56 protein-coding genes (2 of these 56 only partly in view) are annotated in these 54,583 nt (G+C 69.7%); 38 read left to right on the forward strand and 18 right to left on the reverse strand.

Annotated features, from left to right (window positions below; genetic code table 11):
- Both ACFOPI_RS18175 and alaS read left to right on the forward strand, forming a co-directional pair.
- Nucleotides 1–161, forward strand: partial view of an aminotransferase-like domain-containing protein gene (locus ACFOPI_RS18175; RefSeq protein WP_382176905.1) — the final stretch only. 1,246 nt of this gene lie to the left of the window's left edge; only the last 161 of its 1,407 coding nucleotides appear in the window; its start codon lies off the left edge, out of view; it ends in the stop codon at nt 159–161.
- A 106-nt stretch (nt 162–267) separates the two neighbouring features.
- Entirely contained in the window at nt 268–2,895 is a 2,628-nt protein-coding gene (alaS, locus tag ACFOPI_RS18180) for an alanine--tRNA ligase (protein ID WP_382176908.1), read from the forward strand.
- 3 nt (nt 2,896–2,898) lie between these two features.
- On the opposite strand, the gene ACFOPI_RS18185 is transcribed toward alaS, so the two are convergent.
- A complete protein-coding gene (locus ACFOPI_RS18185; protein WP_382176911.1) occupies nt 2,899–3,840 on the reverse strand; it encodes a pseudouridine synthase in 942 nt (313 codons plus the stop codon).
- A gap of 47 nt (nt 3,841–3,887) precedes the next feature.
- Between ACFOPI_RS18185 and ACFOPI_RS18190 the strand changes: the two genes are divergently transcribed.
- Nucleotides 3,888–4,142: a hypothetical protein gene (locus ACFOPI_RS18190; protein WP_382176914.1), complete on the forward strand. Its 255-nt coding sequence runs from the start codon at nt 3,888–3,890 to the stop codon at nt 4,140–4,142.
- Nucleotides 4,143–4,149: 7 nt separating this feature from the next.
- Here the strand turns inward: ACFOPI_RS18190 and ACFOPI_RS18195 are convergent, their stop codons facing one another.
- Together ACFOPI_RS18195 and ACFOPI_RS18200 are read right to left on the reverse strand one after the other, a co-directional pair.
- Nucleotides 4,150–5,133, reverse strand: a complete 984-nt coding sequence (locus ACFOPI_RS18195) for a Bug family tripartite tricarboxylate transporter substrate binding protein (protein WP_382176917.1) — start codon at nt 5,131–5,133, stop codon at nt 4,150–4,152.
- Between the two features lie 35 nt (nt 5,134–5,168).
- Nucleotides 5,169–6,578, reverse strand: coding sequence for a M20 family metallopeptidase (locus tag ACFOPI_RS18200; RefSeq protein ID WP_382176919.1), 1,410 nt, complete (start codon nt 6,576–6,578; stop codon nt 5,169–5,171).
- Nucleotides 6,579–6,671: 93 nt separating this feature from the next.
- Here ACFOPI_RS18200 and ACFOPI_RS18205 point away from each other — a divergent pair, with 93 nt between their 5' ends.
- Complete coding sequence (locus ACFOPI_RS18205; protein WP_382176922.1) at nt 6,672–7,652, forward strand: LysR family transcriptional regulator; 981 nt, start codon at nt 6,672–6,674, stop codon at nt 7,650–7,652.
- Here the strand turns inward: ACFOPI_RS18205 and trmB are convergent.
- Complete coding sequence (gene trmB, locus ACFOPI_RS18210; RefSeq protein WP_382176925.1) at nt 7,606–8,349, reverse strand: tRNA (guanosine(46)-N7)-methyltransferase TrmB; 744 nt, start codon at nt 8,347–8,349, stop codon at nt 7,606–7,608. The two genes, ACFOPI_RS18205 and trmB, sit on opposite strands and share 47 nt — an antisense overlap.
- 175 nt (nt 8,350–8,524) lie before the next feature.
- Here trmB and ACFOPI_RS18215 point away from each other — a divergent pair, with 175 nt between their 5' ends.
- A complete protein-coding gene (locus tag ACFOPI_RS18215) occupies nt 8,525–9,682 on the forward strand; it encodes an ABC transporter substrate-binding protein (protein WP_382176928.1) in 1,158 nt (385 codons plus the stop codon).
- Between the two features lie 7 nt (nt 9,683–9,689).
- Here ACFOPI_RS18215 and gluQRS read toward each other — a convergent pair whose 3' ends face one another.
- The 3 genes from gluQRS to ACFOPI_RS18230 all read right to left on the reverse strand — a co-directional run bounded on the left by gluQRS (nt 9,690) and on the right by ACFOPI_RS18230 (nt 12,827).
- On the reverse strand, nt 9,690–10,610 hold the full coding sequence (gene gluQRS / locus ACFOPI_RS18220; RefSeq protein WP_382176931.1) for a tRNA glutamyl-Q(34) synthetase GluQRS: 921 nt from the start codon (nt 10,608–10,610) through the stop codon (nt 9,690–9,692).
- Between the two features lie 79 nt (nt 10,611–10,689).
- Entirely contained in the window at nt 10,690–11,808 is a 1,119-nt protein-coding gene (locus ACFOPI_RS18225) for an NAD(P)/FAD-dependent oxidoreductase (protein WP_382176934.1), read from the reverse strand.
- Between the two features lie 68 nt (nt 11,809–11,876).
- Nucleotides 11,877–12,827, reverse strand: coding sequence for a LysR family transcriptional regulator (locus ACFOPI_RS18230; RefSeq protein WP_382176936.1), 951 nt, complete (start codon nt 12,825–12,827; stop codon nt 11,877–11,879).
- Nucleotides 12,828–12,974: 147 nt separating this feature from the next.
- Here ACFOPI_RS18230 and ACFOPI_RS18235 point away from each other — a divergent pair, with 147 nt between their 5' ends.
- The 3 genes from ACFOPI_RS18235 (at nt 12,975) to ACFOPI_RS18245 (ending at nt 15,049) form a co-directional block, all read left to right on the forward strand.
- Nucleotides 12,975–13,676, forward strand: a complete 702-nt coding sequence (locus ACFOPI_RS18235; protein ID WP_382176939.1) for a pirin family protein — start codon at nt 12,975–12,977, stop codon at nt 13,674–13,676.
- Nucleotides 13,677–13,746: 70 nt separating this feature from the next.
- Nucleotides 13,747–14,301, forward strand: coding sequence for a flavodoxin family protein (locus ACFOPI_RS18240; RefSeq protein ID WP_382176942.1), 555 nt, complete (start codon nt 13,747–13,749; stop codon nt 14,299–14,301).
- A 52-nt stretch (nt 14,302–14,353) separates the two neighbouring features.
- Nucleotides 14,354–15,049 carry a DUF599 domain-containing protein gene (locus ACFOPI_RS18245; protein ID WP_382176945.1) on the forward strand — a complete coding sequence of 232 codons (696 nt, stop codon included), beginning with the start codon at nt 14,354–14,356 and terminating at the stop codon, nt 15,047–15,049.
- Here ACFOPI_RS18245 and ACFOPI_RS18250 read toward each other — a convergent pair.
- Complete coding sequence (locus tag ACFOPI_RS18250) at nt 15,039–15,734, reverse strand: phosphatase PAP2 family protein (protein ID WP_382176948.1); 696 nt, start codon at nt 15,732–15,734, stop codon at nt 15,039–15,041. The two genes, ACFOPI_RS18245 and ACFOPI_RS18250, sit on opposite strands and share 11 nt — an antisense overlap.
- 168 nt (nt 15,735–15,902) lie before the next feature.
- On the opposite strand from ACFOPI_RS18250, the gene ACFOPI_RS18255 reads away from it, so the two are divergent.
- Genes ACFOPI_RS18255 through ACFOPI_RS18330 form a run of 16 tightly spaced genes read left to right on the forward strand, consistent with a single transcriptional unit; the run spans nt 15,903 to nt 29,036 of the window.
- Nucleotides 15,903–16,148, forward strand: a complete 246-nt coding sequence (locus ACFOPI_RS18255) for a phosphopantetheine-binding protein (protein ID WP_066158342.1) — start codon at nt 15,903–15,905, stop codon at nt 16,146–16,148.
- On the forward strand, nt 16,145–17,398 hold the full coding sequence (locus ACFOPI_RS18260; RefSeq protein ID WP_382176951.1) for a beta-ketoacyl-[acyl-carrier-protein] synthase family protein: 1,254 nt from the start codon (nt 16,145–16,147) through the stop codon (nt 17,396–17,398). The genes ACFOPI_RS18255 and ACFOPI_RS18260 overlap by 4 nt, the downstream gene beginning before the upstream one ends.
- Before the next feature lie 16 nt (nt 17,399–17,414).
- Nucleotides 17,415–17,696 (forward strand): phosphopantetheine-binding protein, encoded by a 282-nt coding sequence (locus ACFOPI_RS18265; RefSeq protein WP_382176953.1) that lies wholly within the window; start codon nt 17,415–17,417, stop codon nt 17,694–17,696.
- Entirely contained in the window at nt 17,693–19,045 is a 1,353-nt protein-coding gene (locus ACFOPI_RS18270; protein ID WP_382176956.1) for an AMP-binding protein, read from the forward strand. The genes ACFOPI_RS18265 and ACFOPI_RS18270 overlap by 4 nt, the downstream gene beginning before the upstream one ends.
- Nucleotides 19,032–19,337: a 3-hydroxyacyl-ACP dehydratase FabZ family protein gene (locus tag ACFOPI_RS18275; RefSeq protein WP_382176959.1), complete on the forward strand. Its 306-nt coding sequence runs from the start codon at nt 19,032–19,034 to the stop codon at nt 19,335–19,337. Before ACFOPI_RS18270 ends, ACFOPI_RS18275 begins: the two co-directional genes overlap by 14 nt.
- The gene (locus tag ACFOPI_RS18280; protein ID WP_382176961.1) at nt 19,334–20,254 is read left to right on the forward strand and encodes an LpxL/LpxP family acyltransferase; all 921 of its coding nucleotides are present in this window, start codon (nt 19,334–19,336) and stop codon (nt 20,252–20,254) included. Before ACFOPI_RS18275 ends, ACFOPI_RS18280 begins: the two co-directional genes overlap by 4 nt.
- Nucleotides 20,251–20,820, forward strand: coding sequence for an outer membrane lipoprotein carrier protein LolA (locus ACFOPI_RS18285; RefSeq protein ID WP_382176964.1), 570 nt, complete (start codon nt 20,251–20,253; stop codon nt 20,818–20,820). Before ACFOPI_RS18280 ends, ACFOPI_RS18285 begins: the two co-directional genes overlap by 4 nt.
- Complete coding sequence (locus ACFOPI_RS18290) at nt 20,817–23,180, forward strand: MMPL family transporter (protein ID WP_382176967.1); 2,364 nt, start codon at nt 20,817–20,819, stop codon at nt 23,178–23,180. The genes ACFOPI_RS18285 and ACFOPI_RS18290 overlap by 4 nt, the downstream gene beginning before the upstream one ends.
- Nucleotides 23,177–23,818: a hypothetical protein gene (locus ACFOPI_RS18295; protein WP_382176970.1), complete on the forward strand. Its 642-nt coding sequence runs from the start codon at nt 23,177–23,179 to the stop codon at nt 23,816–23,818. The genes ACFOPI_RS18290 and ACFOPI_RS18295 overlap by 4 nt, the downstream gene beginning before the upstream one ends.
- On the forward strand, nt 23,815–24,615 hold the full coding sequence (locus ACFOPI_RS18300) for a polysaccharide deacetylase family protein (RefSeq protein ID WP_382176972.1): 801 nt from the start codon (nt 23,815–23,817) through the stop codon (nt 24,613–24,615). Before ACFOPI_RS18295 ends, ACFOPI_RS18300 begins: the two co-directional genes overlap by 4 nt.
- Nucleotides 24,612–25,334 carry an SAM-dependent methyltransferase gene (locus tag ACFOPI_RS18305; protein WP_382176975.1) on the forward strand — a complete coding sequence of 241 codons (723 nt, stop codon included), beginning with the start codon at nt 24,612–24,614 and terminating at the stop codon, nt 25,332–25,334. The genes ACFOPI_RS18300 and ACFOPI_RS18305 overlap by 4 nt, the downstream gene beginning before the upstream one ends.
- A 25-nt stretch (nt 25,335–25,359) precedes the next feature.
- On the forward strand, nt 25,360–26,550 hold the full coding sequence (locus tag ACFOPI_RS18310) for a beta-ketoacyl-[acyl-carrier-protein] synthase family protein (RefSeq protein ID WP_382176978.1): 1,191 nt from the start codon (nt 25,360–25,362) through the stop codon (nt 26,548–26,550).
- The gene (locus ACFOPI_RS18315) at nt 26,547–27,344 is read left to right on the forward strand and encodes a beta-ketoacyl synthase chain length factor (protein ID WP_382176981.1); all 798 of its coding nucleotides are present in this window, start codon (nt 26,547–26,549) and stop codon (nt 27,342–27,344) included. Before ACFOPI_RS18310 ends, ACFOPI_RS18315 begins: the two co-directional genes overlap by 4 nt.
- Nucleotides 27,338–27,784: a 3-hydroxylacyl-ACP dehydratase gene (locus ACFOPI_RS18320; RefSeq protein ID WP_382176984.1), complete on the forward strand. Its 447-nt coding sequence runs from the start codon at nt 27,338–27,340 to the stop codon at nt 27,782–27,784. Before ACFOPI_RS18315 ends, ACFOPI_RS18320 begins: the two co-directional genes overlap by 7 nt.
- Entirely contained in the window at nt 27,781–28,518 is a 738-nt protein-coding gene (gene fabG / locus ACFOPI_RS18325) for a 3-oxoacyl-ACP reductase FabG (protein WP_382176986.1), read from the forward strand. The genes ACFOPI_RS18320 and fabG overlap by 4 nt, the downstream gene beginning before the upstream one ends.
- A gap of 23 nt (nt 28,519–28,541) precedes the next feature.
- A complete protein-coding gene (locus ACFOPI_RS18330; RefSeq protein ID WP_382176989.1) occupies nt 28,542–29,036 on the forward strand; it encodes a hypothetical protein in 495 nt (164 codons plus the stop codon).
- Between the two features lie 27 nt (nt 29,037–29,063).
- Here the strand turns inward: ACFOPI_RS18330 and ACFOPI_RS18335 are convergent, their stop codons facing one another.
- From ACFOPI_RS18335 to ACFOPI_RS18345, 3 genes are read right to left on the reverse strand one after another with little or no spacing between them, the layout of a single operon-like run.
- Nucleotides 29,064–32,165: an efflux RND transporter permease subunit gene (locus ACFOPI_RS18335; protein WP_382176991.1), complete on the reverse strand. Its 3,102-nt coding sequence runs from the start codon at nt 32,163–32,165 to the stop codon at nt 29,064–29,066.
- Complete coding sequence (locus ACFOPI_RS18340; protein ID WP_382176994.1) at nt 32,162–33,283, reverse strand: efflux RND transporter periplasmic adaptor subunit; 1,122 nt, start codon at nt 33,281–33,283, stop codon at nt 32,162–32,164. The genes ACFOPI_RS18335 and ACFOPI_RS18340 overlap by 4 nt, the downstream gene beginning before the upstream one ends.
- 47 nt (nt 33,284–33,330) lie before the next feature.
- A complete protein-coding gene (locus ACFOPI_RS18345) occupies nt 33,331–33,885 on the reverse strand; it encodes a TetR/AcrR family transcriptional regulator (RefSeq protein WP_382176997.1) in 555 nt (184 codons plus the stop codon).
- An 88-nt stretch (nt 33,886–33,973) separates the two neighbouring features.
- On the opposite strand from ACFOPI_RS18345, the gene ACFOPI_RS18350 reads away from it, so the two are divergent.
- Nucleotides 33,974–35,365: a TolC family protein gene (locus ACFOPI_RS18350; protein ID WP_382176999.1), complete on the forward strand. Its 1,392-nt coding sequence runs from the start codon at nt 33,974–33,976 to the stop codon at nt 35,363–35,365.
- Between the two features lie 16 nt (nt 35,366–35,381).
- Here ACFOPI_RS18350 and ACFOPI_RS18355 read toward each other — a convergent pair whose 3' ends face one another.
- Nucleotides 35,382–36,425, reverse strand: a complete 1,044-nt coding sequence (locus ACFOPI_RS18355) for an AraC family transcriptional regulator (protein ID WP_382177002.1) — start codon at nt 36,423–36,425, stop codon at nt 35,382–35,384.
- A gap of 173 nt (nt 36,426–36,598) precedes the next feature.
- On the opposite strand from ACFOPI_RS18355, the gene ACFOPI_RS18360 reads away from it, so the two are divergent.
- Both ACFOPI_RS18360 and ACFOPI_RS18365 read left to right on the forward strand, forming a co-directional pair.
- Nucleotides 36,599–38,014 carry a flavin-containing monooxygenase gene (locus ACFOPI_RS18360; RefSeq protein WP_382177004.1) on the forward strand — a complete coding sequence of 472 codons (1,416 nt, stop codon included), beginning with the start codon at nt 36,599–36,601 and terminating at the stop codon, nt 38,012–38,014.
- Nucleotides 38,007–38,891 (forward strand): SDR family NAD(P)-dependent oxidoreductase, encoded by an 885-nt coding sequence (locus ACFOPI_RS18365; RefSeq protein WP_382177007.1) that lies wholly within the window; start codon nt 38,007–38,009, stop codon nt 38,889–38,891. The genes ACFOPI_RS18360 and ACFOPI_RS18365 overlap by 8 nt, the downstream gene beginning before the upstream one ends.
- Nucleotides 38,892–38,907: 16 nt before the next feature.
- On the opposite strand, the gene ACFOPI_RS18370 is transcribed toward ACFOPI_RS18365, so the two are convergent.
- Entirely contained in the window at nt 38,908–39,609 is a 702-nt protein-coding gene (locus tag ACFOPI_RS18370; protein WP_382177009.1) for a TetR/AcrR family transcriptional regulator, read from the reverse strand.
- Between the two features lie 106 nt (nt 39,610–39,715).
- Between ACFOPI_RS18370 and ACFOPI_RS18375 the strand changes: the two genes are divergently transcribed.
- The 11 genes from ACFOPI_RS18375 to ACFOPI_RS18425 all read left to right on the forward strand — a co-directional run bounded on the left by ACFOPI_RS18375 (nt 39,716) and on the right by ACFOPI_RS18425 (nt 50,502).
- On the forward strand, nt 39,716–40,138 hold the full coding sequence (locus tag ACFOPI_RS18375) for a DUF2147 domain-containing protein (RefSeq protein ID WP_382177012.1): 423 nt from the start codon (nt 39,716–39,718) through the stop codon (nt 40,136–40,138).
- A gap of 74 nt (nt 40,139–40,212) precedes the next feature.
- The gene (locus tag ACFOPI_RS18380; RefSeq protein WP_382177015.1) at nt 40,213–41,091 is read left to right on the forward strand and encodes a TorF family putative porin; all 879 of its coding nucleotides are present in this window, start codon (nt 40,213–40,215) and stop codon (nt 41,089–41,091) included.
- Between the two features lies 1 nt (nt 41,092).
- Complete coding sequence (locus ACFOPI_RS18385; protein WP_382177017.1) at nt 41,093–42,712, forward strand: xylulokinase; 1,620 nt, start codon at nt 41,093–41,095, stop codon at nt 42,710–42,712.
- Nucleotides 42,709–43,350, forward strand: coding sequence for a class II aldolase/adducin family protein (locus ACFOPI_RS18390; RefSeq protein ID WP_382177020.1), 642 nt, complete (start codon nt 42,709–42,711; stop codon nt 43,348–43,350). Before ACFOPI_RS18385 ends, ACFOPI_RS18390 begins: the two co-directional genes overlap by 4 nt.
- A gap of 27 nt (nt 43,351–43,377) precedes the next feature.
- Complete coding sequence (locus tag ACFOPI_RS18395) at nt 43,378–44,868, forward strand: aspartate aminotransferase family protein (protein ID WP_382177022.1); 1,491 nt, start codon at nt 43,378–43,380, stop codon at nt 44,866–44,868.
- Between the two features lie 4 nt (nt 44,869–44,872).
- Nucleotides 44,873–45,505: a hypothetical protein gene (locus ACFOPI_RS18400; protein ID WP_382177025.1), complete on the forward strand. Its 633-nt coding sequence runs from the start codon at nt 44,873–44,875 to the stop codon at nt 45,503–45,505.
- 21 nt (nt 45,506–45,526) lie between these two features.
- A complete protein-coding gene (locus ACFOPI_RS18405; protein WP_382177027.1) occupies nt 45,527–46,696 on the forward strand; it encodes an MFS transporter in 1,170 nt (389 codons plus the stop codon).
- Nucleotides 46,693–47,748 carry an NAD-dependent epimerase/dehydratase family protein gene (locus tag ACFOPI_RS18410; RefSeq protein ID WP_382177029.1) on the forward strand — a complete coding sequence of 352 codons (1,056 nt, stop codon included), beginning with the start codon at nt 46,693–46,695 and terminating at the stop codon, nt 47,746–47,748. The genes ACFOPI_RS18405 and ACFOPI_RS18410 overlap by 4 nt, the downstream gene beginning before the upstream one ends.
- Before the next feature lie 11 nt (nt 47,749–47,759).
- Nucleotides 47,760–48,557 carry an SDR family NAD(P)-dependent oxidoreductase gene (locus tag ACFOPI_RS18415; RefSeq protein WP_382177032.1) on the forward strand — a complete coding sequence of 266 codons (798 nt, stop codon included), beginning with the start codon at nt 47,760–47,762 and terminating at the stop codon, nt 48,555–48,557.
- On the forward strand, nt 48,554–49,999 hold the full coding sequence (locus ACFOPI_RS18420) for an aldehyde dehydrogenase family protein (RefSeq protein ID WP_382177034.1): 1,446 nt from the start codon (nt 48,554–48,556) through the stop codon (nt 49,997–49,999). Before ACFOPI_RS18415 ends, ACFOPI_RS18420 begins: the two co-directional genes overlap by 4 nt.
- Nucleotides 50,000–50,019: 20 nt before the next feature.
- Nucleotides 50,020–50,502: a DUF2147 domain-containing protein gene (locus ACFOPI_RS18425; RefSeq protein ID WP_382177037.1), complete on the forward strand. Its 483-nt coding sequence runs from the start codon at nt 50,020–50,022 to the stop codon at nt 50,500–50,502.
- A gap of 3 nt (nt 50,503–50,505) precedes the next feature.
- Here ACFOPI_RS18425 and ACFOPI_RS18430 read toward each other — a convergent pair whose 3' ends face one another.
- The 5 genes in view from ACFOPI_RS18430 to ACFOPI_RS18450 are tightly spaced (each overlapping or abutting the next) and all read right to left on the reverse strand, a layout consistent with a single transcriptional unit that may run on beyond the window.
- Nucleotides 50,506–51,684, reverse strand: a complete 1,179-nt coding sequence (locus ACFOPI_RS18430) for a cation:proton antiporter (RefSeq protein WP_382177039.1) — start codon at nt 51,682–51,684, stop codon at nt 50,506–50,508.
- Nucleotides 51,681–52,442, reverse strand: coding sequence for a class I SAM-dependent methyltransferase (locus ACFOPI_RS18435; RefSeq protein ID WP_382177040.1), 762 nt, complete (start codon nt 52,440–52,442; stop codon nt 51,681–51,683). The genes ACFOPI_RS18430 and ACFOPI_RS18435 overlap by 4 nt, the downstream gene beginning before the upstream one ends.
- Nucleotides 52,439–53,212: a glycosyltransferase family 2 protein gene (locus ACFOPI_RS18440; protein WP_382177042.1), complete on the reverse strand. Its 774-nt coding sequence runs from the start codon at nt 53,210–53,212 to the stop codon at nt 52,439–52,441. The genes ACFOPI_RS18435 and ACFOPI_RS18440 overlap by 4 nt, the downstream gene beginning before the upstream one ends.
- Entirely contained in the window at nt 53,209–53,979 is a 771-nt protein-coding gene (locus ACFOPI_RS18445) for a lysophospholipid acyltransferase family protein (protein ID WP_382177045.1), read from the reverse strand. Before ACFOPI_RS18445 ends, ACFOPI_RS18440 begins: the two co-directional genes overlap by 4 nt.
- Nucleotides 53,972–54,583 carry the 3' portion of a MipA/OmpV family protein gene (locus ACFOPI_RS18450; protein WP_382177048.1) on the reverse strand. It continues 237 nt past the right edge of the window, so only the last 612 of its 849 coding nucleotides appear in the window; its start codon lies off the right edge, out of view; the stop codon is at nt 53,972–53,974. The genes ACFOPI_RS18445 and ACFOPI_RS18450 overlap by 8 nt, the downstream gene beginning before the upstream one ends.

The following is a 54,583-nucleotide window of genomic DNA, read 5'->3' on the forward strand; positions in this document are numbered from 1 at the left end:
CCGAACTGGCCTACCAGGCGGCCGAACAGGACATCCTGCTCGGCCCCGGCCACCTGTTCGACCCCGAGCTGCAGCCCAGTCCCTGGTTCCGCTTCAACGTCGCCTTCACCGACGATCCCCGCGTGCTGAGCTTCCTCAGCGACCACCGCCACGCCGGGTGATCGCGCCGTTTGCGCGAAAATAGCGGGCTTCGCGCCCGTAAACCAATGGGTTGAGCGCCCGCGTCCGCCGGCGCCGCCCACCGACAACCTCCTCAGACAGGCCACCATGACCGTCCCCGCCGTTGCTTCCGTCGCCGACATCCGCAAGACCTTCCTGGACTTCTTCGCCTCCAAGGGCCACACCGTGGTGGCGTCCAGCCCGCTGGTGCCGGGCAACGACCCGACGCTGATGTTCACCAACAGCGGCATGGTGCAGTTCAAGGACGTGTTCCTGGGCACCGACAAGCGCAGCTACGTGCGCGCCGCGTCCGTGCAAGCCTGCCTGCGCGCCGGTGGCAAGCACAACGACCTGGAAAACGTGGGTTACACCGCTCGCCACCACACCTTCTTCGAGATGCTGGGCAACTGGTCCTTCGGCGACTACTTCAAGCGCGAAAGCCTGAAGTGGGCCTGGGAACTGCTGACACAGGTCTACAAGCTGCCGCCCGAGCGCCTGCTGGCCACGGTCTACGCCGAGGACGACGAGGCCTACGACATCTGGACCAAGGAAATCGGCCTGCCGCCCGAGCGCGTGATCCGCATCGGCGACAACAAGGGCGGCCGCTACAAGAGCGACAACTTCTGGATGATGGCCGACACAGGGCCCTGCGGCCCTTGCTCGGAGATCTTCTACGACCACGGCCCCGAAATCCCTGGCGGCCCCCCGGGCAGCCCGGACGAAGATGGCGACCGCTTCATCGAGATCTGGAACAACGTGTTCATGCAGTTCGACATGAAGGAAGACGGCTCGGTCACGCCGCTGCCCGCGCCTTGCGTGGACACCGGCATGGGCCTCGAGCGCCTGGCCGCCATCCTGCAGCACGTGCACAGCAACTACGAGATCGACATCTTCGATGCGCTGATCAAGGCGGCCGCTCGTGAAACCGGCACCGCCGACCTCGCCAACCCCTCGCTGAAGGTGATCGCCGACCACATCCGCGCCACCTCGTTCCTGATCAGCGACGGTGTGATCCCCAGCAACGAAGGCCGCGGCTACGTGCAGCGCCGCATCATCCGCCGCGCCATCCGCCACGGCTACAAGCTGGGCCAGAAGACGCCGTTCTTCCACAAGCTGGTGCCCGACCTGGTGAAGATGATGGGTGAGGCCTACCCCAACATGGCTTCGCAGGCGCAGCGCATCATCGAGGTGCTCAAGGCCGAGGAAGAGCGCTTCTACGAGACGCTGGCCAACGGCATGGAAATCCTCGACGCCGCGCTGGCCGACGGAGCCAAGGTGCTGCCGGGCGACGTGGCCTTCAAGCTGCACGACACCTACGGTTTCCCGCTCGACCTGTCGGGCGACGTCTGCCGCGAGCGTGGCCTGTCGGTGGACGAAGCCGGTTTCCATGCCGCCATGGAAGCGCAGAAGGCCAAGGGCCGCGCGGCCGGCAAGTTCAAGATGGACAAGGCGCTGGAATACACCGGCGCCGGCAACACCTTTGTCGGCTACGACACGCTGGAGGCGCCGGCCAAGGTGGTGGCGCTGTACCTGGATGGTACGCCCGTGGCCGACCTCAAGGCCGGCCAGCAAGGCGTCGTGGTGCTGGACACCACGCCGTTCTACGCCGAGAGCGGTGGCCAGGTCGGTGACGAAGGTGTCATCACCAGCGGTTCCGCCCGATTTGCTGTCGGCGACACGCAGAAGATCAAGGCCGACGTGTTCGGCCACCACGGGGCGGTGGAACAGGGCACGCTGGCCGTGGGCGACACGGTCACCGCATCGGTCAACCTCGACCAGCGCGCCGCGACCATGAGGAACCACTCGGTCACCCACCTGATGCACAAGGCCCTGCGCGAGGTGCTGGGCACGCACGTGCAGCAGAAGGGTTCGCTGGTCGATGCCGAGAAGACGCGCTTCGACTTCACCCACAATGCGCCGGTGACCGACGATCAGATCCGCGAGATCGAGCGCCGCGTCAACGTGGAGATCGTCGCCAACGCGCCGACCCAGGCGCGCGTGATGGACATCGAATCGGCCCAGAAGACGGGCGCCATGATGCTGTTCGGCGAGAAGTACGGCGACACCGTGCGCGTGCTGGACATCGGCAGCAGCCGCGAACTGTGCGGCGGCACCCACGTGAAGGCCACGGGCGACATCGGCTTCTTCACCATCACCGCCGAAGGCGGCGTGGCCGCCGGCGTGCGCCGCGTGGAGGCCACCACCGGGCTGACCGCGCTGCGCTACGTGCAGGGCATGGAAGAGACGCTGGGCGGTGTGGCCGGCACGCTCAAGGTGGCTCCCGCCGAGGTGCCGGCGCGCGTGGGCGCGCTGCTGGACCAGATGCGCGAGCTGGAAAAGGAAATGAACGCGCTCAAGAGCCGGCTCGCCTCGGCCCAGGGCGACGAGCTGGTGAACCAGGCGGTGGACGTCAAGGGCATCAAGGTGCTGGCCGCGACCCTGGCCGGCGCCGACGCCAAGGCCCTGCGCGAAACCATGGACAAGCTCAAGGACAAGCTCAAGACCGCCGCCATCGTGCTGGCTGCGGTGGACGGCGGGAAGGTGCAGCTGGCCGCGGGCGTGACGGCCGACAGCATCGGCAAGATCAAGGCCGGCGAGCTGGTGAACTTCGTGGCCCAGCAGGTGGGCGGCAAGGGCGGCGGCAAGCCCGACATGGCGATGGCCGGTGGCACCGATGCGTCGGGCCTGCCGAAGGCGCTGGCGTCGGTGCAGGCCTGGGTTTCTGAGAAGCTGTGAACCTCAGCCTGGGCTGGGCCATTCGAGGTCCAGCCCGCTTTCAAACCGCCGCGACTCGCCCGTCACCGGGTCGTTGAAGGCGATGGCCCGCGCCAGCAGGCGCAGCGGGTCCGCAAAGTCCTCCGATTCCCCCGGCCCGCGCCGCACGCGCGGGTAGAACTGGTCGCCCGCCAGCGGCAGGCCCAGCGCGGCCATGTGCACGCGCAGCTGGTGGCGTTTGCCGGTGACGGGTTCCAGCTTGTAGCGCGCCCAGGCGCCGCGCCGTTCCAGCAGGGCGATGGCGGTTTCGCTGTTGGGTTCACCATCCACTTCGGTCATGCGATAGAACGCTGCGGGGTCTTCGGCCATGTGGCTCCGGTGTATCCGGGGCAGCGCCACTGCAGGATCCATCGGTGCAATGGCCTCGTAGACCTTGTCCACGGTGCGCTCGCGGAACAGCGCCTGGTAGGCGCCTCTGTCCTGCGGGCGCAGGCTGAACACCACCAGGCCCGCAGTTTCGCGGTCGATGCGGTGGATCGGGCTGAGCGTGTCGATGCCGGTGGCCTGCTTGAGCCGCACCAGCAGGCTCTGGCGCACGAAGCGGCCGGTGGGGGTGACAGGCAGGAAGTGCGGCTTGTCGACCACCAGCAGGTGCGCGTCCTGGAACCGCACCGTGGCAGTGAACGGGACCTCCGGCTCGTCGTCCAGCGCACGCCAGTAGTACAACCGGCCGCCGCCCCGGTAGGTGTCGGTGGCGCGCACCGGCTGGCCGTGGTCGTCCAGCACCTGGCCGTCGGACAGGCGCTGTTGCCAGGCGCCGCGGTCCACCGCGGGCAGGCGCTCGGCCAGGAAGTCCAGCAGCGTGGGCCACCGGCGCTCGCTCGCGGGCAGCAGCGGCAGCGCCACGCAACTGGGCGAAACGCCCTCGCGGGTCGGGATCAGGGGGTTTTTCGGCGGACGGGCCATGGTGGAAGCAGGTATTCTCTGCGCCTTCCTACCCAGACCTTGCCGCGATGACCTCTGTGCCGCCCCTGCGTTCCGATCTTTATGCCCGCCGCTGGCGCCTGTTCGGTGCCCTGGTGCTGTCCCTGCCTCTGCTGGGCGGCTGCGCGGTGATCGCGGTGGCCGACGTCGCGGCCTCGGCGGTGGTGGGCGTGGCCGGGCTGGCGGTGGACGCCGCTGTGGGTACCGCCCGCATCGGCGGCAAGATCATCGGTGCGGGGGCTGATGCGGTGCTCGACGACGACGAGGACTCTGCCGAAGACTGAGTGCCGCTCAGCTCTGGGGAATTCCCGAGCGCGCGACCGCCGCGCGGTAGCGCGTCACTTCCCGGTCCATCATGGCCTTCAGGCCGGCGGGTGCGAGCCAGTCGCCGTCCATGGACTGCTGCGACAGCTTCTGCCGGAAGTCGGCGTCGGCCGCGATGGTGGCCAAAGTCTTTTCCAGCCGTGTCGCCACCGCGGGTTCCAAACCAGCCGGGGCGGCCAGCGCATACCAGGCGTCGAACAGCGCGTAGCCCAGACCCAGTTCGCCGAGCGAAGGCACCTGCGGCATCAGCGGCGTACGTCTTTCGCTGATCACCGCCAGCGCACGCAGCTTGCCCTGGTCGATCTGGCCCTTGGCCGAGGCCAGTGTGTCCACCCCCATTTGCACGTCGCCGCGCAGGATGCCCACGAGCGCGTCGGCGCTGCCCTTGTAGGGCACGGCCGTCATCCGGGCGCTGCGCGTGTAGGCCAGCATCTCGCCGACCAGGTGCGGCCCGGTGCCGACGCCGAAGGTGGCGTAGTTCAGCTCGCCCGGCCGATCCTTCGCGGCCGCCAGCAGTTGGGGCAGGTCGGCGTACGGCCCATTGGCGGCGGTCACCACCACCAGCGGCGCTCGGGCCACCAGGCCCAGCGGCTGCAGCTGCTTGAACGGGTCGTAGCTGAGGTTGCGACGCACGGCCGGGTTGACGGTGAAGGTGGTCGAGCCGGAGAACAGCAGGGTGTGGCCGTCGGCCGCCGCGCCGGCCACGGCCGCAGCACCGATGGCGGTGCCCGCACCGGGCCGGTTGTCAACCACCACGCTCTGGCCCAGGGCCTGGCCCAGCCGCTCGGCCAGCAGACGGGCGACGATGTCGGTGCCGCCGCCGGCAGGGAAGGGCACGATGAGCTTGATGGCCCGCGAAGGCCAGGCCTGCGCGAATGCCGTGGGGAAGGCAAAGCTGCTGGCGGCGGCTGCAGCAGCCAGCAGGGCGGTGCGGCGGGTGGGGTGCGACATGGCGGACTCCGTGGGTTGGTTTTGAAGAGGGATGATCAGGGGCGCGCGAACCAGGGCGCGCCGGGCTCGCCCAGGGCCCAGTACAGGTCGCCCATCAGGTGCAGTCCTTCGCGGGCGACGCTGGCGAGCATGTGCTCGTCGGGCGCGTGCTGGGCGCAGGCCGGGTGCGAGTGCGGCACCCAGAGGGTGGGCAGGCCCAGGGTGTGGGCGAAGAGGTGGTTGGGCAGGGTGCCCGCCAGGTTGGGCAGCACAGCCACCGGCTGGCCGGCGCTGCGCGAGAGCGTCTGCCGCGCCCAGCCGACCCAGGGGTGGTCCAGCGGCAGCCGGGTGGCGGGTGCGGACGCGTCGATGCGGACCTCGACATCGGCGAAGCCCGCGGCATCCAGGTGCCGGCGGAGGATGGCAGCCAGGTCCTCCCAGGGGGTGCCGACCACGAAACGCAGCTGTCCGGCCAGGGTGGCTGACGCCGGAATGGCGTTGACTGGTCGCTGGGGTGCACCGGCGCCGAAGGCCAGGACCTCCAGTGTGTTCCAGGCCACCAGGCGCTCGATGGCGCTCAGGCCGGGCTCGCCCCAGCCGGGTGTGGGCACCGGGTCGTCGGGTGCGCCCCCTACCGGCACGCCGTCCAGCGTGGCGCGTATGTCGGCCGGCACGCCGTCGGGGCGCAGCTCGGGCACGCGAATGCGGCCCCCCGCGTCGACCAGGCAGGCCCAGGCGTGGGCCAGCACCGTGGCCGGGTTGGACAGCACGCCACCCCAGTTGCCGGAATGGGCGCCGCGTTCGCGCGCCTGAAGGCTGAGCGTGAAGTTGACGGCGCCGCGCGAGCCGAGGAACAGGGTGGGGCGGTCGGCCGCGACGCGCGGGCCGTCGCAGGCCAGGAACAGGTCGGCCGTGAGCAACGCACGCTGCTGCTCGCAGAACGCAGCCAGGCCGGGCGAGCCAGCCTCTTCGCCGGTCTCCATCAGCACCGTCACGTTGTAGCCCAGCCGCCCGCTGCGGGCGCGCAGCGTGTGCAGCAGGGCTGCGAGGTTGACCGTGTGCTGCCCTTTGTTGTCGGCGGTGCCGCGGCCGTACCAGCGACCGTCTTCATCGCTGAGCCGCCAGGGCGAACGGCCGGCGGACCAGCGCCCGTCCTGTCCGCTGACCACGTCGCCATGGCCGTAGGTCAGCACTGTGGGCAGGGCCGGGTCTTCGATGCGCCGGGCCACGAGAAGCGGGCCGCCGCGCGGATCGGGGTTGGGGAAGGTGGTGCACCCGAAGCCGGCCGGGCGCAGGCTGGCGGCAATTTCTGCCTCCAGGTATTCACCCAGCGCCAGAGGCGGCGTGCCGCCGGTGTCGCTCTCGGTGGCCAGGGCCACGCGGCGGCCCAGTTCGGCGAGAAAGCGTCCCGAATCGAGGTGCTCGTCGAGCGATCGGTGGAGCGCATCCAGGGCAGAGGTTGTCATGCCAAAAAGTGTATTGATCAGGTTCTGCGTTCACAATGACAGAATTCAGATCGCAGCTTTCACCCAAAAGCAACGCAGCGCGTTGACACCTTCATGAGCAGTCCGTTTCTCTCCACCATGGCGCGCCATTTCCTTGCGGTGGCCGAGGCTCGTTCCATCACCGACGCCAGCCAGGCGCTGCATGTGGCGCCTTCGGCGGTGAGCCGGCAGGTGGCCTTGATGGAGGCGGCCATGGGCTGTGCGCTGTTCCTGCGGCAGGCGCGGGGCATGGCGCCGAACGAGGCGGGCGAGCGCCTGCTGGCTTGGCTGACGGCGGTGCAGCGCGAATCGGAAGAAGTGCAGCGCCAGGTGCTGGGCCTGGGGCCGGCGGCCGCGCAGCGCCTGCACCTGGCCTGTACCGAGGGCTTCACCACCGCCTTCATGCCGCAGCTCATGGGGCGCTTTCGCGACCAGTGGCCGGGTGCGCGGCTGTTCCTGCGCGTGGGCGATGCGCAGCAGGTGGACCAGTGGCTGCAGCGTGGTGAGGTGGAGGTGGGCCTGCGCTTCGCGACCCGGCCGGTGGAGGGCCTGCGCGTGGTGGCGAGCGCGCCGTCGCCCATCGTGGCGGTGTGCGCCGCCGGCCACCCGCTGGCTGGTCGTTCGACGCTGTCGGTGGCCGACTTGGTGGCGCAGCCGCTGGCACTGCCCGAAGGCAGCAGCACGGTGCGCCAGGTGCTCGACGGTGCTTGCGCGCTGGCGGGCACGCGCTACGAGGTGGCCTGCACCGGCAACCTGCCGTCGTTGATATCGTTGGTGGAGCAGGGCGGGCTGGTGATGCTGGGCAGTCGCATGAGCGTCATGCACGCGCTCGAACGCGGCTCGCTCGTGGCCCTGACGGTGGCGGCGCCTGCATTCGAGCAGCGGCGGGTGCAGTTGCTGGTAGGAGACGGGCGCGCACCCGGCGGGGTTGCACAGGCGTTTCTGGACCTCGCGGCTGTTGCCCTGGCCGGATACGGCGACGGGGCGGGAGGTGTCGCGCCGGGTCGGCTCAGGCCCGCCGGAACACCAGGTCCCAGACGCCGTGGCCGAGCTTGAGGCCGCGGTTTTCGAACTTGGTCAGCGGGCGGTAGTCGGGCTTGGGCACGTAGCCGTCGCTGCCCGCTGCCGCGGTGTTCTGCAGCAGCGGTTCGGCACTGAGCACCGCCAGCATCTGCTCGGCGTAGGGCTGCCAGTCGGTGGCCAGGTGCAGGTAGCCGCCGGGCCTGAGGTGGCGTGCTAGCCGGTTCACGAATGGCCCCTGGATCAGGCGGCGCTTGTGGTGGCGGCTCTTGTGCCAGGGGTCGGGGAAGAAGATGTGCACGCCGTCCAGGCTCTGCTCGGGCAGCATGTGGTCCAGCACCTCGACCGCGTCGTGGCGGAAGATGCGGATGTTCTCGATGCCCTGTTCGCCGCAGAGCTTGAGCAGGGCGCCCACGCCGGGCTCGTGCACCTCGCAGCACAGGAAGTTGTCGCCCGGTCGCACCTGGGCGATCTGCGCCGTGGCGCCGCCCATGCCGAAACCGATTTCCATGATCAGCGGTGCGGAACGACCGAACGCCGCCACCGTGTCCAGCGGGCTGGAGGCGTCGTAGCTGAGCAGGAAGCGCGGGCCGAACTGCTCGTAGGCGCGCTGCTGTCCCGGGCCCACACGGCCTGTGCGCAGCACGTAGCTCTTGACCACGCGCATGAAGGGCTTGGACGGGTTGCCCGGCTGGGCGGCATCGGGGGTGTGGGAGGTGGAATCGTCGGACATGTGGGGCTACCGCAGGCCTTGGATCGCCCGGGGCCCGTGATTGTAGGTGCGGGGCTGTACTGAAAAAGCATGTGCCTGGCTGCTGCACGCGATAGGCGGTCCCATCGAGCGTGCGAAAGTTGCTTCACAAGGTGTGGGGCATGGGTAGCATTCGCGGCATCTTCGTTGGAAATTCATGACACACCACTCCACGTCCATCCGTCGCGGCCTGACCCGCCGCGCTTTTGCCAGCGGCATCGCCGGTGCCGCCGCCCTCGCGGTGCCTGCGCTGCGGGCGCAATCGTCCAACCGCATCGTGCTGGGCCAGTCGGCCGCTTTCACCGGCGCGGCCGCCCAGCTGGGCATCCAGTTCCATGCGGGTGCCAAGCTGTTCTTCGACCAGTACAACGCCCAGGGCTCGGGCAGGGCCCGGATCGAGATCGAGCAGATGGACGACGGCTACGAGCCGGACCGCTGCGCCGAGAACACCCAGAAGCTGCTGGACAAGGACGTGTTCGCGCTGTTCGGCTACATCGGCACGCCCACCAGCGTGGCGGCGCTGCCGCTGGCGACCAAGGCCGACATGCCCTTCATCGCCCCGTTCACCGGCGCCATGTCGCTGCGCCAGCCTTTCAACCGCCTGGCATTTCACCTGCGGGCCTCGTACAACGACGAGACCGAGCTGATTGTCAGGAACCTGGTCAACCTCGGGCTGACCCGGGTCGCGGTGTTCCACCAGAACGACGCCTATGGCAAGGCCGGGCTGGACGGTACGGTGCTGGCGCTGGCCAGCCGCGGGCTCAAGCCGGTGGCGACCGGCACGGTCGAACGCAACAGCGTGGACGTGGCGGCGGCGGTGGCCACCATCAACGCAGCCAACCCGCAGGCCGTGGTGCAGATCAGCGCCTACAAGTCCTGCGCTGCGTACATCCGTGCGGCCCGCAAGGCCGGCTTCGGCGGCAGCTTCTACAACGTGTCCTTCGTGGGCACGCAGGCCCTGGCCGACGAGCTCGGCAAGGATGGGGCCGGCGTGGTGGTGTCGCAGGTGGTACCCAACCCGTTCAGTACCGCCAAACCCATCACCCGCGAGTTCCGCGATGCCATTGCCCAGGGCGGCAACAAGGTACAGGCCAACTTCTCCAGTCTGGAAGGCTACCTCGCCGCCAGGCTGGTGACCGAGGGCCTGCGGCGCGCGGGCGGCCGCCCTGGCCGCGACGGCCTGATCAGCGGGCTGGAGGCGATTGGCGACACCTCGTTCGAGGGCTTCTCGATCTCCCTCGGCCCGAAGGACCACGTCGCGTCGTCGTTTGTCGAGCTTTCGATGCTGACCGGCGACGGCAAGGTTCGGACCTGATCCCGCGTCAGCCGCCGGTCGGTCTGCGCCAAGGCCAGGCGCGGGCCCAGAGCGCCAGCGCCTCGTGCAGCGGGCCGGCCGCTGCCGGCAGGCCCAGCACCGCGGCCGCCGTCTGAAGCGCCGCGAGTGGATCGCCCAGATCCAGCGCCTGCGCCCCGTTCTGCTTGCTCAGCTTTTCTCCGTGTGTGTCCCGCACCAGGGGCGTGTGCAGGTACGACGGTGTGGGCAGGCCAAGGGCCTGCTGCAGGAGGATCTGGCGCGGGGTGTTGTCGGCCAGGTCTTCACCGCGCACCACGTGGGTGATGCCCTGTGCGGCGTCGTCGACCACAACCGCCAATTGGTAGGCCCAGAGGCCATCGGCTCGGAGCAGCACGAAGTCGCCCACTTCAGCCGCCACGTCCTGCTGCTGGGGTCCGAGGCGGCGGTCCTGCCACTTCAGCGTCCCGGACGCGACGTTCAGCCGCCAGGCACGGGCCTCACGGCCATGCAAACCGCCGCGTTCGGGCCGGCAGGTGCCGGGGTAGACCGCGGCGTGATGGCGTTCGCGGTGGCGACCGGCGGCGAGCAGGGCTGCTTCGATGTCCTTACGGGAGCAGGCACAGGGGTAGGCATCACCCTGCGCGATCAACCGGTCCAGCGCCGCCTGGTAGTGAGTGCCGCGCGTGGACTGCCAGCACACGGGCTCGTCGGGCACCAGGCCGCAGGTGGCCAGTTGTTCAAGGATGCGCTGGTCGGCCCCGGGCACACAGCGGGGCGTGTCCACGTCTTCGATGCGCACCAGCCATGTGCCGTCGTGCGCCCGCGCATCGAGCCAGCTGGCCAGCGCTGCGACCAAGGAGCCCGCGTGCAGCGGGCCGGTGGGTGAAGGAGCAAACCTGCCCCTGTAGGAAGTGGCTGCCAATGCGTTTCTCCGGAGCGCGTGACCCATAGAGCACCCGCCGCGGAACCGGCTTCGCCGGGCCGCTGGCGGGATCCCCCAGAGGGAAGACGCGAAGCGGCGCGGGGGGCTACACCACGGCCAGCGCCAGTTCGAGCCCGGACACGAAAGCGTCCTCGACCCGGTGACCCAGGCACCAGTCGCCGCACAGGCCGATACCCAGTGCCGGATCGAACAGGTGGGAGCGACCCAGCGGGGTCTGCGTCTGCGCGTAGCGCCAGCGGTGCACGACCGCATGGGGTGGCGCGGCGCGGATGCCCGTGATCTCGGCGAAGCCCTTGAGCAGCTTGGCCTTGACGCGCTCGGCATCGTCTTCCAGATGCTTGTAGGACCAGGCTGGGCTGGCCTGGACGGTCCAGCGCTCGATGCGCTCGCGCCCGGGCTTGCTGTTCTCGCGCGCCAGCCAGCTGATGCGGTGGTGGGTGCTGCGCGCGGCGTTCCACTGCGGCCCCAGGTGTGCCAGGCCCGGCTGCATCGCGTTGGGGAAGGCCACCATCAGCGTCCAGCAGGGCGCCACCTGCACCTCGGTGAGTGACCGGCGCAGGTCGGGGGCCAGACCGGAGGACTGCAGCAGGTCGTGCGCCTGCATGTGCGGCACGGCCAGCAGCACGCGGTCGAAGCCGCCGATCACCATCTGGCCACCATCGGCGTCTTCGGCCCGCAGCTGCCACTGCTCGGGGTGCAGCGCATCGCGTTCGATGTGGTGCACGCGGGTGCCGGTGAAGGTGCGGGCCGGGAGGTGCCCGTGCAGCTCGGGTTGGGCCAGTGGCTGGGCCCAGTGGTTCACCAGGCCGCTCATGCCCGGCACGGCGACGAAGTGGGGTTCGGTGGGCGGCGGGGCGCTGGCCAGCACATGGCCGAAGGCGTCGAGCACGCGCACCGTGCTCACGCTCCAAGGGCGCACCTGGGCCTGCGCGGTCAGCAGCACCCGGGCAAAGCGGCTGTCCCGCACGGTGAAGTACTGCGCGCCATGGTCGAAGCCGCCGAACTCGGTGCGGCGGGTTGACATGCGGCCGCCAAAGCCGCGGCTCTTTTCGAACACCGAGACGCGGTGGCCCGCCTGCAGCAGTGTTCGCGCGCAGGCCACGCCAGCCATACCCGCCCCGATCACCGCAAAGTGCAGCGGCTCGGTCACCTTGGGAGCTTTAGCAGAGGTTTTGCGTGTGCTGGGAGCCTTCTTGTTGTTCATGGTGTGGCGCTTGGGGTTGGGATGAGAGCACTGTAGCAGTGCAAATGCGGTTGCAGGCTTGCGGCGCCTCAACCAACGTGGTGGTTTTCCAGTAGGGCGGTGCGGGTGGTCGGGTGCTGCAACTGGTCGAGCCACCAGCGCAGGGCCTGGCCGGTGTCGGCAGCGGAGCGCGGGCGGCGCCAGGCGTAGGCCAGGCGGAGCGTGTGGTTGGGACGTTGCGCCATGGTCTTGACCACCAGCAGCCCGGCGGTGATGTAGGGCTGTGCGAGCGGCTGGGGCAGGAAACCGCCGCCCATGCCGCGCAGCTGCGCCTCCAGCTTGTGCCGCATGGTGGGCACCGTGAGCACCTCTTGGCCAGGCAGCAGGTTGTAGGTCTGGCCCGAGCCGCGAACGGAGCTGTCGGCCACGGCCACCGCGCGGTGGTGGCGCAGGTCGTCGTCGCACAGCGGGTGCTCCACGGCGGCCAGCGGGTGGTGCGGCGCCACGGCGTACACGAACCGCAGCGACCCCAGCGGGGCGGTCTGGATCTCGGGCAGCGAGATGTCGGCGAACACCCCCAGCGCCAGATCGGCCTGGCCGCTTTGCAGGGCCTCCGTGGTGCCCGAGAGCGTTTCGGCTCGCAGCTTCAACCGCGTGGGCGCACCGGTGGCGTAGAAGGCCTCGCACAGTTCGAACTGTGTGGCGTGCGAAATGATGGCGTCGGCGGCGATGGTGAGCTGGGGTTCCCAACCGGTGGCCACACGTTTGACCCGCTGGGCCACCGCATCGAGCTCGTCCAGCAGGTACTGGCCCGAGCGCAGCAGTTCGGCACCGGCGGGGGTGAGCTGAGCGCGGCGCGCGCTGCGGTCGAACAGCAGCACGTCCAGCGCGTCTTCGATCTGCCGCACCCGGTAGGTCAGGGCGCTGGGCACCATGCCCAGCTCGCGGGCCGCTGCGGCCATGCTGCCCAGCCGCGCGACCGCTTCAAGCAGGCCCAGGTTTTCCGGAGAGAGGGCAGAGCGGGGGGCGGTGGAGGCCATGAAATCACCATCTTAAAAGTGGTTATGGAGGCATTTTCATTCAATTGGATTGAATGGTGCCATCAATTGCCTGAGTCCCGCAGGGCGGGTGCAGTGCCCACAATGACTTCCATGCCGGCCGTCTGCCGGCGCAAGCAGGAGACCCAAATGATGAAGATCCGCCGCTCCCAGGACCGTGGTTATGCCGACCACGGCTGGCTCAAGAGCCACCACTCCTTTTCGTTCGCGGGCTACCACGACCCGGCCTGGATGGGCTGGGGCAACCTGCGCGTGATCAACGAAGACCGCATCGCCCCGGGCACCGGTTTCGGCACGCATGGTCACCGCGACATGGAAATCATCAGCTACGTGCTGCAGGGCAACCTGGCCCACAAGGACAGCATGGGCAACGTCAAGGGCATCCCGCCGGGTGAGGTGCAGCGCATGAGCGCCGGCACCGGCGTGATGCACAGCGAGTTCAACCACGCGCCGAACAGCGTGACGCATTTCCTGCAGATCTGGATCGAACCGTCCAAGCGCGGCATTGAGCCCGGCTACGAGCAAAAGGCCTTCGACCCGGCGGAGAAGACCGGCCGGCTGCGCCTGGTGGCCTCGCCCGATGGTGCGCAGGGTTCGGTCACCATCCATGCCGACGCCTCGCTGCACGCCGGACTGTTCGACGGTGAGCAGCGCGCCGAGCTGGCCATCGACCCCGCGCGCAAGGCCTATGTGCACCTGGTCCGCGGCGCGCTCGATGTCAACGGCCAGCGCCTTCAGGGTGGCGACGCCGCGCTGCTGGCGCAGGAGGATCGCATCGTGCTCGAACACGGGGAGAACGCCGAGGTGCTGGTGTTCGAACTGTCCCAGTGAGCGGGGGCTTGGCGGCCTTCGTCTCTTTCTCTCCATCCCGCGCCCCGGCGCATTGACTCAGGAGTCACCAATGGCAAAAGTTGTTGTGGTTTATCACTCGGGTTACGGTCACACCCAGCGCATGGCGCAGTCGGTGGCCCAGGGCGCTGACGCAGAGCTGCTGGCGATTGACGCCGACGGCAACCTGCCCGAGGGCGGTTGGGAGACGCTGGAGGCGGCCGACGCCATCATCTTCGGCTCGCCGACCTACATGGGCTCGGTGAGCTGGCAGTTCAAGAAGTTCGCCGACGCCTCCAGCAAGCCCTGGTTTGCCCAGAAATGGAAAGACAAGGTGGCCGCAGGCTTCACCAACAGCGCCGGCATGAACGGCGACAAGCTGCAGACACTCAACACGCTCTTCACCCTGGCCATGCAGCACGGGATGATCTGGGTCAGCCAGGGCCTGATGCCCAGCAACACCAAAGGCGCGCAGCGCAACGATGTGAACTACCTGGTCAGCTACAGCGGTGCCATCGCCCAGTCGCCGTCCGATGCCGGCGCAGGCGACATGCTGCCGGGCGATCTCGAAACCGCCCGTCTGTTCGGTGAGCGGGTGGCGTCCGTGGCCGCGAAATTCAAGGGCTGATGCCGGGCCGGTGCCCGTGTCTTTGGCCGGGATGGCGCTTACCATCCCTGCCATGAAGATCTTCTCCATCCTCCCCTGGGCAGACTGGCTGGCGCTGGTCTGCTTTTTTGCTCTGTGGGTGGGCTACGCCTGGTTCGCCAAGGTGCTCGGGCAGCGCCGGTCCTCGCTGCTGATCACCACCAACCGCTACCGGGGCTACTGGATGAAGCAGGCGGCGATGCGCGACCCGCGCATGCTCGACGGCCTGATCACCCAGACGCTGTCCAACACGCCGGCGTTCTTCTCGTCCACGTCCATCCTGGTCATCGGTGGCCTGTTTGCCCTGCTGGGCACCACCGACAAGGCGACCGAGCTGATGAGCGAGATCCCCTTCGCCCAGGCGACCCCGCTGATCGTCTTCGAGTTCAAGATCCTCGTGCTGGTGAGCATCTTTGTTTACGCCTTCTTCCGCTTTTCCTGGTGCATGCGGCAGTACACGTTCGTCGCGCTGGTGATCGGGGCCATGCCGCCGCCGTCCGACTTCAAGTCCGGCAAGTTCGACGCCCTGGAGTACGCCGACCGGGCTGCGGCGATGGTCGGTGCGGCCGCCGAAACATTCAACGACGGCCTGCGCGCCTACTACTTCTCGTTCGCGGCGCTGGCCTGGTTCATCTCGCCATTGGCGATGGTGCTGGGCACCGGGGCGGTGGTGGCCATTCTTTACAGCCGCGAGTTCCACTCCGAAGTGCTCAAGGTCCTCAGGGACTGAGGGGGCGTGGGGTCGTGTCCCGGATGTGGGCCAGGGACGCGGCTGAAAACAGCAGCCCCAGCACGGCGCCGCCCAGCACGTCCAGTGCCACATGCTGCAGGGTGGCCATAGTCGACCAGGCGATGGCCACGCAATGCAGGGCGGACAGCCACAGCACCCAGACCGGCGTCCGGAGCTGGCTCAGGATGCGGTGCAACCAGCACGCGCTGAACACTGCCGACGCCACATGCAGCGACGGACAGGCATTGCCGGCGGCGTCCACACCCTTGATCAGCGCCAGACCCGGGTACTGCGCCCAGTCGACGTTGAACACTGGCGTCTGCGTCGGCCAGAGCCAGAAGATGGCCAGACCGCTCAGGCACAGCGCCCCCACCCAGACACCAAACCAGACCAGCGCCCTCAGGTTGCCGATCAGGGCCGGTGCGAGCGACACATAGACCCACAACGAGAGGTAGACCGGAAAGGCCGAGGGCGTGAACTGCACCCAGTGGTCCAGCCAGATTTCAGGCATGACCGTCGGATTCGCCTGCGGGTTCTCCAGCAGCGCGAAGTAGGCGCGGAAGAACAGGAACATGAAGGCGCTGGTGCCGATGGCCTTGAGCCAGGTCTGAAAGCAGATGCGTTGCCATACCCGTGACCACCAGCCCTCGGCGGCCGGTGGCAGGGTCTCCATCGAGGGGATCATGTCAGGGCGAGGGGACCGGGTCCCCGGAAGTGCGGGCTGTACAATCGAAAGCTTCCAAAAATGAGACGTTCGGCGGTCTGCGCCGGGCTTCGTGCTGGCCCTGCGGCTCCTTCGGGGTCTGCGTCCGGCGCCGGTGTCAGGCCACTGGCCAGCCATGAAATGTATGTCATGCAATCGACCGAACTGATCCGTCAATTCCTTCACGAGCGACTGGGTGCCGATCCGCAACTGGTCGTCCATGAGGCGCGCCTGGCGGACATCGGTGTGGACTCGCTGATGCTGGCCGAATTGATGTTCGAGGCGGAGGACCGCCTGGGCATCTCGATCGATTCCAATGTGCCGCCCCCCAAGACGGTGGGCGACATGGTGACCCTGATCGATTCGCTGCAGGCTGCCAAGACCGGCCGACCATGACCCGCCGCCGAGTCGCCATCACGGGCCTTGGCATGGTCAGCCCGTACGGAGACGGCGTCGATGCCTTCTTCGCCCACCTGCTCGCAGGCCGTTCGGCCGTGCGCCTGCTGCGGACCGAGGACAAGCCCCGTCCTCTGAACATGCCCTTTGTCACCTGCAGCGACTTCGATGCGGGCGCCGCCCTGGGCAAGCCCCTGGCCGGCATGATGGAACGGTTTGCCCACCTCGGCGTGGCCTCCGCCTTCGACGCCTGGCGGGATGCCGGTCTGGAGCGCCAGGCCGCCGATCCGGCCGAACGCGAGAACTGGGCCTGCATCTGGGGCACCGCCCTCGGCGGCATCCTGGCCTTCGAGAAGGGCTACCGCGATCTGTGGCAGAACGGGCGCGAGCGCCTGTCGCCCCTGTCGGTGGTCATGGGCATGAACAACGCCGTCAACGCCCACCTGTCGATCCAGCTCGGTCTGGGCGGTGTCAGCACAAGTCACACGGCCGCCTGTGCGTCCTCCACCGTGGCGATCGGCGAGGCCTTCCGCCGCGTGCGCGACGGCGAGGCGTCCGTGGCCATTACCGGTGGTTCCGATGCCACCCAGGCCTACGGCGTGGCCAAGGCCTGGGAGGCCATGCGCCTGGTGGCGCCGGGCACCGAAGAAACCGCCTTCCAGGCCTGCCGGCCTTTCTCGGCCGACCGCGCCGGTCTGGTGCTGGGCGAGGGCGGCGTCGCCATGGTGCTGGAGGACTGGGACCATGCGGTGGCCCGGGGCGCCCGCATCCACGCCGAGATCGTCGGTTACGGCTCCAGCTGCGACCGCAGCCACCTGGTGCGCCCAGAGGCCGATGGCCAGGCGCGGGCCCTGCGCGCGGCGCTGGCCGACGGCGGGCTCGGGGTGGAAGAGGTCGGTTATGTCAACGCCCATGGCACCGCGACGGTCGAGGGCGATCCGGTTGAAATCACGGCCCTGCGCCAGGTGTTCGGCGACCGGGCCCCGCGCCTGGCGGTCAGTGCCACCAAGTCCATGCACGGCCACCTGATGGGCGCTGCTGGCGCCATTGAGGCCCTGGCCACCGTGCTGGCGCTGCGCGAAGGAGCGATTCCCCCGACGGCCCACCTCCAGGGGCGGCTGGATCCAGCCTGCGAAGGGGTGGACCACGTGTTCGAAGGGCGCGAAGGCGTGCCGCTCAGGGCCGCGCTGTCCAACTCCTTTGCCTTCGGCGGCAGCAACGCCGTGCTGGCGTTCCGCGCCGCACCCTGATTCACCGAGACCGACCATGTCCCAAGCCCCACAAACTCCCCTGAACGACCTCATGGCCGAGGTCGCCGCCTTGATCGTCGAGGCGCTCAACCTCGACGTGAAGCCCGAAGACATCCAGCCCGACGATCCGCTCTACGGCGAAGGCCTGGGGCTGGACTCCATCGACATGCTGGAGATCTCGCTGGTCATTTCCAAGCAGTACGGCTTCCAGCTCAAGTCGGACAACGAGAACAACGTCAAGATCTTCGCCTCGCTGCGCTCCCTCTCGGAACACATCGCGAGCCAGCGCACCAAGTGAAGCCGATCACCGGTCACGGGCTGGACGATGTCCTGGCCTGGCGTCCTTCCGGTCCGGTCCTGGTGCGCGAGTTCCTTGCCGATGCCCAGGCGGTGGCTGCCCTGCTGCCGGCTGGCACCGGGGTGCTCAACCTCTGCGAAGACCGTTACCACTTTGCGGTGCTGTTCGCGGCCTGCCTGCTGACGGACAAGGTCAGCCTGCAGCCCTCATCCCATTCGGCCGAGACGCTGCAGCGCCTGGCGCAGGAACATCCTGGCTGTTTTGCCGTGGTCGACGGGCCGTTTGACGTGGCGGGGCTGCCCAGCTTCCCATTTCCAGATCTCGCGGCCTTGACCCGGGCGCCTGTGGACCGCGTCCCTGACATCCACGAGGGCCGTGTGGTCGCCATCCTGTTCACCTCCGGGTCCACCGGTCTGCCGCAGCCGCACGCCAAGACCTGGGGTCGCCTGGTGCAGAACGGCCTCGCTGAAGCGGTGGCGCTCGGGCTGGACCGCACGCCGCACGTGCTGGTCGGCACGGTGCCGGTGCAGCACAGCTATGGCTTCGAGTCGACCTTCCTGCTGGCGCTGCACGGTGGGTGCAGCTTCTGGAGCGGCAAGCCGTTCTTTCCGCAGGACGTGGTCGACGCGCTGGCTGCCGTGCCGCAGCCGCGCATGCTGGTGACCACCCCCTACCACCTGGGCACCCTGCTGGCCTCCGGTCTGGAATGGCCGGTGCTGGACATCTGCCTGTCGGCGACCGCGCCGCTGGGTACGGAACTGGCGGCCCGTGTCGAATCCCACAGCGGCGCCCCGGTGCACGAGATCTACGGATCGACCGAGACGGGGCAGCTGGCCACCCGCCGCACCACCGACGGCGCCGCCTGGCAGCTGCTGCCTGGGGTGCGGCTGGTGCAGGACGCGGACACCACCAGCGCCTGCGACGGCCATGTCGAAGGTGTGGTGCCGCTGTCGGACATCATCGAGCTGCAAGACGGGGGGCGCTTCCTCTTGCACGGGCGCCACGCCGACCTGGTCAACATCGCGGGCAAGCGCAGCTCGTTGGCCTACCTCAACCACCAGCTGTGCGCCACCGATGGGGTGCAGGAGGGGGCCTTCTTCCTGCCCGATGAGGCCGATCAGTCCGCCGACGGCATCACCCGGCTCACCGCCTTTGTTGTCGCGCCCGGTGTGCCGGCGAGGACCTTGCAGGCGGCGCTGCGCCAGCGCATCGACCGGGTCTTCCTGCCGCGCCCGCTGGTGTTCGTCGATGCCCTGCCGCGCAACAGCACCGGCAAGCTCATGCGCTCGACGCTGCAGGCGCTGTACCGCGAGCATGTGGGTCCCGGGAACCACCATGACCCTGATTGAGCAGACTTGGCGCGTGCCCGCCGACCACCCGGCGTTCGCGGGGCATTTCCCCGGCCATCCCATCGTGCCGGGGGTGGTGTTGCTCGACCGCGTGGTGCAGATGGCCCAGCAGCTGCGGGGTGGTTCGTCGGAGGGCTGGCAGGTCACGCAGGTGAAGTTCCTCAGCCCCTGTGGTCCGGACGATGAGCTGTTCTTCTCGCTGCGAGACGGTGTGCGGGGCGGCGTGGTGTTTTCGGTGCACTGTGGCGACCGCGAGGTGGCGTCCGGCGGTCTGTTGCCACCTGCGCCATGAGCCTTCCCGACCCCACGGACAGCGCCCAGCCCGAGTGGATGCGGCGCCAGGAGCGCAGCAACCTGGCGATCCTGCGCCTGATGGTCTGGATTTCGCTGACCTTCGGCCGGGGCATGGGCCGCATCGTGTTGCATGGCGTGGCGGCGTACTTCGTGCTGTTCGCGCCGGCCGCGCGCCGTGCCAGCCGGGCCTACCTGCGCCGGGTGCTGGGCCGCTGGGCGCTCTGGCGCGACGGCTTCCGGCACGTCTTCAGCTTCGCCAGCACCATCCATGACCGCATCTACCTGCTCAACGACCGTTTCGACGTGTTCGACATCCAGGTCCATGGTGGCGAGGCGCTGATCGAGTCGGTGCGCAGCCAGCCCGGGGCATTGCTGGTTGGGGCCCACCTGGGCAGCTTCGAGGTGCTGCGCGCCATGGGGCGGGGCAAGGAGGGGCTCAAGGTCGCGATGATGATGTACGAGGCAAACGCCCGCAAGATCAACGCCACGCTGGCCGCGATCAACCCCCGGGCGATGCAAGATATCATTTCCCTGGGGCAGATGGAGTCGATGCTGGAGGCGCGCGACAAGCTTGACCAGGGCTATCTGGTGGGCATGCTGGCCGACCGTTCGCTGGGCGATGACGCCACGCACGAGGTGGAGTTCCTGGGGTCCCCTGCCGCATTCCCGCTGGGGCCCTGGCGCATGGCGGCGATGCTCCGCCGGCCGGTGTTCCTGATGGCCGGCCTCTATCTGGGTGGCAACCGCTACGAACTGCATTTCGTGGAACTGGCCGACTTCTCCAAGGTCGAGCGCAGTGGCCGCGACGCCGCGATCCGCGAAGCCGTGCAGCGCTACGCCGACAGCCTGGCCGATCTGTGCCGCAAGGCCCCCTACAACTGGTTCAACTTCTTCGATTTCTGGCAGAAAAAATGATCCGACGTTTTGTGCTGGCCCTGCTGGGTCTTGGCCTCTGGACCAGTGCCCAGGCCGCCTTCGACATCGACCAGCTGATGAGCGATCTGGCGACACAAAAGGGCGGCCGCGCACGTTTTGTAGAGACGCGCCACGTGGCGCTGCTGGACAAGCCGGTGCGGGCCAGCGGCGAGATGGTGTTCAGCCCGCCGGACCGGCTGGAGAAGCGCACCCTGCTGCCCAAACCCGAAACCATGGTGCTGGACAAGGACACGCTGAGCCTGGAGCGCGACAAGCGCAAGTTCACCATCCACCTGGCCAACCGCCCGGAGGCGCAGGCCTTTGTCGAGAGCATCCGCAGCACCCTCGCGGGCAACCGCAAGGCGCTGGAGCAGGACTACGCGCTCGCGCTGGAAGGTGAGAGCCAGCGCTGGGTGCTGACCCTCGTGCCCAGGGACGAGACCATCCTGGCACTGCTCAAGCGCATCACGGTCAGCGGCAGCAAGAACCAGGTGCGGCACATCGAGTATCTGCAGGCCGACGGCGACCGATCGGAAATCAGCATCGACCCGATCGAGGCCCCGTGAAGTCCGCGGCGGTCCGAGTCTTCCTGGTCTGGCTGGCGCTGATGCTGGCCGGTGTGGCCGTGGTCTGGAACAGCCGGTTCACGGCCGACATGTCGTTCTTCCTGCCGTCCAGCCCCAGTGCCGAGCAGCGTGCCCTGGTGGAGCAGTTGCAGGATGGCTCGGTCTCGCGCCTGCTGATGGTGGCGGTCGAGGGTGGCGACGAGAAGCAGAGGGCGGAGGTGTCGCGGGCGTTGCGCCAGGCCCTGGCGGCCGACCCGGACTTTCTCTCGGTCCAGAACGGTGAGGCCGGCGGTCTGGAGGGCGAGCGCGACCGCCTGCTGGCGCACCGCTACGCCCTCAGCCCGTCCGTCGCGCCCGAGCGTTTCACCGAAGAAGGCCTGCGATCCGCGGTGACCGACACCATCGACCTGCTGTCCTCACCCGCGGGCATGCTGCTCAAGCCCTACCTGGCGCGCGACCCGACCGGCGAGGTGCTGTCCATCCTGGGGCAGCTCAACCCCGGCGCACAGCCCCAGATGCGCGCGGGCGTCTGGGCCTCGCGCGACGGCGAGCGCGCCATGCTGCTGCTGCAGACGCGGGTGCTGGGCTCGGACACCGACGGCCAGGCGCTGGCCATCGACAAGGTGCATACCGCCTTCGAGCAGGCGCGCGCGTCGACCGGCCACACTGCGCTGACGATGGTCCTGTCCGGCCCGGGCCAGTTCGCGGTACAGGCGCGCGAAACCATCAAGAGCGAGGCCAAACGCCTCTCGCTGATGAGCTCGATCGCGATCTGGCTGGTGCTGTTCTGGGTCTACCGCTCGTTCAAGCTGCTGGCGCTGGGTCTGATCCCGGTGCTCAGCGGCACGCTGGCCGGCATCGCGATGGTCAGCCTGGTGCACGGCACGGTGTTCGGGGTCACGGTGGGCTTCGGTTCGGCGCTGATCGGCGAGGCGGTGGACTACGCCATCTACTACTTCGTGCAGGCCGGCCACCAGGGCGTGGACCAGTGGCGCCGGGTGTTCTGGCCGACCATCCGGCTCGGCGTGATGACCACGGCCATCGGCTTCGGGGCTCTGCTGTTTTCCGGTTTTCCGGGCCTGGCCCAGTTGGGGCTGTACGCGCTGTCGGGCGTGGTCACCGCGGCACTGGTCACGCGCTTCGTGCTGCCTTCGCTGACCGGGCCTGGCCTGCGCGTGCCGGCCCACGAGGTCTGGGTGCGTCGCTGGATGGCGCTGCTGGCGCAGGCGCATCGCCTGCGCTGGGCGATGGTGGGTCTGGCGGTGGCCGTGGCGGCCTACCTCTGGGTGCAGCGCGACACGCTCTGGAGCGCCAACCTGTCCGCACTGTCCTCGGTGACAGCCGAAGAGGCGAATGCCGACGCGCGCATGCGCGCGGACCTGGCGGCGCCCGATGCGCGCTACCTGGTGACGGTCAGCGCCGACAGCCAGGAAGCGGCCCTGCAGGCGGCCGAGAAGGCCGGCCAACGGCTGGACGTGCTGGTGGAGCAGGGCGTCATCGGCGGTTACGACTCGCCCGCCCGATTCCTGCCCAGCGCACAGCTGCAGCAGCAGCGACTGTCCAGCCTGCCGTCGGCCGAGGTGCTGCGCGAGCGCCTGCAGCGGGCGCTGGTGGATGCCCCGCTGTCCGCGGCGCGGCTCGAACCCTTCATCGGCGACGCGGAAGCGGCGCGCGCCGCCGGGCCAATGACCCGTGCCGACCTGGACGGCAGTGCCCTGGCCCTCGCGGTGGACTCCCTGCTGATCCACGGCAAGGACGGGCACTGGACGGTGATGCTGCCGCTGCGCCCGGCGCCCGGCGTTCCTGACGCCGCGATTCCGGTCCAGCCGGTGGAGCAGGCGCTGGCTGGCAGTGGCGCCTTGTTCGTCGACCTCAAGACCGAGTTTGAGGGGCTGTACGCCACCTATGTCGAGGAGGCGGTCGAGCTCTCACTGCTGGGCGTACTGGCGATCGCGCTGCTGCTCCTGGTGTCACTGCGCTCGGTGACCCGGCTGGCGCGGGTGATGTTCACGCTGGCGCTCACCGTGGGGCTGGTGATGGTGATGCTGAACCTGGCCGGTGTGCGGCTGCACCTGCTGCACCTGGTGGGCCTGCTGCTGATCTTTGCGGTTGGCTCCAACTACGCGCTGTTCCTCGATCATCCGGGTGACGGGCAACCGCTCGACCCCGCCACCCTGCTGTCGATGGGGGTGGCGGTGCTGACCACCGTGATCGGTTTCGGCACGCTCGCCAGTTCCAGCGTGCCGGTGCTGCAGGCGGTGGGCATCACCGTGGGCCCGGGTGCGCTGCTGGCGCTGGTGCTGTCGGCCGTGCTGGTGTACCCGAAGCCTGCTCACGCGCCGAGCGGGGCCGCGCCGTGAACCCGACCGAGCGCCTGCTGCAGGGCGCCGACAGCCTGCTGCTGATGTTGCCCGGGGCGCTGATGACGCCGCAGCACATGGTGCAGGCCGGTCTGTTCAACGAGCTGGCGAAGCGCCGCCTGGCGCTGGACCTGGTGGCGCCCGACCTGCACGCCGAAGGGGCGGACAACCGCATCGCGCTGCGGCGGCTCGAAGACGAATGGCTGGCCCCGGCGCGCAGCCGCTACCGGCGCGTGTGGCTGGGAGGCATCTCCCGCGGCGGACAGCTGGCGCTGTCCTGCTGGGCGGGGCAGGTGGGCAAGGTCGACGGCCTGTGCCTGCTCGCGCCCTATTCGGGCGGGCGAATCACGACCAATGCCATCGTGCGCGCCGGTGGCCTGGCGCGCTGGGTGGCGACCGACGACCAGATGAGCGACCCGGACGTGCGCCTGTGGCACTGGCTGCAGTCGCCCCCGCCGGCCGTGCCGATGTTCATGGGCTATGGCGACCGGGACCGGTTTGCCGACGGCATGTCGCTGCTGGCACAACACCTGCCGCTGCCGCGCTGCGAGGTGCTGCCCGGTGACCACGACTGGTCTGCCTGGCTGCCACTGTGGCAACGCTTTCTGGACGCCGGGCATTTCGGTCCCCTCGCATGAGCAGATCCTGGTCGCCTTCCCCCTTTCTCAAGGCCTCGGCCGCGCTGCATGCCGGCGCGGTGGCCGGGGCGGTGGTCGACCCCTCGTCCTGGCCCTGGGTGCTGGGCGCCGTGGCGGCCAACCACGCGGTGATCACCACCGCCGGCCTGTTGCCGCGCACCACCCTGCTCGGTCCCAACCTCACCCGGCTGCCCGCCGCCGCCCAGGCGCGTGGCGAGGTCGCGCTGACCATCGACGACGGACCCGACCCGAAGGTCACGCCGCAGGTGCTGGACTTGCTGGATGCCACGGGAGCCAAGGCCAGCTTCTTCTGCATCGGCTGGCGGGCCCGGGTGCACCCGGCGCTGTGCCGCGAGATCGTGGCACGCGGCCACCGCGTGGAGAACCATGGCGATTCGCACTCCAACGCGTTCTCGCTGTTCGGTCCCGGCCGCATGCGCGCCGACATCGCTGCCGCCCAGGCCACACTGGCCGACATCACCGGCCAGGCACCGCTGTTCTTCCGGCCCACCGCCGGGCTGCGCAACCCGTTTCTGGACCCGGTGCTCGCGGCGCTGGACCTGCGGCTGGCGGCCTGGACACGGCGCCCCTACGACACGCGCGACGGCCGGCCGGAGCGGGTGCTGGCGCGGCTGACCCGCGGCCTGGGCGCCGGCGACATCCTGCTGATGCACGACGGCCACGCCGCGCTCACGCCCGATGGCCTGCCCGTCATCCTCTCGACCCTGCCGGTTCTCCTGCAGACCCTGAGGGCACAGCGGCTGCTGCCGGTGACCCTGCAACAATCCCTGCAATGAGCCAGACCTTCTTTCCTCTGCTGCTGGATGAGGCCACCAAGGGCTTCCGCTCGGGTGGGCCGTTCGCCCACCACTACGCGCGCGGCAAGCTGGGCACCGACCCGATCTTTCGCGAGATGCTGCGGCGCGGGCTGCTGCCCGCCGGTGGCCGCCTGCTGGACCTGGGCTGCGGGCAGGGCAGCCTCTTTGCGTGGCTGCTGGCGGCCCGCAGGCTCTACGAACAGGGCCAGTGGCACGCCGACTGGCCGGCGCCGCCCCGCTTCCGCAGCATGCGGGGCGTCGAGCTGATGCAGAACGACGTCGACCGGGCGGCCGACACCTTCGGGCGCGACCATCCCGTGGTGCGGGTGGAGCAGGGCGACATGAACCTGGTCGACTTCGGCCAGGCCGACGTGGTCACCATCCTCGACGCGCTGCACTATTTCGACCACGAGAACCAGAACCGCGTGCTGCGGCGCATCCACGCCGCGCTGCCCGAAGGCGGCCTGTTCCTGACCCGCATCGGCGACGCCAGCGCCGGCCTGCCGTTTCACATCTCCAACTGGGTCGACCACGTGGTCACCTTCGCCCGCGGCCACCGGCTGCCGCAGCTCTACTGCCGCTCCCTGGAGGACTGGACCGCGCTGCTGACAGGTATCGGCTTCGCTGTGCAGTCGGCGCCGATGAGCGAAGGTAAACCCTTTGCCAATGTGATGCTGGTCTGCCGCAAGCACGGCTGACGGCGGTTTTCCTACACTGCGCCCCATGACCCCGCTCGCGCTTTCCACATACACCCTCACCACCTGCCTCGGCCGCGGGATCGACGCCACCCGCGAGGCCCTGCGCGCCGAACGCTCGGCGCTGGCGCCATGCACCTTTGAGACAGTGCGGCTCGACACCTGGATCGGCGAGGTCGCCGGCGTCGACGACCAGCGCCTGCCCGAGGCACTGGCGCGTTACGACTGCCGCAACAACCGCCTGACCCTGATGGGCCTGGAGACCGACGGCTTCGGCGACCGCGTGCGCGAGGCCACTGCGCGGTACGGAGCCGACCGCGTGGGCGTGTTCCTGGGCACCAGCACCGCCGGCATCCTGCAGACCGAGCTGGCCTACCGCCGCCGCGACCCGGCCACTGGCGCGCTACCCGGGGACTTCCACTACCGCACCACGCACAACGCGTTTTCGCTGGCCGAGTTCACGCGTGACCACTTCGGTCTCACCGGCATGGCGATGGCGATCTCCACCGCCTGCTCGTCCAGCGCCAAGGTGTTTGCTGCCGCCGCGCGCCAGCTCGCGCTGGGCACGATCGATGCGGCCATCGTCGGCGGCGTCGACACGCTGTGCCTGACCACGCTCTACGGCTTTGCCTCGCTGCAGCTGACCTCCAAGAACCCCTGCCGCCCCTACGACGCTTCGCGCGACGGCATCTCCATCGGCGAGGGCGCGGCCTTCGCGCTGCTGGAGCGCTCGGCAGCGCCTGCACCGGGCACGGTGATGCTGTTCGGTGTGGGCGAGTCCAGCGACGCGTACCACATGTCCTCGCCGCATCCCGAGGGTCTGGGCGCACGGCTGGCGATGGAAGCGGCGTTGCGATCGGCCGGCCTCGCGCCCGGCGACGTCGATTACATCAACCTGCACGGCACCGCCACGCCCGCCAACGACGCGGCCGAAGGCAAGGCCGTGGCGGCGCTGTTCGGCGACACCGTGCCGGGCAACTCCACCAAGGGCGCGACCGGCCACACCCTGGGCGCGGCCGGCGCGATCGAAGCGCTCATCTGCGCGATGGCACTCACCGATGGGCGGATGCCCGGCAGCCCAGGCACCGGCGCGCTCGACCCGTCCATCCCGATCCGCTACCAGTTGCACGGCGAGGACCGGCCGCTGCGCCATGCGTTGAGCAACTCGTTCGGTTTCGGCGGCAGCAACTGCAGCCTGGTGCTGGGAGTCGCGGCATGAGCACACCCTTGACCGCCTATGTCACCGGCATCGGCCTGATCGCCCCCGGGCTGCCCGACTGGTCCACCGCCGCCGCCGTGCTGCGCGGCGAACAGCCCCACACGCCCGCGCCCACCGTGCTGCCGGCGCCCGAGCTGCTGCCGCCGGCCGAGCGGCGCCGCGCCAGCCGCGTCATCAAGCTCTCGCTGGGTGTGGGACTGGAGGCGGTAAAGCAGGCCGGGGCCGACGCATCCACGCTCGCGACGGTGTTTGTCGCTTCCGGTGCCGACGGCCACAACTGCCATGCGCTGTGTGAGCAGCTGGCGGGCGAGGACCGCCAGATCTCGCCCACGCGCTTCCACAACTCAGTGCACAACGCGGCCGCCGGCTACTGGGGCATCGCGACCCGCGCCATGGCGCCGTGCCAGGTGATCGGCGCCTACGACGCCAGCTTCGGCGCCGGTCTGCTCGATGCGCTGGCCCAGGTGGCGGTGGATGGTCAGCCGGTGCTGCTGATCGCCTACGACAGCGAGTACCCCGCGCCGCTGCACGCCAAGCGCGACACGCCCGACTGCGGCGCGGTGGCGCTGCTGCTGTCGCCAGAGACCGAGGGCGCACTGGGCGCGCTCACCGTGGCGCCGACCACCGAGGCCGCCGAGCCGATGCAGAGCGCCTCGCTGGAGGCACTGCGCACCTCGATCCCTGCGATGCGTGCGCTGCCGCTGTTGCGCCGAGTGGCGGCGGGGCAGGGCGGTGACCTCGTGATCGATTACCTTGCGCCCATGCAGCTGCGGGTGGGTTGGCAGCCATGCTGAACGCGCCGCTGGATCACGCCTGGATCGAGGCCCATGTGCCGCACCAGGGCCACATGTGCCTGCTGGAGCGCGTGGTCGAATGGAGCGAGCAGCGCATCGTTTGCGAGGCTGTCAGTCACTCCGACCCGGCCAATCCGCTGCGCAACGCGGGCCGCCTGGGCGCCGCCACCGGCGTCGAGTACGCGGCGCAGGCGATGGCGGTGCACGGCGCGCTGCTGGCGCAGAGCGACGCGGCACCCACACAGGGTTACCTCACCAGCGTGCGCGGCCTGAGTCTGCACACCGACCGGCTCGACGACGTGGGCGGCCCGCTTACCGTCACGGCCGAGCGCCTCTCGGGCGACGCGCGCCTGATCCTCTACCAGTTCACCCTCCACTGCGGCGAGCGCTGCCTGCTTGAAGGCCGCGCCTCCGTGGTGCTCGACGCCCAGTCCCTATGAACACAGAAACCAAGCGCCGCCGCGCCCTCGTCACCGGTGGCAGCGGCGGCATCGGCGCCGCGATCTGCGAACGCCTCGCGGCCGATGGCCACCAGGTCATCGTGCACGCCAACCGCGGTCTGGAGAAGGCCCAGGCGCTGGTGGAGAAGATCAAGGCTTCTGGTGGCAACGCCGAAGCCGTCGCCTTCGACATCACCGACCGCGCCGCCACCGCGGCGGCGCTGGAAGCGCTGGTCGAGGTGGCGCCGGTCCAGATCCTGGTCAACAACGCCGGCATCCACGACGACGCCGTGTTCCCCGGCATGACCGGCGAGCAGTGGGATCGCGTGATCGACGTCTCCCTCAATGGCTTCTTCAACGTTACCCAGCCACTGACCATGCCCATGATGCGCACCCGCTGGGGCCGCATCGTCAGCGTGTCCTCGGTGGCGGCGGTGGCCGGCAACCGCGGGCAGGTCAACTACGCGGCGGCCAAGGGCGCGCTGCACGCGGCGAGCAAATCGCTGGCGCTGGAGCTGGCCAGTCGCGGCGTAACGGTCAACGTGGTGGCGCCCGGCCTGATCGCCACCGGCATGATCGAAGGCGCGTTCGACGCCGACGCCGTCAAGCGCATGGTGCCGATGCAGCGCGTGGGCCAGCCCGCCGAAGTGGCGCACCTGGTGGCCTTTCTCGCCTCGGACCAGGCGGGATACATCTCGGGACAGGTGATTTCGATCAATGGCGCGATGATCTGAAGCATCCAAGGAGTGTCCCAGCCATGAAGCAGCGTTTCCTGACCTCGCCTGTTGCAGCCTGTGTGCTGGCCCTGTCGGCATGGGTGTCGGCCACTTCGGTCCACGCGCAGGAGGCGGACACGGTGCAGAGCGCTGCTCAGGCCTGTATGCGGGCCTGGGGCAGCCAGCACCCCTTCACCGACACGCCACCGCTGCGCACTGTGTCGGGTGCGGTGCGGGTGCTGGGGCGCGGCTCTTCGGTGGCCGACCGCGAGGTCACCGACTTTCCCGTGCTGGTCGTCGTGCAACCGGGCGTGAACGTGCTGGGCGAGAGCGAGATGGAGCTGCTCAACCCCAACGGCTGGTACTGCCTGCGCGCGGCGGTCAACGTGGGCGGCGGGCTGCGCATTAAGCTGCATTGCGACGCCCATATCTCTTCGGCCACCTCGGGCACCTCGGTGTTCGGCGACAACGCCGGTCGCGGCGTGTCGGTGATGGGGGCGATCAGCGTCGAGCGCGTGGGCTGCGCGCGCAGCTGAACGGCGCAGGCGGTTTCGGCCACCCGATCAGCTCATCGCAGGTGTTCCGGACGGGCCCGGGTGGCCGAGCCAGCGGGGCTTGCGCAGGCCGAACAGCATCTCGTACATCACCGGTACCAGGCCCAGGGTCACCAGCGTGCCCAGCAGCAGGCCGCCCATGATGGTGACGGCCATGCCGGACCACAGCGGCCCGCCGAACAGCAGCAGCGGCACCAGGCCCGCCACGCAGGTGAGCTTGGTCATCACGATGGGGCGCAGGCGCTGCACCGCGGCGCCGATCACCGCCTCCCGGCGCGACCGGCCCGCGGCCAGTTCGGCCTCGATGCGTTCGAGCAGCAGCACCGCGTTGTTGACGATGATGCCGGCCAGCGACAGCAGGCCGAAGTTGGCCATGAAGCCCAGCGGTTCGCCGGCGATCTTCAGCGCAGGGGCCACGCCGATCAGGGCGAACGGGATGATGCTGAGGATCAGCGCCAGCTTGCGGAATGAGCCGAACTGCCAGACGAAGAGGATCAGCATCGCCACCGCCGCGTGGGGCAGGTATTCGCTGAGCGCCGCGTTGGCCTCGGCCGCCTCTTCGATCTCGGCACCGAGCTCGATGCGGTAGCCCGGCGGCAGCGCCAGCGCCGCCACGGTCGGCGCGAGCTGGTCCACCACCTGCTGCGCGGTCTGGGTTTCGCTGCGGCCCTGCACGGTCAGCGTGCGCGAGAGGTCGCGGCGGCGGATGACGGAAGGCTCCGAGGCCACCGACACCGTGGCGATGGCCGATAGCGGCACCGGCGCGGTGCCGGTGGCCGGGTGGATCAGGCTGTTGGCCACGTCCTCGGGGTGTTGGCGCTCGGCGGCGCTGCCGCGCACCACGAGCGGCACCAGCGTGTCGCCATCGCGCAGCGCCGACACCGCCAGGCCGCTGAAGCGCGCGCCCAGCGAGGTGGCCACGTCTTCGCTGGTGATGCCCAGGCGCCGTGCCTTGGCTTGGTCGATCTGCACGTCCAGCCGGAGCACGCGCTGGTCCCAGTCGTCGCGCACGTTCACCACGCCCGGCACGCCGCGCAACGCGGCCTGCAGCTGCCCGCCCAGACGGCGCAGCTCGTTTTCGTCGGGGCCCGAGATGCGGTAGGCGACGGTGCCCGAGTCGCTGGAGCCGAGTGAGAAGCGCTTGACGTCGGCGCGCAGCTCGGGATGGTGGCTGGCCAGCCAGTCGCGGGTGCGCTCGATCATCGGGTCGAGTGCGTCCTTGCCGTTCACGCCGACGGTGAAGTAGCCGATGTGCGAGGCCGGCAGGGGCGGGTTGAGACCTAGGATGATGCGCGGCCCGCCGTCGGCCACGTAGCCGATGCTGGTCGTCACCTCGGGGTTGGCGGTCTTGTCGGTCAGCCAGCGGCTGACGTCCTGCACGGTGGCGAGCGTGGCAAGCGCGTCGCTGCCGGGCTGCAGTTCGAGGGTGATCTGGTATTGCGGCCGGTCCGACGGCGGCAGGAACCCGGCGGGCACGCTGGCCAGCATCGCCATCGCGCCAGAAAACAGCAGTGCCATGGCGCCAAGGAAGACCGCCTTGTGGTCGAGTACCGTGGCGATGATGCGCCGGTAGGTCCGGTAGAACCTCGTTTCGGTCTGCGCTTCGGCCTGCGCCGCGTGGTGCGAGGGCTTGAGGAAGTGGTAACACAGCAGCGGCGTCACCGTCAGGCAGAACAGCCACGAACCCAGCAGCGAGAGCGCCAGCACGATCACCAGCGGGCGCAGGTACTCGTTGATCGAGGTGTTGCCGAAGAAGAAGGGCGAGAACGCGAAGATGATCACCAGCGAGGAGGTGAGCAGCGGGATGGCCAGCGTCTGGCCGGCGCGGATGCAGGCCTGGCGACGGTCTTCGCCGTCCGCCAGCCTGCGCTCGATGTCCTCGGCGATCACGATGCCGTTGTCCACCAGCAGGCCCAGGGCGATGATGATGGCGGCCATCGACACGTTGTGCAGCTCGATGGACAGCATCTGCATCGCGATCAGCGTGCCCAGGATGGTCAGCGGCACGATGCTGCCGACGACCAGGCCGGCGCGCCAGCCCAGGAACAGCACGACGACCGCCATCACGATGACGATGGTCTCGCCCATCACGCGGTTCATCTTGCCCATCTCGTGCTCCACCACGTCGGCCTGGAAGGTGACGTAGTCGAGCGCGAAACCGGCGGGCAGCTGTTGCTGCAGTTCGGCCACGCGCGCCTTCAGCGACTCACCGAAGGCCTTGATGTTCTGTCCCGCACGCATGGACACGCCCAGCACCACGGCCGGTTCGCCCTGGTAGATGGCGGCCGAGTCCGGCGGGTCGGCCGGCAGCACCTGGATGCGTGCGATGTCGCCCAGGCGCACGGTGCTGTCGGTGTGGCCGCTGCGCTGAGGCACGCTGAGCACGAACTGGCGCAGGGCGTCCAATGACACGATCTCTCCGGAGGCGACCAGGGCGCTGTTGAGGCCGCCCAGCACCACCTGGCCGCCCGAGAGCACCACGTTCTGCTGCTGCAGCTGCTGCAACACGGCGGGGGTGCCCAGGCCCAGGCCGGCCAGGCGCGCGCGGTCGAACTCGATGTAGACGCGTTCGTCCTGCAGGCCATGGAAGCTCACGCTCTGCACGCCGGGCAGGGTGTAGAGCTGGTCGCGCAGGCGCTTGAGCGGTTCTCGCATCTCGCTCATGGTGAACCCCGGCGCGGTGACGGCGATGGAGGCCACCGCGACGCGCCCGAAGTCGTCGTTCACCTGCACCGGCAGCGTGCCGTCGGGGAACTGGGGCGAGACCTCGGCGACCTTGGCGCGCAGCTTCTGCCAGATCGGCTGCAGGTCGGCCTGGTTCTCGTGCACCGTAACCTGCGTGATGGCCAGGCCGGTGCGCACGGTGCTGACCACGTGCTTGATCTCGGGCAGCTCGCGCAGCCGCTCCTCCAGCGGGCGCGCGATCAGCTGTTCCATGCGGTCCACCGGCAGGCCGGGGTTGGCGACGAAGATCATGGCGTCGCGGATGGTGGTGGACGGCTCTTCCTGCGAGGGGAACTTCAGGAACGCGAACACGCCGGCCAGCAGCACCAGGGCAGCCACGAAGAAGGTCAGTCGGCTGGCGCCGAGTGCGGATTCCGTGAGCTTCATGGCTGGGCTCCATGCAGCAGGGTCGTCGGCGCGTGGGGCACGGCGGCCTGGCCTTCGGTGAGGAAGGCCGCGCCGGCGACCACCACCTGGTCGCCCGCCTGCAGCCCGGAGGTGACGGGAATGCGGCCGCCGGGCAGGATCTCACGGCCGATCTGCACCGCGCGGCGTACGAGTGTGCCCCGGGCCGCGTCGAACAGGAAGACGCTGGCCGAGCCCGGCGCGTTGGCCGGCAGCAGGGCGGCGGCGGGCACGGACAGGCCGGCGGTCGAGGTGCGCGGCAGTTCCACCGACACCACCGAGCCGCTGCGCAGCCCGGGCGCGGCGCCTTCCAGGCGGAACACCGCCTGCACCAGGGAGCCGTTGTCGCTGTGGGTGGACAGCCGTTCCAGCGCCAGCCGACGGGTGGCGCCGCCCTGCGCGCCGTTGCCGAGCCGGGCGGTCGCGGTCTGGCCGGGCTGCAGGGGCGCGGCGGCCGCCTCGGGCAGCATGCTCACCACCTCCAGCGCCCGTCCGGCCTCGATCTGCAGCACCATCTGGCCGGCGCCCACGTCGCTGTGCGGCTGGGCGGCGCGGGCGACGATCTCGCCGTCGAAGGGCGCCCGGATGTCGGACAGCGCAAGGTCGCGTCGTGCCATGGCCAGGGCAGCCTCCGCCGCCTGCAGCTGGCTGAGCGCGAGGCGGTGCTGCGTCTGGACCGCTTCGAGCGCGGTGGCCGAGATGATCTGGTCCTTGGCCAGGGCTTCGTGCTGCCGCAGCTGGGTCGTGCGCTCGGCGAGGGCGGCTGCGGCGGCCGTGCGGTCGGCCTGGGCCTTGTCCAGCCGCCACTGCGCGGGCGCCGCATCCAGCCTCGCCAGCACCTGGCCGGCGCTCACGCGGTCGCCCACGTCGACCAGAAGGGCTGCGATGCGCCCCGGTTGTTCAAATCCCAGTTCGGCGCGCTGGCGCGCGCGCAGGGTGCCGACGAAGGTTTGTGTGGTGTCGGTCGCGGCGGCGCTCATCTGCTCCAGCTTGACGGGGCGGGGCGCGGCGCCTGTGGGCGGGGGCGCTTCGGTGCAGCCGGCGAGCAGCGCTGCCAGCAGGGCGGCGGTGGCGATGGTCTGGCGACGGGGCGAGGTCATGGAAGAGGTCCGGTTCGAAGAATGGGGTGGGGGACCAACGGGGGATGTCAGTCGAAGCGCTGGGCGAGCTGCTGCAGGGCCTGGCGCATGGCGGCGTGCTGCTGCGGGCTGAACTGGTGCAGGTTCAGCAGCTCCAGCAGCGAGATGCCGTCGAGCGCGGCGGCCACCACCAGCGCCAGGCCCGCGTCGGGCCCGGCGTCGCTCAGTTCGCCGTAGGTGCGGTCGAAGAGCTGCTGCACCGGACCGAGCAGGTGCGGGTAGCTGGTGGCCGCGGCCAGCAGGTTGGCCTGCAGGCGCTTCTCGCCGGGGGACATGTCGAAGGTGTCGTCGACCAGGGCCATGAGCCGGGCGCTGGTGGTGGCGCCGCGCTGCGCGGCCTTGGTCCGGCTGCGCTGGTCAAGCTCCAGGCTCATGCGCTCGACCAGGGCGCCGAGCAGATCGTCCTTGGTCTTGAAGTGGTAGATCAGGCCGGCCTTGGTGACGCCGGCGGCGGCGGCCACGCCTTCGAGGGTCAGCTCCTGAACCCCGTGGGTGGCGATCAGTGCGGCGGCGGCGTCCAGCAGCTTCTCGCGTGAACTGCTGCGTCCGGGGGGATTGGGCATGGAAGGCTCCTGAGATGTTGAAGTGATTGAAACAATACTATACGTATAGTAAAGTTACGAACACCGTCTGTCAACAAGGAGATCGTTCATGACCCGTTTTTCTTCGGTCCGTCTGGCCCTGGCCACCGCCGCGCTGGTGGCGCTGGCGGGCTGCGCAACGCCGGTGGCTGCGCCCACCACTTCCTGGAAAGCGCCCGCCGCGTGGAGTGCAGATGCCGCGCTGGCGGTACCCACCACCCCTGCGGCGTCCCCATCGGCCGAGGCCTGGTGGGAGGCTGTCGGCAGCCCCGAGCTCAGCGCACTGGTCGAGGCCGCGCTGCGGTCCAACCGCGACCTGCACATGGCCACCGCCCGCGTGCTGCAGGCGCGTGCCGGCGCCAACGCCGCCGATGCCCAGCAGCTGCCGCAACTGGGTCTGGCGGCGGGCGCGCAGCGCGGGCGCGATTCCAGCGCCAACCCCAAGGCCGATGTGCTGTCGGGTGGCTTGCGCGCGAGCTGGGAGCCCGATCTCTTTGGGGCCCAAGGCCTGGCCAGCCGGGCGGCGACCCTGGATGCGCAGGGCGCCGAACTCGCGCAACAGGCCATGCGCGTGACCATCGCGGCCGACGTGGGCACGGCCTGGTTCGAGATCCAGTCGCTGCGGCGCCGCGAGGCCGTGGCGCACGATGCCATGGCCACCCTGGAGCGCCAGATCGACGTGGCGCGGCGCCGCTTTGAGGCGGGCCAGTCGAGCACGCTGGACGTGGACCGCCTGGTGGCCGAGCTGGGGCAGGAGCGGGCCGCACTCGCGCAGTTGCAGGGCGCTCAGCGCGTGCGCCAGCGCCAGCTGGCGGTGCTCACCGGCGCCGCCCAGCCCGATCCCGCGCTGGCCTTTGCAGACACCGGCACACCCGGCATCGCCGCACCGGCCGCGCTGCTGCCGGCCGAGCTGCTGGAGCGCCGCCCCGACGTGCAGCTGCAGGCCCGGGCGCTGGACGCCGCCGCAGCGCGCCTCGGTGTGGCCAGGCGCGACCTGTACCCGCGCATCCAGCTGGACTGGGCCGGTCGCCAGGAGCGACTGAGCGTGGGCGGGGCGAGCGCATCGCCCGCTCTGGTGGTCGGCTACGGGGTGTCGCTGGCGCTCCCGATCTTCGATGGCGGCCGCATCCGCGCCAACATCGCCGTGCACGAAGCGCGCACCCAGGAGGCCATGGCCGCCTATGAGAAGGCCCTGATGGGCGCGCTGGCCGATGCCGAGACCGCGCTGGTCCAGCTGGCTGCGGCCGAGACCACCGTGGCCGAGCTGGAGCAGGCGCTGCGCGCGGCGTCCGACGCCGCCGCGCGCAGCCAGCGTCTGTTCGAGGCCGGCCTGGTGGGGCTGGACACGGTGCTGGACGTGCGGCGCAGCCACCTGCGCGCGCAGGATGCGCTGCTGCAGGCGCGCAGCGCCCAGTGGGTGGCGGGCGTGTCGGTTCGCCGCGCGTTCGCCGGCCGGGTGTGAGCCGGGCCAGGGCGCCTCAGGGCGCCCCGCGGCGTTCGCCGGGCAGCGCGCCCGACCAGCGCTTGAACGCGCGCCGGAAGCTGCGCGCGTCGGAGAAGCCGCAGGCCAGGGCGACCTCGGCCACCGGCAGGCCCGCGTGCTGCAGCAGGTCGCGCGCGCGCTCGTGCCGGATGTCGTCCAGCAGGCCCTGGTAGGACAGCCGCTGTTCCGTGAGGCGGCGGCGCAGCGTGCGTTCGCTCATGTTCAGCTCCTGCGCCACCGCGTGCAGGGGCTGCGGGTGGTCGAGGTGGGCGCGCAGCCGGCTGGCGATGGATTCGACCAGGTCGCTGCGGCGCTCAGGGCGCCGCAGGAAGCCGTCGAGCTGGGCGCGCAGGGGCTGGCAGGTGATCTCGTCGTAGCCCGGCAGCGCCGCGCCCAGCCACTGCGTGTCGCTGACCAGCCGGTTCGCCCCGGCGCCAAAGTGCACCGGGCAGCGGAAGAACTGCGTGTAGGCGCGGACGTGGGCGGGCCGGGGGTAGGCCAGTTCCACCCTGCGCGGGCTGAAGCCCGGGCCGACCAGATGGCGCACCACGGCCACCGAGCTGGAGAAGGCCTCTTCGACCAGAAAGGGTTCGATGGCGACATCGAACAGCTTGGGCCGCACTTCCAGCACCGTCTCGTCGCGCTGGATCGACGTGCCGTGCTCCAGCAGGGCGCCCACGTCGCCCTGGTGCGCCAGACCGTATTCGATGGCCTCGCCCAGTGTTTCGCAGGTGAGCATGGCCAGCCCCGGCAGCCCCCAGGACACCGGCGTCTGCCGGGCACCTGCGGACAGGCCGAGCGCCGGGTCCTGCAGGGCCTGGTAGCTGCGCACGATGAGCAGCCGGGTCTGGCGGTACGACAGCCGCATGCCGAGATCGAACAGGTCGCGGTAGCCGAAACCCAGCCCCCGGCAGACCCGGCCGGGCGGCAGCCCGCGCTCGCGCAGCAGGCCCAGCAGGGAGCGCGCGATGTTGGGCACCACCGTCGCGTCGCTCAGGTGGCGGGTGTCTGGGCCGGATGGGGGGGCGGAGCGCGGCATGGGTGTGGGTTTCCGATGGGGTGGGAGCAGGCGAGTGGCGGATGGTGGCCGAAATTGTCCCCATTGTGGCCGCAGATGTCTCCAGCCGACGGCGGGGCCGCCTCTAGATTCACGCCAGCTGTTTCGCACCAGCCCCGGCAGCCGACTCCCCATCCAGCCACGAAGGAGACACCATGACCCCCACCACCGAACCCGGCGTCGTCGACTGCGGCGAGGCCACCTGCATCATCGGCGCTGGCCCCGGCGGCCTGAGCGCGGCCCGGGCGCTCAAGGCCCAGGGCCTGCCCTACGAACAGTTCGAGCGGCACCACGACGTGGGCGGCCTTTGGGACATGGACAACCCGGGCTCGCCGATCTACGAGTCGGCGCATTTCATCTCCTCGCGCGACCTGTCCGGGTTCATGGGGTTTCCCATGCCCAAGCACTTCCCGGACTACCCCTCGCACCGGCAGATCCTGTCCTACGTGCGCAGCTTCGCCGACGCCTACTGCCTGCGCGGCGCGATCCGCCTGGGCACCGGCGTGAACCAGATCCGCAAGGACGCAGCCGGGCACTGGGTGGTTGAACTCAGCGACGGTTCGCGCCGTCGCTACAAGGCCATTGTCTGCGCCACCGGCTGCAACTGGGACCCGAATCTGCCCACGTTCAAGGGCGAATTCGCGGGCGAACTGCGCCACTCGGTCACCTACCGGTCCGGCGACGAGTTCCGCGGCAAGCGGGTGCTGGTGGTGGGTGCGGGCAACTCGGGGGCCGACATCGCCTGCGATGCGGCCACCCACGCGGACCGCGCTTTCATCAGCGTGCGGCGCGGCTACCACTTCATCCCCAAGCACATCTTCGGCATGCCGGCCGACGAGTTTGGCGAGTCGGGCCCGCACCTGCCGCTGTGGCTGGCGCGGCCGGTTTTCACGGGGCTGCTGCGCCTGATCACCGGCGACCTCACGCGCCTCGGACTGCCCAAGCCAGACCACCGCCTGTTCGAAAGCCACCCGCTGATGAACTCGCAGCTGCTGCACCACCTGCAGCACGGCAACATCGCGGTCAAGCCCGACATCTCGCACCTGGACGGCCGCGCCGTGGTGTTCAAGGACGGCTCGCGCGAAGAGGTGGACCTCGTGCTGTGCGCCACCGGCTACCGCTGGAGCTGCCGCTACGCGGCCGAGTATTTCGAGTGGAAGGGTGGGCGACCCCAGCTCTACCTGTCCATGTTCAGCCGCGACCACCGCAACCTGTTCGGCATCGGCTACCTGGAGAACAACTCCAGCGCCTACAAGCTGTTCGACACCCAGGCTTTCATGATCGCGGCCTACCTGCGGGCGCAGCGCGACCGCGACGCCAGCGCGGCCCGCTTCGACCAGCTGATCCAGCACGACCAGCCCGACCTCTCGGGCGGCATCCGCTTCGTCGACTCGCCGCGCCACGCGGTCTACATCGACGCGCATTCCTTCAAGACCTACCTGCGCAAGCTGCGCGCCCGCATGGGCTGGAACGAGCTGAGCGAGTCCTTCTACGACCGGGTCAAGGTTGCGCCTTCGGCCGCGGCACTGAGCCCGCAGGCGCCCGTGCGGGAGGTGGTGTCCCATGGCTGAGCCTTTGAACTGTTCCGGCTGGGTGGCGCTGATCACCGGGGGCGCGGGCGGCCTGGGCCGGGCCATCGCCGCGCGGCTGATTGAGCGTGGCGTGCGCTGCCTGCTGGTGGACGTGAACGCAGCCGGCCTGGACCAGGCGGTGCGCGCGCTGGGGCCGCTGGCCACCGCCCATGTGGCCGACCTGACCAACGCCGAGGCGGTGCAGCGTCTGGTGCTGCGCGTGCGCGACGACATCGGGCGGCTCGACCTGCTGGTCAACAACGCCGCCGTGGCGGACACGCAGCCCTTCGAGCAGCGCAGCCTGGCCTCCATCCAGGGCGAGTTCAATATCAACCTGCTGGCGCCGGTGCTGCTGACCCACAGCCTGCTGCCCCAGCTGCGCCAGGCAGCGGACGGCCGGGTGATCTCCATCGTCTCGCTCGGCGGCATCTTCCCGCTGCCCGAAACCAGCGTCTATTCGGCCACCAAGTTCGGGCTGCGCGGCGCGATGCTCTGCCTGGGGCTGGACGGGCCGCGCCTGGGCGTGAAGTTCGGGATCATCAACCCCTCGGCGACCGAGACACCGATGCTGGTGCGCGAGGCCATCGACGGCGGCAACAAGCTGCAGTTCATCGACCCGCCCCAGCAGCCCGACGAGGTGGCGCAGCAGGTGCTGCGCATGCTGGACGACCCCTGTCTCGAACGCTATGTGCGGCCCAGCGAGTCCTGGACGGTGCGGATGGCCATGCTGGTGCCCAACCTGCTGGGTCGGCTGATTCCGCTGTTCCGGCGCCAGGGCGATGCGGGGCACCGCCGCTACCTGGCCTCGCTGGAACAGCGCGGCATGATCCGCCAGCAGGACGGCGTCTGGCAGCTGGTGCCACCGCCGGGGCCGTGAGAAGCGAGTGGTGGTCTCAGCGGCGGGCCGGGGCCTTGCGCGGCGGCGCGGCGTCCGGCCGGATGCGCGTGAGGTGGCTGGCGATCATGCCGGCCACGGTGCGGGCCACGGCCTTCACGTCCAGCGGCTCGTCGAAGATCAGCTCGACGGTGGCATAGACCAGTTCCACCACGATCCGGCTGACCAGTTGCAGCTCGGCCGGATTCACATCGGGAAAGGCCTGCGCCAGCAGCTTGGTCTGTTCCTTCGTGACCGCCGCGTGCGAGGCCAGCCGCACCTGCTGCAGGGCGGGCACCGCGCGCAGGGCACGCATGATCCAGACACCGCCCACGGTCTGCACCGTGGCTTCGTAGGTGTCGAGGATCAGCCCCTCCATCGCCTGCTCCAGGGCTTCCAGGCCCCCGGCGAACACCTCCAGCGTCATGTGGCGGTCGACGCGTTCGTTCTGTGCCTGCATCAGGCGCAGGCCCAGCTCCGACAGCAGCGCGTACTTGTTGGGGAAATAGCGGTAGAGGGCAGGGGGTGTGAGCCCGGCGCGCTCGCACACCAGGTTGGTGGACAGGCGCTCGATGCCTACATCGGCCAGCGTCTGCGCGGTCACTTCCAGGATGCGTTCGTAGGTCTCGGTGGCGCGCTGCTGCGCCGGCTGCTTCTTGGCGACCAGCGAGGGCTGTGGCTTCTTGCGGCTCGTTGTCATGGCTCGGGTGGCGATGGGCATCAGGGATTCTCCCAGTTATCTTTTTTGACAAAAACAATAGTCATCACTATATACTAGTCATCACTATCTAATTGAGATTTGATCCCGCTCAAGAAAGGGGCCTCTGATGACACTCCGATTCCGTTTGCTGGCCCTGGTCTGTGGTGCGCTGAGCCTGCCGGCTTATGCCGACGGAGCGGACGAGGCCAAGGGCTTGTGGATGGCGCCAGAGGGTGATGCGGTGATCCAGTTCGCGCCCTGTGCCGAAACGGCCAGCGCCCTGTGCGGAACCATCGTCTGGGACAAGGACGCCGGCACGCCCGCCGACACCTGCGGGGTGCGCATCGCACAGCTCGCGCGCTTTGAGAAGGATGCCTGGCGCGACGGCTGGGTCTACGACCCGCGCGACGACCGCAAATACAAAGGTGTCGTGCGCGCCAAGGGCAACGAGCTGCGCATCCGCGCCTTCGTGGGCGTGGAGGTCCTGGGCCAGACCGAACAGCTCAAGCGCGTGGAGCGGCTGCCCGACGCGCCCCAGTGCAAGCGCTGATGCCAGTGCCGATGCGCCACCCGATCCCCCGCCGTTTTCCCCGCCCCTCCCACCACCGAAGCAAGGAGTTCTCCATGATCCCGTTCCGTCCTCTGTCCCTGGCCGTGGCCGCCACGCTGGCGGGCGCCGCCCTGCCATCGTCCGCCCAGGAGATGGCCAGCTACGCCACCACCACCGAGGTCAAGCTCACCTCCGACGTGCGCAGCCGCGGCGTCTCCGACTCCTTCAACCGGCCTGGTGCCAAGCTCGGTGTGCAGATCGCGCACGAGAGCGGCCTGGTGGGCCTGGCCGAGTTCGCCACGGTGAGCAAGAAGCAGTTCGCCGGCGGCGAAGGCCTGGGCGTCACGCTGGCAGGCGGCTACCGCTTCGGCGATCCCGAGGGCTGGCACTTCGGCGTGGGCCTGGCCACCGAGCTGTTTCCCGGCGCGCAGTTCGAGGCGCCGCACGGCTTCGACATGGCCACCGGCTCGCCAACAGACTGGCGCCGCACCAAATACGACAGCGCGTTCGCGCTGGCGGAGGTGGGCTACGGCGCGCTGGAGGCGCGCGTCATGAACGTGATCTCCAAGAACTACCGCGGCGCCAACACCGGCGGTGTCTGCGGCACCATGCTCTCGACCATGGCCGACCCCATGCCGGGGCTGGCCTGCTATGCGCGCGGCGACCAGAACTCGCGCGGCAGCTGGCTGTTCGACCTGGGCTACAAGATCGAACTGAACCCCACCACCACGCTCAACCTGCACGGTGGCTACCAGCGCATCGCGAACTTCAAGGAAGCGAACTTCGCCGACTACGCGGTGGGTGTGACCCACAAGCGCTGGGGCTTCAGCTGGAGCGCCGAGTGGGTGACCACGCGCACCCGCGTGCGCGAGCTGTACCTGGCGTTCGACGGCGACAAGGCGCGTGCCACGGACAACGACCGCCTGGTGTTGTCTGTTTCCCGCAGCTTCTGATATGACGCAGGCGCCGAACCACCGGACCGCCCCCGCCGACGAGCGACTCGTGCTCGCGGTGGACCTGGGCACCTCGGGCTGCAAGTGCGCGCTGGTGTCGCTGGACGGCGCGGTGCACGCCTGGGCGTTCCGGGCGGTGCCGCTGCATGTGCAGGGCGCCCTGGCCGAGCAGGAGCCACAGGACTGGTGGACGGCGTTCCTCGGGAGTGCGGGCGAGATCCTCGCCAACGACGCCGGTCTGCGCCGCCGCGTGGTGGCGGTCTGCTGCTCTGCCCAGACCGAGGGCACGGTGTGCGTGGACCGCAATGGCGAGGCCATCGGGCGCGCGCTCACCTGGCTCGATGCCCGGGGCGCGGCCGCGGTGGCGCGCCGCGTGCGCGGCCGGGGTCTGAACATCGAAGGCTACGCTCCCCTCAAGCTGTGGCGCTGGTTGCGGCTGACCGGTGGTGCGCCCTCGCTGTCCGGTCGCGACTCAGCCGGGCACATGGCCTACATCCACGACGAGGAACCGCAGCGATACGAACGCACGCACAAGTTCCTGAACGTGCCGGACTATCTGAACCTGCGCCTGTCTGGCCGCTTCTGCGCCACGCAGGATTCGACGGTCACGTCCTGGATCACCGACAACCGCGATGCCCACCACATCCGCTACGCGCCGGAGCTGATTCGCCTGCTCGGCATCGACGCGGCCAAGCTGCCCGAGATCGTGCGCTCGACCGACGTGCTCGGCCCCCTGCTGCCCGAGGTGGCGCAGGCCCTGGGCCTGAGCCCGAAGACCGTGGTGGTCGCGGGCGCGGTGGACAACTCCGCCGTCGCCGTGGGCGCCGCCGTGGCCGACTTCGACACCCACCTGTACCTGGGCACGTCGTCGTGGCTGGGGGCGCACATCCCCTTCATGAAGACGGACGTGCGGCACAAGATCGCCGCCGTGCCCAGCGCCGTGGACGGGCGCTACCTCGCGATGGCGCTGCAGTCCACCGCCGGGGCCAACCTCTCGTTCCTGCGCGACCGCATCCTCTACCACCCGGACGAGCTGGCCAGCGACGAAGAACACCCAGCGGTCTACGAGGCGCTCAACCGCATCGCCGCTCGCGTGCCGCCCGGTGCGCGCGGGCTCATCTACACACCCTGGCTGCTCGGTGAGCGCACGCCGGTGGACGACCCGCGCCTGCGCGCGGGGCTGCTGAACATGTCGCTGGAGCACACCCGCGAGGACATCTTCCGCGCCTTCCTGGAGGGCGTGGCGCTGAACACCCGCTGGATGCTGGAACCCTTTGCCCGCCTGCTCGGGCGCAACCCCGGCACCATCACCGCGGTGGGGGGCGGCGCCCAGTCGGACGTGTGGTGCCAGATCATGGCCGACGTGACCGGTCAGCCCATCCGGCAGATCGAGAACCCGATCCAGACCAACGCCATCGGCGCCACGTTCATCGCCGGGGTCGGCATGGGCGCGCTGTCGTTTGCCGACCTGGCGCAGCTGCGGCGCACGCGCGCCATCTACGAACCCGCCCGCGCGCTGCGCCGTCTGCACGATGACCAGTTCGAAACCTTCAAGGAAGTGCGCACCCGGCTGGCACCGCTCTACCACCGACTCAACCAACCCCCGGGAGCCCCGGCATGAACACGCTGCCCGTCCGCCGCACCGTCGTCGAGATGTGCGTCCAGCTCTCCCACCAGGGCCACTTCTCCGGCACCGGCGGGAACATCGCACTGCGCATCGACGCCGAACACATCGCCGTCACGCCTTCGGCCACCGACTACCTGACGATGAGCGCCGACGACGTGTGCGTGCTGCGCCTGGCCGACCTGCGGCAGGTCGAAGGGAGCAAGTCGCCGTCGGTCGAGAGTGGCCTGCACGCGCAGGTGCTGCGTGCCCGGCCCGACGTGCAGGCCAGCGTGCACACCCACCAGCCGGTGGCCAGCGCCTGCGCCCTGCTGGGCCGGCCGCTGGAGGTGCCGCCCGGCCCCCTGAGACGGTTGCTGGGCGAGCGCATTCCCCTGGCGGGCTACGCCCCCTCGGGCAGCGGCTGGCTGTCGTCCAAGCTGGCCCGACAGCTGCGCCCGGACACCAACGCCTACCTGATGCTCAACCACGGCGTGCTCTGCTGTGGCACCACACCCGAGGCCGCCCTGCAGGCCGTCGAGGACCTCGAAACCCTGTGCGCCTCCCTGCTGATGCAGCGCATCGCGGTGCGTGGCGAACGCGAGCCGTTCATGCAGGCGGCCCTGCGGCGCGTCGCCGACGCGCTCGCCGCCTGATCCATCCCTTTGCACGATCCCATCACCATGAGCAACCTGTCCTCCGTTCACACCGCCGCCGCGGCCGGCACCACCTTGCGTCCGGCCATCTCAGCCTGGCCCGACGTGGACAACCTCTACCGCCGCTTTGCCGAGCTGGTGAAGCAGCCGATGCGGCCCATCCGCGCCGACAAGATGCCGCAGGTGATGCGCTACTTCGACGAGCGCTGCCAGGGCTCGCGGCGCCTGTCCGAACGCGCCAAGGCCGTGATCCCCGGCGGCGTGCAGCACAACCTGGCCTTCAACCACCCGTTCCCGCTGGCCATCACGCAGGCCGACGGCGCCCACATGACCGACGTGGACGGCAACCGCTACATCGACTTTTTGCAGGCGGGTGGCCCCACGCTGCTGGGCTCCAACCACCCGGTGGTGCGCCAGAAGGTCAACGAGGTGCTGGACTCCTGCGGCCCGGTCACCGGCCTGCTGCACGAGTACGAGGTCAAGCTGGCCGAGCTGGTGTGCCAGAGCATGCCCGGCGTGGACATGGTGCGCCTGCTGGGCTCGGGCACCGAGGCCGTGATGGGCGCGGTGCGCCTGGCGCGCGCCTACACCGGCAAGCAGCGGATCATCAAGGTGGGCGGGGCCTACCACGGCTGGAGCGACCAGCTGGTCTACGGCATGCGCCTGCCCAAGACCGGCCGCATGGAGGCCGTGGGCATCCCGCGCGGCGCCACCGGCAACACCCAGGAATGCAACCCCAACGACCTGGACGCGCTGCGCAGCCAGCTGCGCTGGAACCGCCTGCGCGGCGGCACGGCGGCGGTGCTGCTGGAGCCCCTGGGCCCCGAGAGCGGCACCCGCCCCGTGCACCCCGACTACAACCGCCAGGTGCGGGCGCTGTGCGACGAGTTCGGCGCGCTGCTGATCTTTGACGAGGTGGTCACCGGCTTCCGCATCGGCATGGGCGGCGCGCAGGCCTACTTCGGCGTCACGCCCGACCTCACGGTGCTGGGCAAGTGCCTGACCGGCGGCTACCCCATGGCCGGCGCCATCGGTGGCCGCAAGGACATCATGATGATGCTGGTCGGCGGCATCGGCACCACCGCCAAGCGCGCCTTCGTGGGTGGCACGCTGTCGGCCAACCCGCTGTCGTGCGTGGCCGGTTACTACGCCTTGCTTGAAGCGCAGCGCACCGACGCCGCAGGTGTGGCCGGCCGTGCAGGCGACCGCCTGCGCAAGGGGCTGGAGGAGATCATCAACCGCCTGGGCCTGCCCTATGTGACCTACAACATGGGCTCCATCGTGCACCTGCAGACCTCGGGTGTGCTGCTGCTGGACACCAGCAGCCTGTGGAAGCTGTTCAAGGTCAAGGACGAGGCCAAGCGCCGCAAGCACATGATGGAGGAGATGGGCGCTGCCTACACCGCGCACGGCCTCATCACCCTGGCCGGCAGCCGCATCTACACCAGCCTGGCCGACACCGACGCGGTGATCGACGATGCACTGAACCGCTTTGAAGACGTCTTCAAGCTGGTCTGACGCCATGAGCATCGAACAAGACCTGCGCTCGCAATGGACCGGGCTGCGTGACCGGCTGCAGGCCAAGGGCCTGCTCGACAACGAGCGCGACAGCCTGTCGCTGCGCATCCCCGGCAGCGAGGCGATGTGGTTCGGCCTGGCCCGTGACGATGCACCGCAGCGCATGGTCTGGCGCGCCGCGCCGCGCGAGGCCGAGGCGCATGCCGCGGTCTATGCCGCCCGGGGCGACGTGGGCGCCATCGCCCAGGGCGGCGGCCGCTTCGGTCGCTGCCTGGCGGATTTCGGCGGCGCGATGCCGCAGGTGTTCGACGAGCAGGCGCGCCACCTGGGCCCGATGGGCCCGCCGGGCGCAGGCGTGGGCGATGTGCCGTCGGCGCTGAGGCAGGGCGGCAATGTCCTGCTGCTGCAAGGCCGGCCGGTGTGCCTGGGCATGACCCCGCTGCGCCTGGCGCTCAACGCCGAGCTGTTCGAAAAGTGCGCCAAGGCCTATGTGCTGGCCGTGGCCGGCAGCGGGCGCGTGCGGCCGCTGCCCTGGATCGTGCGCCTGGTGGCCAACCGGCGGCTGGCGAAAGACCGGCAGCGCGCGGCGACGCGGTTCGTGCAAGGGCATCTGCCCGAAGAGATCAACGGCTACTGACACACCCTGGAGGGGCCTGCCATGTCATCCCGACCCGATCCGAGCGTTTCCCCTGTGCAGCTGGCCGGTGCGCTGGCCATCGGCACCATCGCCGTGCTCATGGTGGGCGTGCAACCCATCCTGCTCGGCGCCCTGGTCGAGGCCGGCCATGTGAGCCTGGAGGGCGTCGGCATCGTGGCGATGGCCGAGATCATCATGCTGGGCCTCGGCGTGGTGCTGGGCGACACGCTGCTGCCCGTCGCGCGGCTGCGGCCGATCACCATCGCCGCCGCGCTGTGCGCCGCCGCGCTGGACCTGCTCACCCTGCAGGCCGTGGGCGACGGCGGCATGGCCGCCGTGCGCGCAGGCGCCGGGCTGGCCGAAGGGGTGCTGATCTGGGGTACCACCGGCGTGATCGTGCGCACGGCCCAGCCGGCGCGCATCGGAGGCGTCTTCTTCGTGCTGCAGACCATCGCCCAGGCCCTGCTGGGGCTGGCGCTGGCCAACGCCATCATTCCGCGCTGGGGCTGGCCGGGTGGCTTCGTGGCGCTGGGCCTGCTGGCGCTGCTGCCCTGCCTGCTGGCGTTCGTGCAGCCCGCGCGCCTGTCGCCCCTGGCCCCGCCCGCGATCTCGGGTTTCCGGTGGTCGGCCCGCACGCTGCAGCCCCTGGCGGTGGTGTTCCTGCAACTGGCGGCGTTGGGCGCGTTCTGGGCCTACCTGGAGCCGCTGGGCCACGCGGTGGGGCTGAACGCGCAGGCTGCGCAAAGTCTGGTTGCCGCGGTGCTGGTCATGCAGGTGATCGGCGGCAGCGTGGCGGCGCTGGCGGTGCGCCGGTGGCCCCTGGTGGCCGCGCTGCTTCTGTGTTCGCTGGCGCTGGCCGCGGTCACCACGACGATCCACCAGCTCCCCGCCGGCGGCGTGCGCACTTTCTCCATCGCCTGCGCGCTGTTCGGCTTCGTGTGGCTGTTCATGCTGCCGTTCCACATCGGCCTGGCGTTCCGCGCCGACCCCAGCGGTCGGCTCGCGGGCCTGGTGCCGGCGGCCCAGCTGCTGGGCAGTGCCTTCGGGCCGCTCACGGCCTCGTTCGTGGTGGACGGGAACAACGCCAGCGCCGTTCCTTTGCTCAGCGCGGGCTTCGCCTTGGCAGCGGCCGCGCTGGTGCTGCTGAACCGTTCGCGCCAAGACGCTCAACCCGTGAGGATGGTCTCGTGAAGCAGATCCATATGGTCACCGGCGCGACCGGTTTCGTCGCGGCACACCTTGTGCAGCGCCTGCTGGAGGCTGGGTACGCCGTGCACGCGACGGTGCGCAGCCTGGCCCACAGTGCCAAGCTGCGTCCTTTGCATGCAATGCAGGAGCAGTTCCCGGGGCGCCTTTCGCTGTTCGAGGCGGACCTGCTCAAAAGCGGTTCCTTCGATGCGGCGATGGTGGGTTGCGCCGTGGTGCATCACGTCGCCTCGCCGTTCATGCTGCCGGAGAAGATCACCGACGGCCGGCGCCAGATGCTGGAGCCGGCGCTGCAGGGCACGCGCAACGTGCTGGCCAGCGTCGAGCGCACCCCCAGCGTGCAGCGTGTGGTGATGACGTCCACCGTGGGCGCCATCTTCGGTGACTACATCGACGTGCGGCAGATGAAGGGCGGTGTGCTCTCCGAGGCCTACTTCAACACCTCCAGCACGCTGGAAACCAATCCCTACCACCTGTCCAAGGTCGAGGCCGAGAAGGAGGCCTGGCGGCTGAACGCCCAACAGAAGCGCTGGAGCCTGGTGACGATCAACCCCGGATTGATTCTCGGTCCTTCATTGACCCCGGAATCGGTGTCCGGCAGTCTGTTCCTGCTCGACGAGATGCTGCGCGGGGTGCTGTTCTACGGCATGCCCGACCTGAGCCTGACCACGGTGGACGTGCGCGAGGTCGCGCTGGCCCACCTGCGCGCGGCCGAGCGTCCGGCGGCGCACGGCCGCTACATCCTGGCCGAGAAGGAGATGATCTCCTTCGTCGAGATCTCGAAGATCCTGCGCAGCGTGCACCCCCGGCCCTGGCTGCTGCCGCGCCACACCATCCCCGACTGGCTGGTGCGCCTGATCGGCCCCGCTTTCGGCCTCACACCCGACTACATCCGCAAGCACCTGGGCATCCGGTTCCCGGTGGACAACCGGCGCAGCATCGAGGAACTGGGCATCACCTACCGCCCGATCCGCGAGACCCTGACCGACCATGCCCGCGAGTGGCTGCACCAGCGCCGCGGCGCGCCGGCGTCCTGAAGGAGACCCCGGTGGATTTCAAGAACAAGGTGGTGCTGATCGTGGGCGCATCGTCGGGCATGGGCCGGGCGCTGGCGCTGCGGCTGGCGGGTGAGGGTGCGTTCGTGGCCGTCACCGCGCGCCGCAAGGACAGGCTCGATGCCCTGGTGGACGAGATGGCGCTGCGGGGTGACCTGGGACTGGCGCTGGCCGCAGACGCGCAGGACCCGGTCGCCGCCGAGCAGGTCGTCAAGGAGGTGGTGCGCCGGTTCGGCCGCATCGACCTCGTGGTGCTCAACGCCGGTGGCGCGCCCGCCCTGGACATGCGCACCATGGGTGCCCGCGAGGTCCTGGCCTGCATGCGCGCGAACTACGACGTGGCGGTGAATGTCCTGTTTCCGGTGCTGCACCAGATGGTGCGCCAGGGCCACGGGCTGGTGGCGCAGACCAACTCGCTGGCGGGCTGGCTGGGCGTGCCGCTGCAAGGCCCGTACTCGGCGGCCAAGGGCGCGTTGCGGCTGCTGATCGACACCTGTCGCGTCGAGTTCGGTCCTCTGGGCATCCGGTTCGTCTCGCTGTACCCCGGCTTTGTGGCCACCGAAGCCACCGCCAACGACGGCATGCCTGCACCGCTGGCGCTGTCGGAGGCGCAGGCCGTCGATCACATCGTGCGGGCGTTGCGCCGCGAGCCGCTGGACCACCTGTTCCCGTTCAGCATGGCCTGGCTGGTGCGGCTGGCGCTGCTGCTGCCCAAGCGCTGGACCACCCGCATCCTGCGCAGGGAGGTGCCGGCGCTGCAGTCCCCCGCGCCCACACCGCCCACACCATGAAGCACCCGGTCATGCACACCGATCTCGACGCCGATCCGGCGCTGATCCAGGCCCTGTTCGAGCAGCAGGCGCCCACCGCGCTGTCGCTGCGCTGTTCGACCGCCCGCCAGCGACTGGCCAAGCTGCGGCGGCTGGGTGACGGGCTGATGGACCGGCGCGAGGCGCTGTACAAAGCCTTCGCCGCCGACCTGCGCAAGCCCGCCGCCGAGGTGGACCTGACCGAGCTGCTGCCGGTGGTGGACGAGTTGCGCCATGCGCGGGCGCACCTGGCGAAGTGGATGCGGCCCCGGCGGGTGTGGCCCACGCTCGCCACGCTGGGCACGCGCGCCAAGGTGCTCTACCAGCCGCGCGGGCGCTGCCTGATCATCGGTCCCTGGAACTACCCGGTGAACACCTTGCTCGGGCCGCTGGTCTCGGCCGTTGCGGCGGGCAACACCGTGATCCTCAAGCCTTCGGAGTTCACGCCCCATGTCAACGCCGTGGTCGCCGAGCTGGTGGCAGCGCTGTTCGACCCGGCCGAGGTGGCGATGGTGACCGGCGGTGTGGCGACGGCGCAGCGGCTGCTGGCGCTGCCGTTCGACCATGTGTTCTTCACCGGCTCGCCCGCGGTGGGAAAGGTCGTGATGGAGGCCGCTGCACAACACCTCACGTCCGTGACACTGGAGCTGGGCGGCAAGTCGCCGGTGATCGTGGACCAGTCGGCCGACCTGCGGCAGGCGGCCGAGCTGATCCTCTGGGGCAAGTTCACCAACGCCGGCCAGACCTGCGTCGCGCCGGACCATGTGTTCGTGCACCGCAGCGTGAAGGACCGCTTTGTCCGGCTGTGCAAGGAGCTGATCGCGAAGCGCTACGGCCCGACGGCGGACGAGGTGGAGGCGAGCCCGGACCTGACGCGCATCATCACCGCCCGGCACGCACGCCGTCTGGGCGAACTGATCGACGACGCGCTGGCGCGGGGTGCGACCCTGCTGGCCGGCGGGCGCCACGACAGCGCCGCGCGCTACGTGGCCCCCACGCTGCTGACCGACGTGCCCGCAGATGCGCGCATCGGGTCCGAAGAAATCTTCGGCCCGGTGCTGCCCATCGAAGCCTTCGACGTGATCGACCAGGTGATCCAGCGCATCAACGCGCAGCCCAAGCCGCTGGCGCTGTACCTGTTCAGCCGCAGCCGCTCGACGCAGGACCGGGTCACGGCCCATACCAGTTCGGGCGGCCTCTGCCTCAACCACTGCGTGCAGCAGTACGTGCACGGCGGCCTGCCCTTCGGTGGCGTGAACCACTCGGGCATCGGCAGCGCGCACGGTCACTACGGTTTCAAGGCGTTCTCGCACGAGCGCGCCTGTCTTGCTTCCGGTCCCCTGATGCCGCTGAGCCTGTTCTTCCCACCCTACACCCGGCGCACATCCTGGCTCAGCGGGTCGCTGTTGAAGATGTTGCGCTGAACCTCACGCGGAGCCAAAGCATGAAGATCCACGCATGGGCTGTCGGCATCGCCATCGCTTCGACGATGGCCAGCACACTGGCCCAGGACAAGGGCGATGATTTTGTGGGCTACTGGATCACGGCGCAGGGCGACGGGATTGTGGAGCTCAAGCGCTGTTCGCTGTTCAAGGATGCGCCCCCGACAGCGCTTTGCGGCGAGATCGTTTGGGACCGGGAGGTCGAAAACCCCAACCGAAGCGTCGCCCTGGACTGCAACAGAAAGGTGTTTCAGGCCACCAAGTTCAACGCCGGCGTGTGGACAGAAGGCTGGGCCTTCGACACACGCACCCGCAAGTTTCACAGCATCAAGCTGCGACTGAAGGACGGCAATTTGCACGCACGCGCCTATGTGGGCAGCGAAGTCAACGGCGCGACCGAGGTGTTCACCCGCGTCGACACCGTGCCCCGCGGCTGCGAGCAGCGCGCCCCCGACCCGACTTCGGTCAAGGGCGCGGGCAAGTAGCCCTCAGCGGTGCGCCGACATCCTCGGCGCCACCACCGGCACCGTCAGCATGGTGCTGGCCACCGCCATCAGCAGCAGGGCGGTGAAGGTCTCGCTGGTGATGACCTGCTTGTCCAGCAGGATGTTGGCGAAGATGATCATGATCAGCGCCTTGGTCTGCAGCAGCCAGCCGATGACGCTGGCCTCGCCCGGCGCCCAGCCGAGCACACGGCCGGCGATGCGCACGCCGATCAGCTTGCCGGCCACCGACACGAACAGCAGCAGCGCCGCCGCCGCGAACACCTCGGCGCCGCCCACCGCCCAGTTGGTGCGCAGGCCGGTGGAGAGGAAGAACACCGGCATCATCACCAGCAACACGTGGTGGCGCAGCTGGTCGAGCTTGTCCTGGTTGAACCAGTGCGCGTCCATGATCGCGCCGGCCAGGAAAGCGCCCACCATGTAGTGCAGGCCGGCCCAGTCGGCGCCGAAGCCGCAGGCGGCAAGCCAGATCAGTGCCACGTACCAGCGGTCGCGTTCCTGCAGCCAGGCCATCAGGCGGCGGAAGCCCCAGCCCAGCACGATGAAGCCTGCGAGAAAGGCGGCCTGTTTGCCGACGCGGCTCCAGTCCATCAGGATGAGCGCGAGCACGCCCCAGATCGCGATGTCGTCCAGGCTGGCATAGCGCAGGATGCGCTGGCCCAGCGGCTGGCGCAGGATCTCCAGCTTCTCCATCAGCAGGATCAGGATCGGCAGTGCGGTGACCGCGCAGGCCATGCCGACGCCGGTGACGAACTGCCAGTCCTGCGCGAGCGGCCCCATCCAGCCCGGGAACTGCAGCAGCACCATCGCGGCGCCGCAGCCCAGCAGCAGCGGCACGCCCAGCGCCAGCCCGGCGGTGATGCCGCTCTCGCGCCGGTGCTTCCAGGCCTGGGCCAGGTCCAGCTCCACGCCGGCGATCATCACGAACAGCATCACGGCCCACCAGGCGATGCCGTTGAGGGACTGCACCACCGCAGGCGTGAAGACGAACTGGTAGTAGTCGGGCGACCATTTGCCCAGCACCCCGGGCCCCAGGAGGATGCCCATGATGATCTGCACCACCACCAGCGGCGCGAAGTAGTCGGTGTTGAACACTCTCCAGACCAGCCAGGGCAGGCTGAAGATGATCAGCATCGCGATCAGGAAGATCTCGGTGGTGTTCACGCTGGCCGCACCCCGGTGTATTCGCGGAAGATGCCCAGCGACACCGAGCAGCCCACGTCGACAAAGCCGGCGCGCCGCAGGGCATCCATGATGGTGTCGGGGTCCAGCGCCGCCTCGATGGTGTCGCCGTAGTAGGCCCAGAGCTTCTGCACGTCCGCGTGCCGGCCCGTCAGCCGCGCCAACAGCGGCACCAGCACCGAGATGTGGAAGCGCAGCAGGCCGCGCAGCAGGCGGCCGCGCGGGCGGCTGATCTCCATGATGCAGACCTTGCCGCCCGGCTTGAGCACGCGCAGGTACTCGGACAGCACCTGGTTCAGGTCGTCCACATGGCGCAGGGCATAGCCCATGGACACGAAGTCGGCCTGTGCGTCGGGCAGCGGAATGGCTTCGCCAAAGGCTTCGATGGTCTCCACCGACACCTTCTTGCGCAGCTCGGCCAGCATGCCGGGCGAGGGGTCGACTGCGATCACCCGGCCCGTCGGGCCGACCAGCTCGACCCCGGCCACCGTGACCAGGCCGGTGCCGGCCGCCACGTCCACCAGCGTCATGCCGGCGGACAGGCCGTTGCGCTTGAGCACGTCGCGCCGGTACCAGGTGCCGCTGCCCAGGGCGGTCAGGCTCTCGGCGCTGTCGTAGCCGCCGGCGGCCTCGTTGAACATGGTCTGGGTGAGCTGTCGGCGTTCGCCTTCGCTCTTGAAATAGGGGTGCAGGCGCGGGTCGTCCTTGAGCGCGCCCTTGCGGGCTGCCGGCTGGGTCATGTTCGTTCCGATCCGAAAAGGCGTCGCCAGACCAGCAGGGGCAGCCGCAGCACGAAGCCGATGAACAGCCGGGTGTGCATCCAGGTCAGCAGGGTGTTGTCGCGCAGGTATTTGAAATGGGAGACGCCGCCTTCCTCCGCGCTGAGGTAGCGCACCGGGGCGTCGATGTTGACCGGCCGCACGCCGGCCCAGCACAGCCGTACCACGGCCTCGGGGTCGAAGTCGAAGCGGCGCATGAAGCGGTTGCCGCGCATGATCTTCGCCAGAGGCGCGATGGGGTAGACGCGAAAGCCGTAGAGCGAATCGCCCACGCCCATCCACAGCGTCTCCAGGTTGGCCCAGCCGTTGGAGACCTTGCGGCCGTTGACGCGCAGGGCAGGGGCCTCGGGGCCGAACACCGGCTTGCCCAGCACCATGGTGCCCGGGTCGCGCTGAGAGGCGGCCATGAAGGTCGGAATGAGGTCGGCCGGGTGCTGGCCGTCGGAGTCCATGGTCAGTGCGTGGGTGAAGCCCTCGCGCGCGGCCTGTTCGATGCCGGCGAGCACGGCCGAACCCTTGCCCTGGTTCTGCGGCAGCACGATCACGCGCAGGCCGGGGTCGCGGGCGGCTTCTGCCTGCAGCAGCCGGTCGGTGCCGTCGGTGCTGCCATCGACGACGACCCACACGGGCGTCCATTGCGCGCGGGCCTGGCGCACGGTGTCGATGACGCCCGGGCCGGGGTTGTAGCTGGGGATCAGCACCAGGTGGGTGCTCGAAGCGGAAGCGGTCATGCGGGTGGGGCGGCGGGTACTCGGACCTCGCGGCGGAAATAGGCCTCCAGCTCGGTGGTGAAGGCGGTGTGATCGGTGGGGGCGTCGAAGCGGCGGCCCAGTCGGGCCTTCACGGTCAGCGGCAGCACTGGCGGGCGCAGCAGCGGCCAGGCCTTGCCCAGGTAGGCGGTGGAGAAGTCCAGCAGCACGGTCTGCACAGGGGCGTCGGCTCGCCAGGCGATCATGCCCGCGGTGGGCTGCAGCGGGTCGACCGGGAAGTGCACGGTGCGGCTGCCCTCGGGAAACAGCACCAGGTGGGTGCCCTGCTGCAGCGCTTCGCAGCCGCCCGCGATGATCTGCAGGATGCCGTCGTTGCGCACATAGCGCGCCAGCCGCGCGGCCGAGCCGAACAGCGGGTTGTCCATCAGGCTGGCCTTCATCACGCAGATCGCGTCGGGCAGCTGCGAGACCAGGATCACCGCGTCGAGCAGCGAGGGGTGGTTGGCGGCGATGACCAGCCCGCGCTCATGGCGCAGACCTTCGATCTCGGACAGGTCGAAGCGGCAGGCGCACAGCCGCTCCAGCAGGCCCAGGTAGAAACGGAAGCCCGCCGCGATCACACGCCGGCCCAGCCGCTGGCCGACGGGCCTCGGCAGCAGCGGGTGCAGCAGCATGGCAAAGGGCAGCCAGGTCAGGCAGAGCAGGGCCAGCGCACCCAGGCCGACGTGCATGGCCAGGTGCTCGTACAGGGTCCACAGCGGACCGCGTGGCCGCAGCGCGTCACTCATCGACCCGGACGCGCTCGCTCGATTCACCCAGCACCCAGGACACCGCCACGCCGCCGGCCACGTAGTGGCGCGTGCGCACCAGCGGACTGGCCTCGAACGCGGCACCGCGCAGGCTGTCGTAGCGCAGGAAGGCGCCGACCCACTGGTTGCCGAATCGTTTGGAGACGCCCACCAGGTACTGCATGCCGGCGAACCCGGCACCGGCCCGGTAGGCCGCGCGGTCGGCGGTGGCGTAGGCGGCGTCGACGCCATAGAAGTACTGGTGCTGCTTGCGGTCGCCGAACAGCGGGCCGGCCTGCAGGCCCACGTTCCAGCCCGGCAGACCGGACAGGTCGGTGAGGTCCAGGTTGAGCTTGGGGTGCAGCACCCAGCCCAGGCTCTTCGGGTTGCGTTCCAGCGTGTAGGCCGCGCGCAGCGGCAGCAGCAGCTTGAGCTGGCGGGCCTTGCCCTCGGTCTGCCACAGGGTCAGGTTCAGCTGCGGTCCGACTTCGAAGTTGGCGCGCAGGTCGGGCATGCCGGCGCGCGCCCGGATGTCCTCGCTCGACGCGGGGGGCGAGAGCGCGGCCGAGACGGTCAGCTCGGCGCGGTCGGAGTCGAACAGCTC

Origin of the sequence: Hydrogenophaga luteola (assembly GCF_042648585.1) — a bacterium.
GTDB lineage: Bacteria > Pseudomonadota > Gammaproteobacteria > Burkholderiales > Burkholderiaceae_C > Hydrogenophaga > Hydrogenophaga luteola.

Coding starts and splice junctions, on each gene's coding strand:
- ACFOPI_RS18420 (WP_382177034.1), top strand. CDS start 48,554: ATGAAGCACCCGGTCATGCACACCGATCTCGACGCCGATCCGGCGCTG.
- ACFOPI_RS18245 (WP_382176945.1), top strand. CDS start 14,354: ATGAAGATCTTCTCCATCCTCCCCTGGGCAGACTGGCTGGCGCTGGTC.
- ACFOPI_RS18425 (WP_382177037.1), top strand. CDS start 50,020: ATGAAGATCCACGCATGGGCTGTCGGCATCGCCATCGCTTCGACGATG.
- ACFOPI_RS18395 (WP_382177022.1), top strand. CDS start 43,378: ATGAGCAACCTGTCCTCCGTTCACACCGCCGCCGCGGCCGGCACCACC.
- ACFOPI_RS18345 (WP_382176997.1), bottom strand. CDS start 33,885: ATGCCCAATCCCCCCGGACGCAGCAGTTCACGCGAGAAGCTGCTGGAC.
- ACFOPI_RS18370 (WP_382177009.1), bottom strand. CDS start 39,609: ATGCCCATCGCCACCCGAGCCATGACAACGAGCCGCAAGAAGCCACAG.
- ACFOPI_RS18200 (WP_382176919.1), bottom strand. CDS start 6,578: ATGACAACCTCTGCCCTGGATGCGCTCCACCGATCGCTCGACGAGCAC.
- ACFOPI_RS18255 (WP_066158342.1), top strand. CDS start 15,903: ATGCAATCGACCGAACTGATCCGTCAATTCCTTCACGAGCGACTGGGT.
- ACFOPI_RS18250 (WP_382176948.1), bottom strand. CDS start 15,734: ATGATCCCCTCGATGGAGACCCTGCCACCGGCCGCCGAGGGCTGGTGG.
- ACFOPI_RS18340 (WP_382176994.1), bottom strand. CDS start 33,283: ATGACCTCGCCCCGTCGCCAGACCATCGCCACCGCCGCCCTGCTGGCA.
- ACFOPI_RS18360 (WP_382177004.1), top strand. CDS start 36,599: ATGACCCCCACCACCGAACCCGGCGTCGTCGACTGCGGCGAGGCCACC.
- ACFOPI_RS18320 (WP_382176984.1), top strand. CDS start 27,338: ATGCTGAACGCGCCGCTGGATCACGCCTGGATCGAGGCCCATGTGCCG.
- ACFOPI_RS18355 (WP_382177002.1), bottom strand. CDS start 36,425: ATGCCGCGCTCCGCCCCCCCATCCGGCCCAGACACCCGCCACCTGAGC.
- ACFOPI_RS18275 (WP_382176959.1), top strand. CDS start 19,032: ATGACCCTGATTGAGCAGACTTGGCGCGTGCCCGCCGACCACCCGGCG.
- ACFOPI_RS18190 (WP_382176914.1), top strand. CDS start 3,888: ATGACCTCTGTGCCGCCCCTGCGTTCCGATCTTTATGCCCGCCGCTGG.
- ACFOPI_RS18405 (WP_382177027.1), top strand. CDS start 45,527: ATGTCATCCCGACCCGATCCGAGCGTTTCCCCTGTGCAGCTGGCCGGT.
- ACFOPI_RS18435 (WP_382177040.1), bottom strand. CDS start 52,442: ATGACCCAGCCGGCAGCCCGCAAGGGCGCGCTCAAGGACGACCCGCGC.
- ACFOPI_RS18225 (WP_382176934.1), bottom strand. CDS start 11,808: ATGAACAACAAGAAGGCTCCCAGCACACGCAAAACCTCTGCTAAAGCT.
- ACFOPI_RS18365 (WP_382177007.1), top strand. CDS start 38,007: ATGGCTGAGCCTTTGAACTGTTCCGGCTGGGTGGCGCTGATCACCGGG.
- ACFOPI_RS18195 (WP_382176917.1), bottom strand. CDS start 5,133: ATGTCGCACCCCACCCGCCGCACCGCCCTGCTGGCTGCTGCAGCCGCC.
- ACFOPI_RS18445 (WP_382177045.1), bottom strand. CDS start 53,979: ATGAGTGACGCGCTGCGGCCACGCGGTCCGCTGTGGACCCTGTACGAG.
- ACFOPI_RS18385 (WP_382177017.1), top strand. CDS start 41,093: ATGACGCAGGCGCCGAACCACCGGACCGCCCCCGCCGACGAGCGACTC.
- ACFOPI_RS18310 (WP_382176978.1), top strand. CDS start 25,360: ATGACCCCGCTCGCGCTTTCCACATACACCCTCACCACCTGCCTCGGC.
- ACFOPI_RS18240 (WP_382176942.1), top strand. CDS start 13,747: ATGGCAAAAGTTGTTGTGGTTTATCACTCGGGTTACGGTCACACCCAG.
- ACFOPI_RS18390 (WP_382177020.1), top strand. CDS start 42,709: ATGAACACGCTGCCCGTCCGCCGCACCGTCGTCGAGATGTGCGTCCAG.
- ACFOPI_RS18235 (WP_382176939.1), top strand. CDS start 12,975: ATGATGAAGATCCGCCGCTCCCAGGACCGTGGTTATGCCGACCACGGC.
- ACFOPI_RS18305 (WP_382176975.1), top strand. CDS start 24,612: ATGAGCCAGACCTTCTTTCCTCTGCTGCTGGATGAGGCCACCAAGGGC.
- ACFOPI_RS18330 (WP_382176989.1), top strand. CDS start 28,542: ATGAAGCAGCGTTTCCTGACCTCGCCTGTTGCAGCCTGTGTGCTGGCC.
- ACFOPI_RS18440 (WP_382177042.1), bottom strand. CDS start 53,212: ATGACCGCTTCCGCTTCGAGCACCCACCTGGTGCTGATCCCCAGCTAC.
- ACFOPI_RS18335 (WP_382176991.1), bottom strand. CDS start 32,165: ATGAAGCTCACGGAATCCGCACTCGGCGCCAGCCGACTGACCTTCTTC.
- gluQRS (WP_382176931.1), bottom strand. CDS start 10,610: ATGGGTCACGCGCTCCGGAGAAACGCATTGGCAGCCACTTCCTACAGG.
- fabG (WP_382176986.1), top strand. CDS start 27,781: ATGAACACAGAAACCAAGCGCCGCCGCGCCCTCGTCACCGGTGGCAGC.
- ACFOPI_RS18265 (WP_382176953.1), top strand. CDS start 17,415: ATGTCCCAAGCCCCACAAACTCCCCTGAACGACCTCATGGCCGAGGTC.
- ACFOPI_RS18260 (WP_382176951.1), top strand. CDS start 16,145: ATGACCCGCCGCCGAGTCGCCATCACGGGCCTTGGCATGGTCAGCCCG.
- trmB (WP_382176925.1), bottom strand. CDS start 8,349: ATGTCCGACGATTCCACCTCCCACACCCCCGATGCCGCCCAGCCGGGC.
- ACFOPI_RS18285 (WP_382176964.1), top strand. CDS start 20,251: ATGATCCGACGTTTTGTGCTGGCCCTGCTGGGTCTTGGCCTCTGGACC.
- ACFOPI_RS18380 (WP_382177015.1), top strand. CDS start 40,213: ATGATCCCGTTCCGTCCTCTGTCCCTGGCCGTGGCCGCCACGCTGGCG.
- ACFOPI_RS18215 (WP_382176928.1), top strand. CDS start 8,525: ATGACACACCACTCCACGTCCATCCGTCGCGGCCTGACCCGCCGCGCT.
- alaS (WP_382176908.1), top strand. CDS start 268: ATGACCGTCCCCGCCGTTGCTTCCGTCGCCGACATCCGCAAGACCTTC.
- ACFOPI_RS18280 (WP_382176961.1), top strand. CDS start 19,334: ATGAGCCTTCCCGACCCCACGGACAGCGCCCAGCCCGAGTGGATGCGG.
- ACFOPI_RS18205 (WP_382176922.1), top strand. CDS start 6,672: ATGAGCAGTCCGTTTCTCTCCACCATGGCGCGCCATTTCCTTGCGGTG.
- ACFOPI_RS18350 (WP_382176999.1), top strand. CDS start 33,974: ATGACCCGTTTTTCTTCGGTCCGTCTGGCCCTGGCCACCGCCGCGCTG.
- ACFOPI_RS18300 (WP_382176972.1), top strand. CDS start 23,815: ATGAGCAGATCCTGGTCGCCTTCCCCCTTTCTCAAGGCCTCGGCCGCG.
- ACFOPI_RS18230 (WP_382176936.1), bottom strand. CDS start 12,827: ATGGCCTCCACCGCCCCCCGCTCTGCCCTCTCTCCGGAAAACCTGGGC.
- ACFOPI_RS18185 (WP_382176911.1), bottom strand. CDS start 3,840: ATGGCCCGTCCGCCGAAAAACCCCCTGATCCCGACCCGCGAGGGCGTT.
- ACFOPI_RS18375 (WP_382177012.1), top strand. CDS start 39,716: ATGACACTCCGATTCCGTTTGCTGGCCCTGGTCTGTGGTGCGCTGAGC.
- ACFOPI_RS18400 (WP_382177025.1), top strand. CDS start 44,873: ATGAGCATCGAACAAGACCTGCGCTCGCAATGGACCGGGCTGCGTGAC.
- ACFOPI_RS18315 (WP_382176981.1), top strand. CDS start 26,547: ATGAGCACACCCTTGACCGCCTATGTCACCGGCATCGGCCTGATCGCC.